Origin of the sequence: Streptomyces sp. cf386, from assembly GCF_900103585.1 — a bacterium.
GTDB lineage: Bacteria > Actinomycetota > Actinomycetes > Streptomycetales > Streptomycetaceae > Streptomyces.
Genome location: NZ_FNHV01000007.1, coordinates 55,668 through 113,338, shown reverse-complemented (window position 1 = coordinate 113,338; position 57,671 = coordinate 55,668). Strand labels below are relative to the sequence as shown.

The 57,671-nt window shown below is 70.3% G+C and carries 47 protein-coding genes (2 of these 47 cut by a window edge); 16 read left to right on the top strand and 31 right to left on the bottom strand.

Annotated features, from left to right (window positions below; genetic code table 11):
* A protein-coding gene (locus BLU79_RS19225) for an ABC transporter ATP-binding protein (protein ID WP_093907045.1) crosses the window boundary here: on the bottom strand, nt 1-797 show its 5' portion. The gene continues 178 nt to the left of window position 1, outside the view; only the first 797 of its 975 coding nucleotides appear in the window; the start codon lies at nt 795-797; its stop codon lies off the left edge, out of view.
* Between the two features lie 237 nt (nt 798-1,034).
* Nucleotides 1,035-2,255 carry an NYN domain-containing protein gene (locus BLU79_RS19220; RefSeq protein WP_093907044.1) on the bottom strand — a complete coding sequence of 407 codons (1,221 nt, stop codon included), beginning with the start codon at nt 2,253-2,255 and terminating at the stop codon, nt 1,035-1,037.
* A 245-nt stretch (nt 2,256-2,500) separates the two neighbouring features.
* Between BLU79_RS19220 and BLU79_RS48280 the strand changes: the two genes are divergently transcribed.
* Entirely contained in the window at nt 2,501-2,665 is a 165-nt protein-coding gene (locus BLU79_RS48280) for a hypothetical protein (RefSeq protein ID WP_093907043.1), read from the top strand.
* An 89-nt stretch (nt 2,666-2,754) separates the two neighbouring features.
* On the opposite strand, the gene dnaE is transcribed toward BLU79_RS48280, so the two are convergent.
* Entirely contained in the window at nt 2,755-6,297 is a 3,543-nt protein-coding gene (gene dnaE / locus BLU79_RS19210; protein ID WP_093907042.1) for a DNA polymerase III subunit alpha, read from the bottom strand.
* 206 nt (nt 6,298-6,503) lie between these two features.
* Between dnaE and BLU79_RS19205 the strand changes: the two genes are divergently transcribed.
* The 4 genes from BLU79_RS19205 to BLU79_RS19190 all read left to right on the top strand — a co-directional run bounded on the left by BLU79_RS19205 (nt 6,504) and on the right by BLU79_RS19190 (nt 11,323).
* A complete protein-coding gene (locus BLU79_RS19205) occupies nt 6,504-7,862 on the top strand; it encodes a DUF2252 domain-containing protein (protein ID WP_093907041.1) in 1,359 nt (452 codons plus the stop codon).
* Nucleotides 7,863-7,951: 89 nt separating this feature from the next.
* The gene (locus BLU79_RS19200; protein ID WP_093907040.1) at nt 7,952-8,653 is read left to right on the top strand and encodes a hypothetical protein; all 702 of its coding nucleotides are present in this window, start codon (nt 7,952-7,954) and stop codon (nt 8,651-8,653) included.
* A 75-nt stretch (nt 8,654-8,728) separates the two neighbouring features.
* The gene (locus BLU79_RS19195; protein WP_093907381.1) at nt 8,729-9,568 is read left to right on the top strand and encodes a thioredoxin domain-containing protein; all 840 of its coding nucleotides are present in this window, start codon (nt 8,729-8,731) and stop codon (nt 9,566-9,568) included.
* A 93-nt stretch (nt 9,569-9,661) separates the two neighbouring features.
* Nucleotides 9,662-11,323, top strand: a complete 1,662-nt coding sequence (locus BLU79_RS19190; RefSeq protein ID WP_093907039.1) for an alkaline phosphatase D family protein — start codon at nt 9,662-9,664, stop codon at nt 11,321-11,323.
* Nucleotides 11,324-11,347: 24 nt separating this feature from the next.
* Here the strand turns inward: BLU79_RS19190 and BLU79_RS19185 are convergent, their stop codons facing one another.
* Nucleotides 11,348-11,917, bottom strand: a complete 570-nt coding sequence (locus BLU79_RS19185) for a dienelactone hydrolase family protein (protein ID WP_093907038.1) — start codon at nt 11,915-11,917, stop codon at nt 11,348-11,350.
* Between the two features lie 94 nt (nt 11,918-12,011).
* On the opposite strand from BLU79_RS19185, the gene BLU79_RS19180 reads away from it, so the two are divergent.
* Nucleotides 12,012-13,142: a mechanosensitive ion channel family protein gene (locus tag BLU79_RS19180; RefSeq protein WP_093907037.1), complete on the top strand. Its 1,131-nt coding sequence runs from the start codon at nt 12,012-12,014 to the stop codon at nt 13,140-13,142.
* A 5-nt stretch (nt 13,143-13,147) separates the two neighbouring features.
* On the opposite strand, the gene BLU79_RS19175 is transcribed toward BLU79_RS19180, so the two are convergent.
* The 6 genes from BLU79_RS19175 to BLU79_RS19150 all read right to left on the bottom strand — a co-directional run bounded on the left by BLU79_RS19175 (nt 13,148) and on the right by BLU79_RS19150 (nt 19,104).
* A complete protein-coding gene (locus BLU79_RS19175; RefSeq protein ID WP_093907380.1) occupies nt 13,148-13,888 on the bottom strand; it encodes an SDR family oxidoreductase in 741 nt (246 codons plus the stop codon).
* Nucleotides 13,889-13,949: 61 nt separating this feature from the next.
* Entirely contained in the window at nt 13,950-15,536 is a 1,587-nt protein-coding gene (locus BLU79_RS19170) for a Na+/H+ antiporter (RefSeq protein WP_093907379.1), read from the bottom strand.
* Nucleotides 15,537-15,624: 88 nt separating this feature from the next.
* The gene (locus BLU79_RS19165; RefSeq protein WP_093907036.1) at nt 15,625-16,107 is read right to left on the bottom strand and encodes a GNAT family N-acetyltransferase; all 483 of its coding nucleotides are present in this window, start codon (nt 16,105-16,107) and stop codon (nt 15,625-15,627) included.
* Nucleotides 16,104-17,048: an RluA family pseudouridine synthase gene (locus BLU79_RS19160; RefSeq protein ID WP_093907035.1), complete on the bottom strand. Its 945-nt coding sequence runs from the start codon at nt 17,046-17,048 to the stop codon at nt 16,104-16,106. Before BLU79_RS19160 ends, BLU79_RS19165 begins: the two co-directional genes overlap by 4 nt.
* A 72-nt stretch (nt 17,049-17,120) precedes the next feature.
* A complete protein-coding gene (lspA, locus tag BLU79_RS19155) occupies nt 17,121-17,732 on the bottom strand; it encodes a signal peptidase II (protein ID WP_093907034.1) in 612 nt (203 codons plus the stop codon).
* Between the two features lie 70 nt (nt 17,733-17,802).
* Nucleotides 17,803-19,104, bottom strand: a complete 1,302-nt coding sequence (locus BLU79_RS19150) for a TraR/DksA C4-type zinc finger protein (protein ID WP_177001084.1) — start codon at nt 19,102-19,104, stop codon at nt 17,803-17,805.
* A gap of 594 nt (nt 19,105-19,698) precedes the next feature.
* Here BLU79_RS19150 and ileS point away from each other — a divergent pair.
* Entirely contained in the window at nt 19,699-22,842 is a 3,144-nt protein-coding gene (gene ileS, locus BLU79_RS19140) for an isoleucine--tRNA ligase (RefSeq protein ID WP_093907032.1), read from the top strand.
* A gap of 209 nt (nt 22,843-23,051) precedes the next feature.
* Here the strand turns inward: ileS and BLU79_RS19135 are convergent, their stop codons facing one another.
* The 16 genes from BLU79_RS19135 to rsmH all read right to left on the bottom strand — a co-directional run bounded on the left by BLU79_RS19135 (nt 23,052) and on the right by rsmH (nt 40,926).
* Nucleotides 23,052-24,203, bottom strand: a complete 1,152-nt coding sequence (locus tag BLU79_RS19135) for a DivIVA domain-containing protein (protein ID WP_093907031.1) — start codon at nt 24,201-24,203, stop codon at nt 23,052-23,054.
* A 55-nt stretch (nt 24,204-24,258) separates the two neighbouring features.
* Nucleotides 24,259-24,546 (bottom strand): YggT family protein, encoded by a 288-nt coding sequence (locus tag BLU79_RS19130; protein ID WP_004001943.1) that lies wholly within the window; start codon nt 24,544-24,546, stop codon nt 24,259-24,261.
* 59 nt (nt 24,547-24,605) lie between these two features.
* Nucleotides 24,606-25,247 (bottom strand): cell division protein SepF, encoded by a 642-nt coding sequence (locus BLU79_RS19125; protein WP_093907030.1) that lies wholly within the window; start codon nt 25,245-25,247, stop codon nt 24,606-24,608.
* A 125-nt stretch (nt 25,248-25,372) separates the two neighbouring features.
* On the bottom strand, nt 25,373-26,092 hold the full coding sequence (locus tag BLU79_RS19120; protein WP_093907029.1) for a YggS family pyridoxal phosphate-dependent enzyme: 720 nt from the start codon (nt 26,090-26,092) through the stop codon (nt 25,373-25,375).
* Nucleotides 26,093-26,098: 6 nt separating this feature from the next.
* Nucleotides 26,099-26,827 carry a peptidoglycan editing factor PgeF gene (pgeF, locus tag BLU79_RS19115; RefSeq protein WP_093907028.1) on the bottom strand — a complete coding sequence of 243 codons (729 nt, stop codon included), beginning with the start codon at nt 26,825-26,827 and terminating at the stop codon, nt 26,099-26,101.
* 10 nt (nt 26,828-26,837) lie between these two features.
* Nucleotides 26,838-28,034: a cell division protein FtsZ gene (gene ftsZ, locus BLU79_RS19110; RefSeq protein WP_093907027.1), complete on the bottom strand. Its 1,197-nt coding sequence runs from the start codon at nt 28,032-28,034 to the stop codon at nt 26,838-26,840.
* 287 nt (nt 28,035-28,321) lie between these two features.
* Nucleotides 28,322-29,119, bottom strand: a complete 798-nt coding sequence (locus BLU79_RS19105) for a cell division protein FtsQ/DivIB (protein ID WP_093907026.1) — start codon at nt 29,117-29,119, stop codon at nt 28,322-28,324.
* Nucleotides 29,120-29,142: 23 nt separating this feature from the next.
* On the bottom strand, nt 29,143-30,237 hold the full coding sequence (murG, locus tag BLU79_RS19100; RefSeq protein ID WP_093907025.1) for an undecaprenyldiphospho-muramoylpentapeptide beta-N-acetylglucosaminyltransferase: 1,095 nt from the start codon (nt 30,235-30,237) through the stop codon (nt 29,143-29,145).
* Between the two features lie 6 nt (nt 30,238-30,243).
* Nucleotides 30,244-31,608, bottom strand: a complete 1,365-nt coding sequence (gene ftsW / locus BLU79_RS19095; protein WP_093907024.1) for a putative lipid II flippase FtsW — start codon at nt 31,606-31,608, stop codon at nt 30,244-30,246.
* 104 nt (nt 31,609-31,712) lie between these two features.
* The gene (gene murD, locus BLU79_RS19090; RefSeq protein WP_093907023.1) at nt 31,713-33,137 is read right to left on the bottom strand and encodes a UDP-N-acetylmuramoyl-L-alanine--D-glutamate ligase; all 1,425 of its coding nucleotides are present in this window, start codon (nt 33,135-33,137) and stop codon (nt 31,713-31,715) included.
* Nucleotides 33,119-34,192 (bottom strand): phospho-N-acetylmuramoyl-pentapeptide-transferase, encoded by a 1,074-nt coding sequence (gene mraY / locus BLU79_RS19085; protein ID WP_093907022.1) that lies wholly within the window; start codon nt 34,190-34,192, stop codon nt 33,119-33,121. The genes murD and mraY overlap by 19 nt, the downstream gene beginning before the upstream one ends.
* Nucleotides 34,189-35,604: a UDP-N-acetylmuramoyl-tripeptide--D-alanyl-D-alanine ligase gene (murF, locus tag BLU79_RS19080; protein ID WP_093907021.1), complete on the bottom strand. Its 1,416-nt coding sequence runs from the start codon at nt 35,602-35,604 to the stop codon at nt 34,189-34,191. The genes mraY and murF overlap by 4 nt, the downstream gene beginning before the upstream one ends.
* Before the next feature lie 4 nt (nt 35,605-35,608).
* Nucleotides 35,609-37,135: a UDP-N-acetylmuramoyl-L-alanyl-D-glutamate--2,6-diaminopimelate ligase gene (locus tag BLU79_RS19075; RefSeq protein ID WP_093907020.1), complete on the bottom strand. Its 1,527-nt coding sequence runs from the start codon at nt 37,133-37,135 to the stop codon at nt 35,609-35,611.
* 171 nt (nt 37,136-37,306) lie between these two features.
* Nucleotides 37,307-39,265: a peptidoglycan D,D-transpeptidase FtsI family protein gene (locus tag BLU79_RS19070; protein WP_371131892.1), complete on the bottom strand. Its 1,959-nt coding sequence runs from the start codon at nt 39,263-39,265 to the stop codon at nt 37,307-37,309.
* Nucleotides 39,266-39,270: 5 nt separating this feature from the next.
* A complete protein-coding gene (locus BLU79_RS19065) occupies nt 39,271-39,870 on the bottom strand; it encodes a cell division protein FtsL (RefSeq protein WP_093907018.1) in 600 nt (199 codons plus the stop codon).
* Between the two features lie 99 nt (nt 39,871-39,969).
* The gene (gene rsmH / locus BLU79_RS19060) at nt 39,970-40,926 is read right to left on the bottom strand and encodes a 16S rRNA (cytosine(1402)-N(4))-methyltransferase RsmH (protein WP_093907017.1); all 957 of its coding nucleotides are present in this window, start codon (nt 40,924-40,926) and stop codon (nt 39,970-39,972) included.
* 419 nt (nt 40,927-41,345) lie between these two features.
* Between rsmH and BLU79_RS19055 the strand changes: the two genes are divergently transcribed.
* The 4 genes from BLU79_RS19055 to BLU79_RS19040 all read left to right on the top strand — a co-directional run bounded on the left by BLU79_RS19055 (nt 41,346) and on the right by BLU79_RS19040 (nt 46,925).
* On the top strand, nt 41,346-41,894 hold the full coding sequence (locus BLU79_RS19055; RefSeq protein ID WP_093907378.1) for a beta-class carbonic anhydrase: 549 nt from the start codon (nt 41,346-41,348) through the stop codon (nt 41,892-41,894).
* A gap of 236 nt (nt 41,895-42,130) precedes the next feature.
* Nucleotides 42,131-43,174, top strand: a complete 1,044-nt coding sequence (locus BLU79_RS19050; RefSeq protein ID WP_093907016.1) for an AAA family ATPase — start codon at nt 42,131-42,133, stop codon at nt 43,172-43,174.
* Nucleotides 43,171-44,544 (top strand): DUF58 domain-containing protein, encoded by a 1,374-nt coding sequence (locus BLU79_RS19045; protein ID WP_093907015.1) that lies wholly within the window; start codon nt 43,171-43,173, stop codon nt 44,542-44,544. The genes BLU79_RS19050 and BLU79_RS19045 overlap by 4 nt, the downstream gene beginning before the upstream one ends.
* The gene (locus tag BLU79_RS19040) at nt 44,541-46,925 is read left to right on the top strand and encodes a transglutaminase TgpA family protein (protein WP_093907377.1); all 2,385 of its coding nucleotides are present in this window, start codon (nt 44,541-44,543) and stop codon (nt 46,923-46,925) included. The genes BLU79_RS19045 and BLU79_RS19040 overlap by 4 nt, the downstream gene beginning before the upstream one ends.
* 266 nt (nt 46,926-47,191) lie before the next feature.
* Here the strand turns inward: BLU79_RS19040 and BLU79_RS19035 are convergent, their stop codons facing one another.
* From BLU79_RS19035 to BLU79_RS19025, 3 genes are all read right to left on the bottom strand, one after another.
* Nucleotides 47,192-47,587: a DUF3040 domain-containing protein gene (locus BLU79_RS19035; RefSeq protein WP_093907014.1), complete on the bottom strand. Its 396-nt coding sequence runs from the start codon at nt 47,585-47,587 to the stop codon at nt 47,192-47,194.
* Nucleotides 47,588-47,877: 290 nt separating this feature from the next.
* Nucleotides 47,878-48,705 (bottom strand): class I SAM-dependent methyltransferase, encoded by an 828-nt coding sequence (locus BLU79_RS19030; RefSeq protein ID WP_093907013.1) that lies wholly within the window; start codon nt 48,703-48,705, stop codon nt 47,878-47,880.
* Nucleotides 48,706-48,992: 287 nt separating this feature from the next.
* Entirely contained in the window at nt 48,993-49,574 is a 582-nt protein-coding gene (locus tag BLU79_RS19025) for an SAV_6107 family HEPN domain-containing protein (RefSeq protein WP_093907012.1), read from the bottom strand.
* 165 nt (nt 49,575-49,739) lie between these two features.
* Here BLU79_RS19025 and BLU79_RS19020 point away from each other — a divergent pair, with 165 nt between their 5' ends.
* The 5 genes from BLU79_RS19020 to BLU79_RS19000 all read left to right on the top strand — a co-directional run bounded on the left by BLU79_RS19020 (nt 49,740) and on the right by BLU79_RS19000 (nt 55,768).
* A complete protein-coding gene (locus BLU79_RS19020) occupies nt 49,740-50,486 on the top strand; it encodes an ATP-binding cassette domain-containing protein (RefSeq protein ID WP_093907011.1) in 747 nt (248 codons plus the stop codon).
* Nucleotides 50,458-52,542, top strand: coding sequence for a YhgE/Pip domain-containing protein (locus tag BLU79_RS19015; RefSeq protein ID WP_093907010.1), 2,085 nt, complete (start codon nt 50,458-50,460; stop codon nt 52,540-52,542). The genes BLU79_RS19020 and BLU79_RS19015 overlap by 29 nt, the downstream gene beginning before the upstream one ends.
* Before the next feature lie 23 nt (nt 52,543-52,565).
* Nucleotides 52,566-53,195 carry a TetR/AcrR family transcriptional regulator gene (locus BLU79_RS19010; protein WP_093907376.1) on the top strand — a complete coding sequence of 210 codons (630 nt, stop codon included), beginning with the start codon at nt 52,566-52,568 and terminating at the stop codon, nt 53,193-53,195.
* A 391-nt stretch (nt 53,196-53,586) separates the two neighbouring features.
* On the top strand, nt 53,587-54,201 hold the full coding sequence (locus tag BLU79_RS19005; RefSeq protein ID WP_093907009.1) for a DUF4126 domain-containing protein: 615 nt from the start codon (nt 53,587-53,589) through the stop codon (nt 54,199-54,201).
* A 55-nt stretch (nt 54,202-54,256) separates the two neighbouring features.
* Complete coding sequence (locus tag BLU79_RS19000; RefSeq protein ID WP_093907008.1) at nt 54,257-55,768, top strand: phytoene desaturase family protein; 1,512 nt, start codon at nt 54,257-54,259, stop codon at nt 55,766-55,768.
* 91 nt (nt 55,769-55,859) lie between these two features.
* On the opposite strand, the gene BLU79_RS18995 is transcribed toward BLU79_RS19000, so the two are convergent.
* Together BLU79_RS18995 and metF are read right to left on the bottom strand one after the other, a co-directional pair.
* A complete protein-coding gene (locus BLU79_RS18995; RefSeq protein ID WP_093907007.1) occupies nt 55,860-56,840 on the bottom strand; it encodes an SCO2102 family sporulation regulator in 981 nt (326 codons plus the stop codon).
* A gap of 57 nt (nt 56,841-56,897) precedes the next feature.
* On the bottom strand, nt 56,898-57,671 hold the 3' portion of the coding sequence (gene metF / locus BLU79_RS18990) for a methylenetetrahydrofolate reductase [NAD(P)H] (protein WP_093907006.1). Its footprint extends 150 nt past the window's final position; 774 of the gene's 924 nt are visible here — the last part of the coding sequence; its start codon lies off the right edge, out of view; its stop codon occupies nt 56,898-56,900.

The window sequence follows — 57,671 nt, the reverse complement described above, 5'->3', positions numbered from 1 at the left end:
TCCACGACCCGGTCCTGCAGCGCGGCGACCTCGGGCACATCCAGCGGCGCCCGTTCCCGCCACAGCAGCTCGACCCGTACCTCGCCCGCGACCCGCTCCTTGAGCCCGGACGGCGTGTCGCAGGCGATCACGCGGCCCCGGTCCAGCACCGCGACCCGGTCGAGCACGGTCTCGGCCTCGATGACGTTGTGGGTGACGAGCACGACGGTCGTACCGAGCTCGGCCCGCCGCCGGTCCACGGCCGACCACACGGCGCGCCGCGCCACCGGGTCCATCGCGGTGGTCGGCTCGTCGAGCACGAGCAACGGCCGCTCCCCCACCAGCGCGGCGGCGAAGCAGGCAAGGCGGCGCTGCCCGCCGGACAGCTTCTTGATCGGCCGCCCGGCCAGCGGCCCGAGGCCCAGCTCGTCGAGTACGGCGTCCCGCTCGGCCCGCGCCTGCCGTACCTCCAGCCCGCGCAGCCGCCCGGTCGTCTCGGCGGCGAGCGACACGGTCAGATCGTCGAGGGCGGTCGACTCCTGCCCGAGGTAGGCGAGGATGCGCGCGGCCCGCTCCGGGTGCCGCACGATGTCGTGCCCGAGGATCTCCACGCTGCCGCGATCGGGCCGCATCAGCCCGGTGAGCTGTCGTACGAGAGTCGTCTTGCCGGCGCCGTTCGGGCCGAGCAGCCCGAAGATCTCGCCGCCCCGGATGTCCAGCCGTACGTCGTCGGTGGCCCGCACCTCGGGTGTCCCCGGCGTACCGCGCCGCCCGCGCACGGCCGGATAGGTCTTGGTCAGCCCGCGCACGGCACACACGACATCCCCACTGTGCCGAAGTGCCTGTCCCACGCGCGTACTCACAAGGGACGAGACTACGGGGTCCGGACCTCAGGTCCGTCCTCGGGTCGGCCACTCGGCACAAACCGCCAGCTCGCGACCACAAAACTCGCCGTACCGATAAATCCGCCGGTGATCATAAATCTGCCGATTCAACCGGTGAGGCCGATTCAACCGGTGACCACGAATCCCCCGTGCCCCACGGTCTCCGTCGGCTCACTCGCCGGCAGGCGCATGCTCCGCCGCCGTCCGCACATCGATCTCGCGCCAGAACCCGGCCCGGATCGCGTACCGATCATGCTCGTCGATCTGATCGTCCTTGTGCGCGAGCAACCCGAACCGAGCCGCGTACCTGAGCAGCTCCCCGTCGATCCGATGCGGAATCCGCGGATACATCCCGGACAGCCGCTGCAGATTGCCCTGGTCCCCCAGCCGCCCCATCCACCGTCGCGCGAACACCTGCCCGACCTCGTACGGATCGCCGCCGACCGTCGTGATGTCCTCCTCCCGGTCGGCCCACCGCTGCTCCGCCGTGGTCAGCTGCGCCAGCGTCGGCATCTGGGAGGCCTCGGGCGACTCGGCGGCGACGCCGGGCCGGTCGACCCACCCCTTGTCGGAGGACCAGCGCAGCGTCGCGCTCGCGGGGTGCTGGGCCGGCTGCACGCCGGGCGCGCGCAGGGCGGCGAGGTCCTTCGGCGTGGGCACGCCCTTGGGAGCCGGCACCCGGTCCTGCGTGCCGTTCTCCGAAGCGGCGACCGCAGGGGCGTGCTCGCCCTCCTCGGCGGGCCGCTCGGTCCGCGCGCCGAGCGCGGAGTCCGGCAGCGGGGCGGACAGGATCGCGGCGATCTCGGGCCGGGGCACGGGCGGCGGCGCGCACACGCCGGTGAGCTCCTTGGCGCGTACGGCCTTGGTGATCCACGTACGGTCGAGCACGCGCCGTTCGTCGGCCTCGGCGACCAGGTCCTCGGACTGGTTGTAGTCACCGTCGGCGGCCTGCACGGCCCACAGATGTACGGCGACGCCGTGTTCCTTGGCGGCCATCATGCCCGGCAGCAGATCGCCGTCTCCGGTCACCAGCACCACATCCGAGCAGGCGCGGTTGCGGGCCAGCTCGGTGAGCTCGGCGTGCATCGCGGCATCCACGCCCTTCTGCGCCCAGCGGCCGTCGCTGCGGGTCAGGGCGCCGAGCCGGACGGTGACCCGGGGCATCACCCGCAGTCGGCGGTGCTCGGGCTGGGGAACGCGGTCAGGGGCGCCGTCGAACCAGTAGATGCGCAGCAGAGGCTGCTGGGTGTCGGACTCGGCGCGTTCGCGCAACCCCTGGATGAGGGCGGCGTGGTCGACGGTGATCCGGGACCGGGAGGGTTCCCCGGCGAGCAGGCTGGCGGCGGCCCCCAGCAGATACCCGGCGTCCACCAGGACGATGCAGCGGTCCACACGACTCACCCTCTTCCCGGGAGGTTTGCTTCAGGCTTCCTTCGAGTCTGCCCGACCGCGCGGGGGTTAACGGGGCGAACTCGATCTTCGGCGTGGCGTTTCGGGGCATCGCCGCCGCGACGCGCCAGTCCTCACGCCCCGACAACCGCTGTCACACACGGTAATTATCCGAAATGCGTTCTTTATCAGCCTATGTGAATCTGGTCGCGGCCCTGGCCCCTAGATCCCCCACAGGAGGCATCACCATGGCCAAGAACAAGAAGCAGGACCGAAAGCAGCCGCAGTCCGAGCGTGGTCAGCAGCAGGCCCAGCAGTCTTCGATGGAGACGCAGGCCGAGCAGCGCGCCACGCAGGTGACCCCGGGCGACATGGCCCGCAAGGGCCGGCAGAAGCGCTTCGGTCACAACTGACATCTGCATATCGGGTTGTTGAGACCCAGGCACATGAAGAGGGGCGCACCCCGCACGGGGTGCGCCCCTCTCGCGCTGTACCGGGTGGGTCAGCCCGCCAGGCAGGACGGCCCGAGCAGTACCTTCAGGTCACCGAAGAGCGCCGGGTCCGGCTTCACCCGGTGCCGGTCGAGGCGCAGCACCGTGGTCTTGGTCGGGCCCTGGAGCTTGATACGGACCTCGCTCTCGCCCCTGTGGTGGCTGAGGATCTCGCCGAGGCGGCTGACCATCGGCGGGGTGACCCGGGTGGCCGGGATGGTGAGGATCACCGGCGCGTTGGTGCCGGCGTTCGACAGGTCGGGGACCTGGAGCTCCATCGCGACCAGCCGCGGGACGTCCTCGCGTTTGTCGAGGCGGCCCTTGACGAACACCACGGCGTCCTCGACGAGTTGGGTCGAGACGAGCTGGTACGTCGCCGGGAAGAACATGCACTCGATGGAGCCGGCGAGGTCCTCGACCGTGGCGATCGCCCAGGCGTTGCCCTGCTTGGTCATCTTGCGCTGGAGGCCCGAGATGATGCCGCCGATGGTCACCACGGCACCGTCCGCGTGCTCACCGCCGGTGAGCTGGGCGATGCCCGCGTCGGCCTTGTCGGTCAGCACGTGCTCCAGGCCGAAGAGCGGGTGGTCGGAGACGTACAGACCGAGCATCTCCCGCTCCTGGGCGAGCAGATAGGTCTTCTCCCACTCCTCGTCGGTGAACTGCACGTCGAGTCCGAAGCCGGGTTCGTCGCTCTCCTCCTCGCCCATGCCGCCGAAGAGGTCGAACTGGCCCTCGGCCTCCTTGCGCTTGACCGCGACCACGTTGTCGATCATCGGCTCGTACTGCGCGGTGAGGCCCTTGCGGGTGTGGCCCAGGGTGTCGAACGCGCCCGCCTTGATCAGCGACTCGGTGGTGCGCTTGTTGCAGGCGGCCGCGTCGATCTTGTCGAGATAGTCGGGGAAGGAGCCGTACTTGCCCTTGGCCTTACGGCTCTTGATGATCGACTCGACCACGTTCGTACCGACGTTGCGCACGGCCTCCAGGCCGAAGAGGATCACGTCGTCGCCCTGGGCGGCGAAGTTGTGCACCGACTCGTTGACGTTCGGCGGGAGCACCCGGATGCCCATGCGGCGGCACTCGTTGAGGTAGACGGCCGACTTGTCCTTGTCGTCCTTGACGGACGTGAGCAGCGCCGCCATGTACTCGGCCGGGTAGTTCGCCTTGAGGTAGGCGGTCCAGTAGGTGACCAGGCCGTACGCCGAGGAGTGCGCCTTGTTGAACGCGTATCCGGCGAAGGGGACCAGGACGTCCCAGAGGGCCTGGATCGCCTGGTCGCTGAAGCCGTTCTTGCGGGCGCCCTCCTGGAAGATGGTGAAGTTCTTCGCCAGTTCCTCGGGCTTCTTCTTGCCCATCACGCGGCGCAGGATGTCGGCCTCGCCGAGCGAGTACCCGGCGACGATCTGGGCGGCCTTCTGCACCTGCTCCTGGTACACGATGAGGCCGTAGGTCAGACCGAGCGTCTCCTTCAGAGGCTCTTCGAGCTCCGGGTGGATCGGCGTGATCTCCTGCCGGCCGTTCTTGCGCTCGGCGTAGTTCGTGTGCGAGTTCATGCCCATCGGGCCCGGCCGGTACAGGGCCGAAACGGCGGAGATGTCCTCGAAGTTGTCGGGCTGCATCTGGCGCAGCAGCGAGCGCATCGGGCCGCCGTCGAACTGGAACACGCCGAGCGTGTCACCGCGGCAGAGCAGTTCGAAGGTCTTCGGGTCGTCCAGGGGGAGCGAGAGCATCTCCAGATCGATGCCCTTGTTGGACCGCACCATCTTCACGGCGTCGTCCATGATGGTGAGGTTGCGCAGGCCCAGGAAGTCCATCTTGATCAGGCCGAGGGACTCGCACTGCGGGTAGTCCCACTGCGTGATCGTCACGCCGTCCGTGTGCCGCACCCAGATCGGGGCGTGCTCGATGATCGGCTCGCTGGACATGATCACGCCGGCGGCGTGCACGCCCATCTGCCGGACCAGGCCCTCGACGCCCTTGGCGGTGTCGATGACCTTCTTGACGTCCGGCTCGTTCTCGTACATCCCGCGGATCTCGCCCGCCTCGTTGTAGCGCGGGTGCGAGGGGTTGGTGATGCCGTCGAGGTCGATGCCCTTACCGAGGACGTCTGCGGGCATGGCCTTGGTGAGGCGGTCGCCCATCGCGTACGGGTAGCCCAGCACGCGCGCGGAGTCCTTGATCGCGTTCTTGGCCTTGATCTTGCCGTAGGTGCCGATCATGGCGACCTTGTCGGCGCCGTACTTCTCGGTCACGTACCTGATGACCTCGACGCGCCTGCGCTCGTCGAAGTCGATGTCGACGTCGGGCATGGAGACGCGCTCGGGGTTGAGGAACCGCTCGAAGATCAGTCCGTGCTCGATCGGGTCGAGGTCGGTGATGCCCATGGCGTAGGCGACGATCGAGCCGGCCGCGGAGCCTCGGCCGGGGCCGACCGCGATGCCGTTGTTCTTGGCCCACATGATGAAGTCGGCGACGACGAGGAAGTACCCCGGGAACCCCATCTGGATGATGATGTCCATCTCGTAGTCCGCCTGCTTCTGGCGGTCCTCCGGGATCCCGTTCGGGAAGCGGCGGTGCATGCCGCGCCGCACTTCCTCCTTGAACCAGGTGACGTTGGTGTAGCCCTCTTCGGGGATGTCGAACTTGGGCATGAGGTCGCGCTTCTCGAACATGCCGTCGGTGTCGACCATCTCGGCGACCAGGAGCGTGTTGGCGCAGCCCTCCTGCCAGGCGTCCGAGGAGTCGATGGCGTACATCTCGTCCGTGGACTTCAGGTAGTAGCCCGTGCCGTCGAACCTGAAGCGGTCCGGGTCGGAGAGGTTCTTGCCGGTCTGGATGCACAGCAGGGCGTCGTGAGCGGTCGCCTCGTGCGCGTACGTGTAGTGCGAGTCGTTGGTGACCAGGGGCGGGATGCCGAGCTTCTTGCCGATCTCCAGGAGGCCGTCGCGGACCCGGTGCTCGATGTCGATGCCGTGGTCCATCAACTCCAGGAAGTAGCGGTCCTTGCCGAAGATGTCCTGGTAGTCGGCCGCCGCCTTGAGGGCCTCGTCGTACTGGCCGAGGCGCAGGCGGGTCTGGAGCTCACCGGAGGGGCAGCCGGTGGAGGCGACGATGCCCTCCGACCACTGGGAGATGGTCTCCTTGTCCATCCGGGGCCACTTCTGCAGCCATCCCTCGGCGTACGCGTCCGAGGAGAGCCGGAAGAGGTTGTGCAGACCCGTCTTGTTCACGGCCCACATCGTCTTGTGGGTGTAACCACCGGAACCGGAGACGTCGTCGCGCTTCTGGTGCGGCTGGCCCCACTGGATCTTGCGCTTGTTCCGCCGGGACTCGGGGGCGACGTACGCCTCGATGCCGATGATCGGGGTGACTCCGGCCTTCTTCGCGGTATGGAAGAAGTCGTACGCCCCGTGGAGGTTGCCGTGGTCCGACATGGCGATATGGGTCATGCCCATCTCGTTGCACGCGTTGAACATGTCCTTCAGCCGCGCGGCACCGTCCAGCAGCGAATACTGGGTGTGGACGTGCAGGTGCGTGAACGGCGGCTTTGACACGGCGTGGCCTCCAGGGAAAACGCTTGGCAACAGGCTGGCGGACAGTTCGGGGGACAGCGTCGAAGTCTATGCCTCGGCACTGACACTCGGCGGGCTGCCCCGCGTACCTTCACAGCGAGGACCGCCGGGCACTTTCGTCGGCTCTCACCCGTTGGAGACGACAGAAACGCTGTCGTACAGGTTCATGCACCAGGAGGCACCCAGCGATGTCGGTCCCCCAGCTCAACGACGAGCAGCGCGGCGACGAGATCCTCGCCGTCTTCGACACCGCCTTCGGCGAGCTCCTGGCCGCCGACCCGGCCGCGTTCCGCGTGAAGTTCCGGAAGATGGCGGCCTCGGCGTTCGCGTTCTACCGCGGCACGGCGTGCCTCTTCTACCACGACCTCGACGCCGAGAACGCCGCTCGGGGCGGCGGGAAGATATACAGCGGGCCCTACCTGGACGAGCGCACCTCGCGCGTGTGGATCCACGGCGACCTGCACGCGGAGAACTTCGGCACGTACATGGACGCCAACGGCCGGCTGATCTTCAACGTCAACGACTTCGACGAGGCGTACGTCGGCCCCTTCACCTGGGACCTCAAGCGCTTCGCCGCCTCCATCGCCCTCATCGGCTACGCCAAGGCGCTGGGCGACGAGCAGATCAGCGAGCTGGTGCGGATCTACGCGGGCGCGTACCGCGAGCGCATCCACGCGCTGGCGACCGGCGCCAAGAGCGACGAGGTGCCGCCGTTCACGCTGGACACCGCGCAGGGCTCGCTCCTGGACGCCCTGCGGGACGCCCGCGCGCTGACCCGCTTCGGGCTGCTGGACTCGATGACCGAGATCCGTGACTTCGAGCGCCGCTTCGCCCCGGGCGGCGGCTCCATCGAGCTGGACGCGGCCACCCGCTACAAGGTGCTCGCGGCCTTCGACGGCTACCTGGAGACGCTGCCGGACGCCTCCCTGGACCGCCCGGACTCGTACCGGGTGAAGGACGTGGTCGGCCGCCGCGGCATCGGCATCGGATCGGCCGGCCTGCCGTCGTACAACATCCTCCTGGAGGGCCACACCGACGCCCTGGAGAACGACGTCGTGATCTACATCAAGCAGGCCCAGACCCCGGCCGTCTCCCGGCACATCACGGACCAGGCGCTGCGCGACTACTTCCAGCACGAGGGCCACCGCACGGTGATCTCCCAGCGCGCCCTCCAGGCGAACGCCGACCCGTGGCTGGGCTGGACCGAGCTGGACGGCGCGGGCCAGCTGGTCGCCGAGGTCTCGCCGTACGCCGTGGACCTGGACTGGAGCGACATAGACGACCCGGAGGAGATCGCTGCGGTCGTCGCCGACCTCGGCCGGGCCACGGCCACGATGCACGCGGCGGCGGACGACACCTCCGGCGAGTCCCTGGTGCCGTTCTCCACCGAGCGGGCCATCGACGCGGCGATCGCGGCGGACTCCGACGGGGGCGTCGGCTTCGCGGAGCTCCTGGTCGACTTCGCGCACGACTACGGCGCACGCGCGCGTGCCGACCACCAGATCTTCGTGGACCTGTTCCGCAACGGCCGCATTCCGGGTCTGTGACGGAACGGCCGCGCACCGGCGCTCCACGGTCGCTCACAGGCACCCTTTAAGGGTCTCTTACAGGACCACGTGCCACACTCTTCTCCGCTATGGACATATCCGGGACCCACCTGCGAGCCGTACGCGCGGCGCTGTTCACGTCACTTGTCGTGACGCTCAGCACCGCGTCGCATGTGCTGCTGTCCCGGGCGCCGCTGCCGCTGAACACGGTGGCCCTGCTGGCGGCGGCCGTGTTCGTGCTCGCATACGCCCTGGCCGGCCGCGAGCGGACCTACGGGCGGATCGCGGTCCTGCTGATCCCGCTGGAACTGGCCGCCGACACGATCCTCACCGCCGGCCAGCACGTCTGTTACGGCCGGGCGGGCGGCCCGGTCACGGGCCCCCTGCGGTCCGTCGGCTTCGACGTCCTGTGCGGCGACAACACCGCCGTGGGCACGCCCCTGGCCGGCATGACGGGCACCGACACCCGCCATCTGGCTACCCTGCTCACCACCCAGGCCGACCCGGCGACGCCCTGGCTCCTGCTCGGCGCGCACATCGGCGTCGGCCTCCTCGCCGCCGCCTGGCTGCGGCGCGGCGAGCGGGCCCTGGCCCAGCTGCTGCGCGCGGTGACGGCGACGACGTTCCGCCCGCTGCTGCTGGCGGTCGCCGCGGTGACGGTGCGCCGGACCGCGCCGGTCCGCCGCCTACCGCGCCCCGCCCGCCGGACGGCCGGCGCCCGCAGCCGCCTCCTCGTGCACTCCCTGGGACGACGTGGACCACCGTGCTCGCCCGCCCTCGCCTTCGCGTGAACGGCATCTGAGCAGCACAGTCCACCCCTACGTATCCGCACACGATGTGTGCGCGTCCCCATGGAGATCACCAAGATGAGCAAGCGGAACACCCAGGCGGCGAAGTCGGCGGCCCGCGAGCGGCTGCGCGCCGAGCGCGAGCGCGAGGCGAAGCGGGCGAAGGTCAAGCGGCAGGTCGTCGTCGCCTGCTCGATCGTCGGCGTCCTGGCCGCGGCGGGCGGCATCGGCTACGCCGTCGTCCAGGCCAGCAAGCCCAGTTACTGGGAGGCGGTGAAGGACGACAAGGTCGTCACCCCGGCCAACACCACGGGCACGAACGGCACGACCGTCGTCATCGGCAAGGACAGCGCCAAGAAGACCCTCAAGGTGTACGAGGACCCGCGCTGCCCGGTCTGCGCGTCGTTCGAGCAGGCCGCCGGTTCGGTCGTCGACAAGGACGTCGAGGCCGGCAAGTACAAGATCCAGTTCATCGGCGGCACGTTCCTCGACGGCGACCAGCTGAAGGAAGGCAAGATCGGCGCCAACGCCGAGGGCTCCAAGAACGCGATGAGCGCCATGGGCGCCGCGCTGAACGTGAGCCCGGAGGCGTTCATGGAGTACAAGACCGCGCTCTACTCGGCGAAGTACCACCCGGAGGAGTCGGACGACAAGTTCAAGGACGACGACTACCTCATCGAGATCGCGAACTCCGTCCCCGCCCTGAAGAACAACACCAAGTTCGAGAACGCGGTGAAGAAGGGCACGTACGACGCCTGGGCGCTGGCCATGTCGAAGACCTTCGACACCAACAAGGACGGGGTGACGGGCACGCCGAGCTTCGTCATGGACGGCAAGCAGCTGCAGACCTCCGGCCCCAACCAGCCGTGGACGGCGGAGGAGTTCACCTCGGCGGTGACCGCGGCCCTCAAGGGCTGACGCCAACTGGACGCATAACCTCCGAATGAAGAGCGGGCGAACTTTCACGGGTTCGCCCGCTCTTGTTCATACCGATCAGTAACCTGATCGTCTGTGACCAGTCGATACAGATCATCCGAGCAGCACAACTCCCTTACCCCTCGCCGCCGTACGGTCGTCAAGGCCGCGGCGGCGACGGCTGTTCTGGCCGGCCCACTGGCCGCCGCCCTGCCCGCCGGCGCCGCCGACGCGGCCCCCGCCTTCCTGCACGGCGTCGCCTCCGGCGACCCGCTGCCCGACGGCATCCTGCTGTGGACCCGGGTGACGCCCACCCCCGTGGCGACCCCCGGCTCCGGGCTCGGCCCGGACACCGAGGTCAGCTGGATCGTCGCCCGGGACAAGGCGCTGACGACCGTCGTCGCCAAAGGCTCGACCACCGCGACCGCCGCCTCCGACCACACCGTCAAGGCGGACATACGGGGCCTGGAGCCGGCCACCGACTACTGGTTCCGTTTCTCGGCGGGCGGCACGGACTCCCCGGTGGCGCGTACCCGCACCGCGCCGGCGGCGAACGCGTCCGTCGCGGGCCTCCGCTTCGGCGTGGCCTCCTGCGCCAACTGGGAGGGCGGCTACTTCTCCGCGTACCGCCACCTCGCGGCCCGCAGCGACCTGGACGCCTGGCTGCACCTGGGCGACTACATCTACGAGTACGGCACCGGCGAGTACGGCACGCGCGGCACCGTCGTACGGCAGACCACGCCCACCCACGAGATCCTCACGCTCGCCGACTACCGCGTCCGGCACGGCAAGTACAAGACGGACCCGGATCTGCAGGCCCTGCACGCGAAGGCGCCCGTCATCGCGATCTGGGACGACCACGAGATCGCCAACGACGCCTGGTCGGGCGGCGCCGAGAACCACACCGAGGGCGCGGAGGGCACCTGGGCCGCCCGCCAGGCCGCCGCCAAGCAGGCCTACTTCGAGTGGATGCCGGTGCGCCCGGCGATCGCCGGCACCACCTACCGCCGGCTGCGCTTCGGCAAGCTCGCCGACCTCTCCCTGCTCGACCTGCGTTCCTTCCGCTCGCAGCAGGTGTCCGTCGGCAACGGCGAGGTCGACGACCCGGACCGCACGCTCACCGGCCGGGCCCAACTGGACTGGCTGAAGGCGGGGTTGAAGTCCTCCGACACCACCTGGCGGCTGGTCGGCAACTCGGTGATGATCTCGCCGTTCGCGATCGGCTCCCTCACCGCCGACCTGCTCAAGCCGCTCGCCAAGCTGCTGGGCCTGCCGCAGGAGGGGCTCGCCCTCAACCCCGACCAGTGGGACGGCTACACCGACGACCGCCGGGAACTGCTGGCCCATCTGCGCTCGAACGCGATCCGCAACACCGTGTTCCTGACCGGCGACATCCACATGGCGTGGGCCAACGACGTGCCGGTGGACGCCGGTACCTACCCGCTGTCCGCCTCCGCCGCCACGGAGTTCGTCGTCACCTCGGTCACCTCCGACAACCTCGACGACATCGTCAAGGTCCCCGAGGGCACGGTCTCCGCACTCGCCTCGCCGATCATCAAGGCCGCCAACCGGCACGTCCACTGGGTCGACACCGACCGCCACGGCTACGGCGTCCTGGACATCACGGCCGACCGCGCGCAGATGGACTACTACGTCCTCTCCGACAAGACGAAGCAGAACGCGACCGCGTCGTGGGCCCGTTCGTACCGCACCCGCAGCGGCACGCAGAAGGTGGAGCGGACGTACGACCCCGTCTGACGGCTCCCGCGGTGTCTCGAAGCCTTACAGGGTCTCGAGGAAGCCGAGTGCCACCCGCCAGGTGGCCTCGGCGGCCTCCTCGTCGTAGTCCGGCAGGTCGGGGTCGGTGTAGAGGTGGCCGGCGCCCGTGTATCTGTACACCTCCACATCGGCGCCCGCTCTGCCCAGCTGCAGATACCAGGCGCTCAGCCAGTCGTCCGTCTCGAACGGGTCCGGCTCGGCGACATGCAGTTGCACCGGCAGATCGTCCACCGAGGCGTTCGGCGCGATGTCCGACGTGCCGTGCAGAAGCAGCAGCCCGCGCGCCTTGTCGTCGCCGAGCGCGAGGGTCTGGGCGACGGAGGCACCGAGCGAGAATCCGGCGTAGACCAGCCCCCGCTCCGAGTAGGGCGCGGCAGCGAGCACGGCCCGCTTCAGCAGCTCGTCCTTGCCGATCCCGTCGTTGAACTCCATGCCCTCCTCGACGGTCTCGAACGTACGCCCCTCGAAGAGGTCCGGCGTCCACACCTCGTGTCCGGCGGCACGCAGCCGGTCCGCTGCCTGGCGCACCGCGGGCCTGAGGCCATAGGTCGAGTGGAAGAGCATGATGTTCATGAGGCCATGGTGCCAGCCGGGTCCGACAACGCCGTGACCACCGCCTCATGGACGCACATGTTCAGGACCCCCCTCGGGTGGTTACGTTCGGGGAATGGAGAACATACTCCGCCCGCTGATCGTCATCGGCGGCTCGGTCCTGCTCACCCTGATCATCGGGTGGGCCACCGACCGTCTGATGCGCAAGGCCGACGAACGGCACACCGAGACACCCCTGTGGGGTCAGCTGCGCCGCGCCCGCGTCCCCTACCAGCTCGTGCTGTGCGCGGCCCTGCTCAGAGGGGCGTACGACGAGGCCGGGCTGCTGCTGGAACAGCGGGTCGCCGTCGGCCGGATGCTGACGCTGGTGCTGATCGGAGCGGCGGCCTGGCTGGCGATCCGGATCGCGGCGGCGGTCGTGGAGACGACGTACACCCGCTACGCCCGTGTCCACCGCGATCCGGCCCGGGTCCGGCGGGTGCGCACCCAGGTGACGTTGATCATGCGGGTGGTGGCGGCGGTCGTCGGCGTCGTGGCGGTGGCGGCGATGCTGCTGACGTTCCCGGCGTTCCGCGCGGCCGGCGCCTCGCTGCTGGCCTCGGCCGGCATCCTCGGCATCGTGGCCGGTGTCGCCGCCCAGTCCACGCTGAGCAACATGTTCGCCGGGTTCCAGATCGCCTTCGGGGACATGGTGCGCCTGGGGGACACGGTCGTGGTGGACGGCGAGTGGGGCACCGTCGAGGAGATCACCCTGACGTTCCTGACCGTGCGGACCTGGGACGAGCGCCGGATCACGATGCCGGTGTCGTACTTCACCTCGAAGGCCTTCGAGAACTGGTCGCGCGGCGGCGCCCAGATGACCGGCACCGTCTTCCTCCACGTCGACCACTCGGCGCCCATGGAGGCGATGCGCGAGCAGCTCCGCGACATCCTGCGCGCGTGCCCGGCGTGGGACGGCCGCGACTACGGTCTGGTCGTCACCGACTCCACACCCAGCACCATGGAGGTGCGGGCCCTGGTCACGGCGAAGGACGCGGACGACCTGTGGACGGTGCGGGTCGCGGTGCGCGAGCAGCTGATCCGCTGGCTGGCCGCCGAGCACCCGTACGCGCTGCCACGCGTGAACGCGACGGACGCGGCCCTGCCACCCGGCTTTCCCGTGCCCGGCGCCGTCCCCGGCCGCGTCCCGGCCCGCCGCACCCACCAGCACGACCACCAGCCGACGGCGCGTCCGGAGCGGCCCTGAGCGGCTCAGTGACCGCGCTCGGCCCCGCCGTTGACCTGGAGGATCTGCGAGGTGATGTGCCCCGCGACATGGGAGGCCAGCCAGTGCAGGGTCGCGGCGACGTCCCCGGGCGAAGCTGCCCGCCCGGTCGAGGTCTCCGCGACGAGCTGCTCGCGCCGCCCGCCGTCCATCGTGTCGCCGAAGAACTCGGTGTCCTCGACATACCCGGGCGCGACCACGTTCACGGTGATCCCGCGCGGCCCCAACTGCCGGGCCAGATCATGGGCGTACGGATGCAGCGCGGCCTTGGACGCCGCGTACGCCCCGCTGCCGGATCCCCGGAAGGCGGCGATGGAGCTGACGAACAGCACCCGCCCGCCGGGGTCGGCGAGCCGGTCCTTCAGGGCCTCGGTGAGCAGGGCGGCGGTCAGGGTGTTGAGCCCGAAGTTGAGGGTCCAGTTGTGCAGGACGACGTCGAGGGGCTCGTCGCTGTCCACCTTCGGCTCCAGATAGCCGCTGCCTCCGGCACTGTGGATCAGTACGTCCACGGTGCCGAACTCCGACGCCACGAACCGCTCCACGCCCCGCACACCGCGCGGCTTGCTCAGGTCCGCCGCGTAGGTGAGGGCCCCGGGCACACCGGCCCGCTCCAGCACCTCGGCGCGCCGCCCGAGCAGCAGCAGCCGATCGCCGTCCGCCGCGAACAGCTGGGCCACCGCGAGCCCGATTCCCGTACCGCCACCACTGATGACAACGTTGCGAGCCATGATCCGAGCGTACAAAGGGACGCGGGACATGCCGCGTCCGTTCACACGACTGCCATGAAGATCACCGCAGACTGCGTACGTCGAGATGCCGCAGCACCCGGTCCACCACCTCCGGATCGGCCCCCGGCTCACTGCGCGCCGCCAGCACCTCGTGCCGCGCCGCACTCAGCAGCTCGCCCTGGATCCGCCGCACCCGCTTCAGCCGCCGCACCCGCTGCTGATGCGCCTCCCGGCGCTCCTCCTCCCCCATGTCCGGGCTGATCCGCACCCCGATCTCGAACGCCCGCCGCAGCATCTGCTCGGACAGCTCCTCCGGCAGGTCCTCGACGGCCTCGATCTCCCTGAGCCTGCGCTTGGCCGCCTTGGCCGCCCGCACCGCCAGCTGCTTCTCGAACTCCTTCTCCCGCTCGCTGTCGGCCCGCACCCCGAGCCGCTTCACCAGCCACGGCAGGGTCAGGCCCTGCAGCACGAGGGTCGCCATGATCACCCCGAACGCGATGAACACGATCTCGTCCCGGTCGGGAAAGGGGGCGCCCGAGTCCGTCTCCAGCGGCACGGCCAGCGCCAGGGCGACCGAGGCGACGCCGCGCATCCCCGACCACCACATCACGACGGTCTCGCGCCAGCTCATCGGGATCTCCTCGTCGTAGTCCCGTTTCGCGTGCAGCCGCTTGGTGAGCCAGGTGGCCGGCAGCAGGTACAGCAGCCGCACGAGTACGACGACGCCGACCACCAGGGCCGCCCAGCCGAGCATCTCGCCCCACCGCCCGGACGCCGTCCGCACCGCGTTGTGCAGTTCCAGCCCGATCAGCCCGAAGGCGACGCCGGTGACCAGAGTGTCGACGATGTCCCAGAAGGTGTGCCCGGCGAGCCGGGTCATCACGTCGTCGGCGTCGGTGGCGTACTCGGCGAGGAACAGGGCGGTGACGAGTACGGCGAGCACGCCGGAACCGTGGAGCTCCTCGGCCAGCACGTAGGAGGCGTACGGCACGAGCAGCGTGAGCCCGATCTGCAGGGTCGGGTCCCCCAGCAGATCCATCAGCTTGTTGGCGCCCCAGCCGAGGGTGAGCCCGACGGCCAGCGCCACCACGGCGGAGAGCACCAGATCGAGTCCGGCGCCCCACGGGGAGAACGTGCCGCTCACGGCGGCGGCGATCGCCACGTGGTAGAGCACGATGGCCGTCACGTCGTTGAAGAGCCCCTCGCCCTCCAGGATCGACACCAGCCGCCTCGGCAGCCCGAGCTGCCCTGCGACGGCGGTCGCCGCCACCGGATCGGGCGGCGCGACGAGCGCGCCCAGCGCAACGGCGGCGGCGAGCGGCAGCCCCGGCACGATCGCGTGGGCGACCGCGGCCACGCACACCGTCGTGACGAACACCAGCGCCACGGCCAGCAGAAAGATGGGCCGCACATTCGCCGCGAACTGCCGCCAAGAGGTCCGCCGCACCGCGGCATAGAGCAGCGGCGGCAACAACAGCGGCAGGATCAGATCGGGTGGAATCTCGACGTTCGGCACGAACTCGAGCAACGCGAGCACGACCCCGAGCAGGGTCATCAACACCGGCGCGGGCACCCCGAACCGGTCCCCCAGCGGGACACTCACCAGGGCCCCGACCAACAGCGCGAAAAGCAGGGCCAACTGATCCACGGTCAGCGCTCCGGTGAGATCGGCGTCCACAAGGCAGACCTCAAGCCTGCCACGGCACCATCCTCACCAGCGCTTACGGGCTCCTCGGCTACAGAGCGCGCCGCATCGCCCGGTGCGGTATCCCCGCGTCAGGGAACTCCGGCCCGTAGGCCACGTACCCCAGCCGCTCGTAGAACCCCAGCGCGTGCGTCTGCGCGTGCAGATCCACGGCCGCGAGCCCACGCGCGCGTGCCGCCTCCTCGATGGCCCGCACCAGGGCCGCCCCGACACCGAGCCCACGCGCCGCCTGCGTCACCGCGAGCCGCCCCAGCGACCCCACCGACGGATCACCGTCGACCTTCGCCGAGGCCGCCTCGCCGTACAGCAGCCGACCGGTCCCGAGCGGCACGCCGTCCTCCCGGATCGCCAGCACATGCACGGCGGTGGCGTCGTAGGCGTCGTACTCGATGTCCTCGGGAACCCCCTGCTCCCCGACGAAGACCTCCTTGCGCACCGCGAAACAGGCCTCGCGGTCGGCCGGCTCCTCGGCGACGCGGACGGCATACGACGGGACGGCCGCCGGAGAGCTCATGCCCACGTCTCCTCACGGACCTGGTCCAGAGCCTTCTGCAGGTCGGCCGGGTAGCCGCTCTCGAACTCCACCCACTGCCCGTCCCCGGGGTGCTCGAAGCCGAGCCGGACGGCGTGCAGCCACTGGCGGGTCAGGCGGAGCCGCTTGGCGAGGGTCGGGTCGGCGCCGTAGGTGAGGTCGCCGACACAGGGGTGGCGATGGGCCGCCATGTGGACGCGGATCTGGTGGGTGCGGCCGGTCTCCAGTTTCACGTCGAGCAGCGAGGCCGCGCGGAACGCCTCGATGAGGTCGTAGTGCGTGACGGACGGCTTGCCCTCGGCCGTGACAGCCCACTTGTAGTCGTGGTTGGGGTGGCGGCCGATAGGCGCGTCGATGGTGCCGCTGGTCGGGTCGGGGTGGCCCTGGACGAGGGTGTGGTACCGCTTGTCGACCGTGCGCTCCTTGAACTGGCGCTTCAGCGACGTGTACGCGTACTCGGACTTGGCGACGGCCATCAGCCCCGACGTGCCCACGTCGAGCCGGTGCACGATGCCCTGGCGCTCGGCGGCACCGGAGGTGGAGATCCGGTAGCCGGCCGCGGCCAGCCCGCCGATGACGGTCGGCCCGGTCCAACCGGGACTGGGGTGTGCGGCGACGCCGACCGGCTTGACGATCACCACCACGTCATCGTCGTCGTGGACGATCTCCATGCCCTCGACCGGCTCGGCGACGATCTGCACCGGCGCGGGCGCCTGCGGCATCTCGACCTCGAGCCAGGCCCCGCCGTGCACCCGCTCGGACTTCCCGACCACCGACCCGTCGACCGTGACCTTCCCCGCGGCGGCGAGCTCCGCCGCCTTCGTACGGGAGAAGCCGAACATGCGGGAGATGGCGGCGTCGACGCGCTCGCCCTCCAGGCCGTCGGGCACGGGCAGGGTACGGATCTCGGGAATCGTGCTCACCCGACGAGTATGCCGGACGGGTGAGACACCCCCGTACGGAGCCTGTGGATAACCTCGGGCGGCCTCGCGGGCTCAGTCCTTGTGGACGGTCCCGTCCGGGTCCAGCCCCTTGAACGACAGCAGCACGATCAGGATGCCGCCGCACACGATCGCCGAGTCGGCCAGGTTGAACACGGCGAAGTGCTTGGGCGCGATGAAGTCCACGACCGCGCCCTCGAAGACGCCCGGTGAGCGGAAGATCCGGTCGGTGAGGTTGCCGAGCGCACCGCCGAGCAGCATGCCGAGCGCGATCGCCCAGGGCAGGCTGTACAGCTTGCGGGCGAGCCGGGCGATCACCACGATCACGGCCGCCGCGATCACCGTGAAGATCACGGTGAAGGCCTCGCCGAAGCCGAAGGCCGCGCCCGCGTTGCGGATCGCCTCGAACTTCAGCCAGTCCCCGATGATCTCGATCGGCGGGTGATGCTCCAGCTTGGCTACCACGATCATCTTGCTGATCAGGTCAAGGGCGTACGCGAACGCGGCGACTCCGAACAGCACGGCGATCCGGCGCTTGCCCCGGGGCCGCTCGGCCGTGCCGGACTGCGACGCGTCAGCCTTCGCGTCCGCGTCGGACCGCTCCGACTCGGCTCCCGCCGCCTCTGGGGTATCCGGCGTACCGATGATGCGCTCCGCCTCTGCCACGTGAGTCCCTCAACCTAGGTACCTGACTGAGCACGAGAGTACGGCACGTCCAGGGGCACCCGCCTACCGGTCAGTACCGGCGTTCCTGCTTCTGCTTGCACTCGACGCAGAGGGTCGCGCGCGGGAAGGCCTGCATCCGTGCCTTGCCGATCGGGTTGCCGCAGTTCTCGCACAGGCCGTACGTGCCGGCGTCGAGCCGCTCCAGGGCACGCTCGGTCTGTTCGAGCATCTCGCGCGCGTTGGCGGCGAGCGCCAGCTCGTGCTCGCGCGTGATGTTCTTCGCGCCGGTGTCGGCCTGGTCGTCGCCCGCGCCGTCCCCGGAGTCCCGCATCAGGCCGACGAGGGACTGCTCGGACGACGTGATCTCCTCACGCAGCCGCATCACCTCGGCCATCAGCTCGGCCCGCGCCTCCTCGACCTCCTCCGTGGTCCAGGGGTCCTCACCGGGGCGCACCGCGAGCTCGCCGGGCTCCACCACCGCGGCGAGGCGTGCCTTGGGAACGGCGGTCTTCGCCGCCGCGGCCGTGCCAGGAGTCTTCTTCGCAACCACCGTCGTGGCTCCCGTCTGCTCCGCGGCCTGCGCCGCGCCGACCTTCTTGACCCTGCTCTCGGCGACCGCGCGCTTCCCGGCCGCTCCCTGCGCACCCGCGCTCCCCTTGACCGCCCTCTTGCCGGAGGCGCTCTTCTTGACCGCGTCTTTCTTGGCCGCGCTCTTCTTGGGGGCACTCCTCCCTGAGGTGCCCTTCTCGACAGCGCCCGCTTCCACGACGGCTTCTTCCACCACAGCCCCTTCCACAGCGCCCGCCACCACACCGGCGCCCTGCCCACCGGAGGCCCTCTTACCGGCCGTCTCTTTCCCGGCGCCCGCCCTCCCGGCCGCCTTCGTGGCCGCCTCCTTCCCGGCACCTGCCTTCCCCGCGACCGTCGCGACTGCCTTCTTCCCGACGCCCTGATCGGCCGCCGTTCCCTTGCCGGCGCTCCCCCTGGAGACGGCTTTCTCGGCCGCCTTCTGCCCCGCCCCCTCCCCCTCGACCACCTTCTTCGCAGCAGCGCTCTGGGAAGCGGTCACCTTCTTCGCCGCCGCCTTCTCGACGGCGCCCTCCTTGGCGGCGATCTTCGACGCGGCAGCCTTCTTACCGACCGCCTCAGGAGCCTCCGCCTTCCTCCCCACCGCTTTCCCGCCGGACTTCGCAGCCCCTTTCGCGGCCGACTTCACCGACTTCACCGACTTCCCACCCCGCGCCCCCGCCCCCGCGGTACCCCCCTGCGCAGCCTTCTTCCCACCCACGTTCTTGGCCGCACCGTCGGCCGCATCCGCATGTGTGGATCTGCTCGACGCCGACTGCTCTACGGCGGTCTTCTTCGCCACCATGCCGCGGCCCCTTCACATATTGTGATCTTGCTCGCGAATCGTGCTGGGACGATAAATCGACTTGAGTCCCGCGGCAACGGGGCACACCGCCCGATTCGCCCGCCTCGCACATGTCGCGCGGCCGACCTGCATGCGTTGTGCCCAGCTCCCCGCCGGGTATGCCGCCGAGCCGAACGTCCCAGATTCCGAACACACGTACCGCGCCATTCGGGTCAGCCCGGCCTGAACCGAGTCCCCACCCCCACGGCCCGGAAATCCGGTCGGCCGCTGTCCGCGCGGCGCCGTACACTGGGCGGAGCGAAAAGCATGGATGGGGACGAGTAGCGGCGTACGCAGCCCAGAGCGACCCGGGGACGGTGGAAGCCCGGGGGCGAGCGCGACGTGAAGATCACCCCGGAGCCGCCGGAAGAAAGCCTCTCGAAGGCGAGTAGAACCGGCATCGCGACCCCAATGAGGGGGCTCATCGGCGCATACCCCGCGTCGGAGGGCCAAGGAGGGTGGTACCGCGGGAGCGCGCCGAAACCGGCGTACGGAAAGACACGGCTCTCGTCCCTCCGGACGGAAGGCAGCAAGTCCGCCGGAGGAAGCTCGCTGATGACAACGCCGACGTACCGCCAGGTGCCCGCCCAGGTCGACCTGCCCGCCCTCGAGCACGCCGTGCTCGACTTCTGGCGCGAGCAGAAGATCTTCGCCAAGAGCCTGGAGCAGTCCGAGGGCCGCCCGGAGTGGGTGTTCTACGAGGGCCCGCCCACCGCCAACGGCATGCCCGGCGCCCACCACATCGAGGCCCGCGTCTTCAAGGACGTCTTCCCCCGGTTCCGCACCATGCGCGGCTACCACGTGGCCCGCAAGGCCGGCTGGGACTGCCACGGCCTCCCGGTCGAGCTGGCCGTGGAGAAGGAGCTCGGCTTCAGCGGCAAGAAGGACATCGAGGCGTTCGGCATCGCCGAGTTCAACGCCAAGTGCCGCGAGTCCGTGCTCCGCCACACCGACGCCTTCTCCGACCTGACAACGCGCATGGGCTACTGGGTCGACCTCGACGACGCCTACGTCACGATGGAACCCGAGTACATCGAGTCCGTCTGGTGGTCGCTCAAGGAGATCTTCAACAAGGGCCTGCTGGTCCAGGACCACCGCGTCGCCCCCTGGTGCCCGCGCTGCGGCACCGGCCTGTCCGACCACGAGCTGGCGCAGGGCTACGAGACGGTCGTCGACCCCTCGGTGTACGTCCGTTTCCCGCTCACCTCGGGCCCGCTCGCCGGCGAGGCCGCGCTCCTCGTGTGGACGACCACGCCCTGGACCCTCGTCTCCAACACGGCCGTGGCCGCGCACCCCGAGGTCACCTACGTCGTCGCGACCGACGGCGAGGAGAAGCTCGTCGTCGCCGAGCCGCTGGTCGCGAAGGCCCTCGGCGAGGGCTGGGAGACCACCGGCCAGTCCTTCACCGGCGCCGAGATGGAGCGCTGGACGTATCAGCGCCCCTTCGAGCTGGTCGAGTTCCCCGCTCCGGCCCACTACGTGGTCAACGCCGAGTACGTCACCACCGAGGACGGCACGGGTCTGGTCCACCAGTCCCCCGCCTTCGGTGAGGACGACCTCAAGGTCTGCCGCGCGTACGGCCTGCCCGTCGTGAACCCCGTCCGCCCGGACGGCACCTTCGACGAGGACGTCCCCCTGGTCGGCGGCGTCTTCTTCAAGAAGGCGGACGAAAAGCTCACCGAAGACCTCCAGCAGCGCGGCCTGCTCTTCCGGCACATCCCGTACGAGCACAGCTACCCACACTGCTGGCGCTGCCACACCGCGCTGCTCTACTACGCGCAGCCGTCCTGGTACATCCGCACCACCGCCGTCAAGGACCGTCTCCTCCAGGAGAACGAGAAGACCAACTGGTTCCCGGACACGGTCAAGCACGGCCGGTACGGCGACTGGCTGAACAACAACATCGACTGGGCACTGTCCCGCAACCGCTACTGGGGCACCCCGCTGCCGATCTGGCGCTGTGAGGACGACCACCTCACCTGTGTCGGCTCCCGCGCGGAGCTCACCGAGCTGACCGGCACCGACCAGTCCGAGCTTGACCCGCACCGCCCGTTCATCGACGACGTCACCTTCGCCTGCCCGAAGGACGGCTGCGGCAAGGCGGCCACGCGCGTGCCGGAGGTCATCGACGCCTGGTACGACTCGGGTTCGATGCCGTTCGCACAGTGGGGCTACCCGTACAAGAACAAGGAGCTGTTCGAGAGCCGCTACCCGGCGCAGTTCATCAGCGAGGCCATCGACCAGACCCGGGGCTGGTTCTACACGCTGATGGCCGTCGGCACGCTCGTCTTCGACAAGTCGTCGTACGAGAACGTCGTCTGCCTCGGCCACATCCTCGCCGAGGACGGCCGCAAGATGTCCAAGCACCTGGGCAACATCCTGCAGCCGATCCCGCTGATGGACCAGCACGGCGCGGACGCGGTGCGCTGGTTCATGGCGGCAGGCGGCTCCCCGTGGGCGGCACGCCGCGTGGGCCACGGCACGATCCAGGAGGTCGTCCGCAAGACGCTCCTGACGTACTGGAACACGGTCGCCTTCCAGGCCCTGTACGCCCGTACGTCCAACTGGGCGCCGTCCGCTGCCGACCCGGCCCCGGCCGACCGCCCGGTCCTGGACCGCTGGCTGCTGTCCGAACTGCACGCGCTGGTCGACCAGATGACCCAGTCCCTGGAGGCGTACGACACCCAGCGCGCCGGCAAGCTCCTGTCGGCGTTCGTCGACGACCTGTCCAACTGGTACGTCCGCCGCTCCCGTCGCCGCTTCTGGCAGGGCGACAAGGCAGCGCTGCGCACCCTGCACGAGGTCGTCGAGACGGTCACCAAGCTGATGGCCCCGCTGACCCCGTTCATCACCGAGCGGGTCTGGCAGGACCTGATCGTCCCGGTCACCCCCGGCGCCCCGGAGTCGGTCCACCTCTCCTCCTGGCCGGAGGCCGACCTGTCGGCGATCGACCCCGAGCTGTCGAAGCAGATGGTCCTGGTCCGCCGCCTGGTCGAGCTGGGCCGCGCCACGCGCGCGGAGTCGGGTGTGAAGACCCGCCAGCCGCTGTCCCGTGCTCTCGTGGCGGTCGCGGGCTTCGAGGCCCTCGGCCCCGAGCTGCACACGCAGATCACCGAGGAGCTGAACGTCTCGTCGCTGGCGTCCCTCTCCGAGGTGGGCGGCAGCCTGGTCGACACCACCGCCAAGGCCAACTTCCGCGCCCTGGGCAAGCGGTTCGGCAAGCGCGTCCAGGATGTGGCGAAGGCCGTCGCGAACGCGGACGCCGCCGCCCTGTCGCTGGCCCTGCGGGAGGGCACGGCGTCGGTGGAGGTCGACGGCGAGACGGTCACCCTGGCTCCGGACGAGGTGATCATCACGGAGACCCCGCGCGAGGGTTGGTCGGTGGCGTCCGACTCCGGCGCGACGGTCGCCCTGGACTTGGAGATCACGGAGGAGCTGCGCCGCGCGGGCCTGGCCCGTGACGCGATCCGCCTGATCCAGGAGGCCCGCAAGAACAGCGGCCTGGACGTGGCCGACCGTATCGCCCTGCGCTGGACGGCGACGGACCCGGCGACGATCGCGGCCCTGAGCGAGCACGCCGAGCTCATCGCCGACGAGGTTCTGGCAACGGACTTCGCCCAGGGCGAGGCGGACGACACATACGGCTCCCCGTTCACGGACGAGGGCCTGACTCTGACGTTCCGCCTGCGCAAGCAGTAGCGAGGCTCAGCCGCACGACCGAAGGCCCGGGACCACCAAAGAATCTTGGTGGTCCCGGGCCTTCGGCATTGCGTACGTAGGACACCGCACCCAACCCCGAACAAAGACCGCAAGCTCCGTGAACACGCGTAGCAAAAGGGCGGGGCCCCGGATCGAAATCCGGGGCCCCGCCCTGAACGCTGCCGACGCCTACGGCGTACTACCAACCGTCAGTTGTCGTCCTCGTCGATGAGGAACCCGCGCATCGGCGACGGGGCCTGGCCCATGGGGCCCGGGCCCTGCGGCCGGACCGGTGCCATCGGCTGGGTCATCGCCGGGGACATCTGCTGCTGACCGCCGTAGGACGGAGCAGCCGGAGACGGGGCGCCGCCCATCGTCTGGTTGCCGCCGTACGACGGGGCGCTCGCGCCGGCCGGTGCCATGGAAGGCGCCGGGGACGGCGGGAGGGATGCCGTGGCCGGGGTGCGCGGCGGGGCGAGCGAGTCGTCCGCCTGGGTCTCCAGCTGGCGCAGCTGGGACTCGAGGTAGGACTTCAGCCGCGTGCGGTACTCGCGCTCGAAGCCGCGCAGGTCCTCGACCTTGCGCTCCAGCGTGGCGCGGGCGGACTCCAGGGAGCCCATCGCGACGCGGTGCTTCTCCTGCGCGTCCCGCTCCAGGGCGTCAGCCTTGGCACGGGCGTCCCGCTCGAGACCCTCGGCACGCGAACGCGCCTCGCCGACGATCTTGTTGGCCTCGGAACGGGCCTCGGCGATCGCCTGGTCGGCGGTCTGCTGCGCGAGCGACAGAACGCGTGCGGCGCTGTCGCCGCCGGGGCCGCCCTGACCGGGACCGCCCATCGGGCCACCCATAGGACCGCCCATCGGGCCGCCCATCTGCTGCATGGGGGGCTGGCCCATCGGCCCCGGACCCTGGCCCATCGGACCGGGCCCCTGAGGGCCACCCTGACCGCCGGGACCGGCGGGCAGCTGCGGGGCACCGCTCGGCAGCTGGGGCGGACCACCCATGGGGCCACCCATCTGCTGCTGCGGCGGGCCCGATATCCCGGCGGGTACGGGAGCCCCGGGACCGCGCATGCCCTGCTGGGGCATACCACCCTGCTGAGGCATCCCGCCCTGCTGAGGCATACCGCCCTGCTGATCCTGTGGCGGTTCCGGAGGCTTGCGCATGTTCTGCTGGTTCTGGGCAGCAGCGCGCGTGGCCGCGGCCAGCTTGGCGCGCAGGTCCTCGTTCTCGCGGAGCAGGCGCGTCAGTTCGGCTTCGACCTCATCGAGGAAGGCATCGACCTCGTCCTCGTCATAGCCTTCTCGGAGGCGGACGGTCGTGAACTGCTTGTTCCGCACGTCCTCGGGGGTCAACGGCATCTCTTCACCTCAACGTTGTCGTCGGCAGTCGGCAAGACCGTATCTGTCACATCGTTCACATCGCGCTCCGCACGAGCGTGATCAGGATGTAGACGATGATCATCAGTACGAAGAAGGACAGGTCGAGCGCCACGCCCCCGAGACGCAGCGGCGGGATAACCCGCCGCAAAAGCTTCAGCGGTGGATCAGTGACAGTGTAGGTGGCCTCCAGAACGACCACCATCGCCTTGCCGGGTTGCCATGAGCGGGCGAACTGGAAGACGTAGTCCATGACCAACCGGAAGATGAGCACGATGAGGAAGACCATCAGCGCGATGTAGAGAACCTGCAGGACCACGCTCATGACTGGTGCTTCCCTCTCCCCTGTTCCCTGTTCCGTGCGTTTCTGTCCGGTGGTGCGTCTCAGCTCTGGTTGAAGAACCCGCCCTCTGCGATGCGGGCCTTGTCCTCCGCCGTGACATCGACGTTAGCAGGCGACAACAGGAACACCTTCTGCGTCACCCGCTCGATGCTGCCGTGAAGACCAAACACCAAACCGGCCGCAAAGTCGACAAGTCGCTTCGCGTCTGTGTCGTCCATCTCAGTCAAGTTCATGATCACCGGGGTGCCTTCACGGAAGTGTTCCCCGATGGTACGGGCCTCGTTGTAGGTCCGGGGGTGAAGTGTGGTGATCCGGTACGGCTCTCGTTCCGACACGACCTTGGGCATGATCACCGGTGCGTTCTTCTCCAGGCTTGCGCGTTCTTGTGTGATGGATGCCACGGGCGCGATGCGCGCCGGGCGGCTGGATTCCGCGGGTAGCGAAGTCGACCGGGCCACCGGTTCACGCGGCGCGGGTGGCTGGACGATTCGCACCTCTTCGTCCCTTTGGGACTGATGTGCACTGTGTGACTGGAGTGACGGCTCGTGCCGTCGGTGGTCCCGCTCGGGCTCCGGGTCCAGTTCGGGCTCGAAGTCGTCATCGGGGTCGAACCCCCGGCCGTCGTACCCGTCGTCCTCCACGAGGCCGAGGTAGACCGCCATCTTGCGCATCGCGCCGGCCATGCTCTGAGTCCTCCGCTCTGTGGTGGATCGGCGACTGCCAAGTGCCCGCGATCCACGCGGTCGTTACGCTCGCCTTTCGGCGACATTGACCATATTTTCTGCTGTGGTCCGACTTCCTGGCGACGTTACCCGAGCCTGGGGCGGACTCCGAGTACCGCAGTGCCGACGCGCACATGTGTCGCACCGGCCGCCACCGCCTCTTCGAGATCCGCACTCATCCCTGCCGACACCATGTTCGCAGTCGGATGAGCCCGGCGCAGGTCGGTCGACAAATCCATCAACCGCTCGAACGCCGCCTGTTGGCGCCCCGCGTACTCCCCGGTGAGCGGAGCGACGGTCATGAGTCCGGCCAGTCGCAGCCCGGGAGCCTTCGCGACAAGATCCGCCAACTCGTCGATTCCACCCGGCGCCACGCCACCTCTCTCGCCTCTCAGGTTCTCTCCCGCATCCAGCGCCACCTGGACGAGACAGCCCACCTCGCGCTCCTGCCGTACGGCTTCCTTGGACATCGCCGTCACGAGCCTGGAACGATCGACGGACTGCACGAGATCCGCGTAACCGACCACGGATCGCACCTTGTTGGTCTGCAGCTGGCCGACAAAATGCCACTCAAGGGGCAGATCCGAGCATTCGGCAGCTTTGGGTGCCGCGTCCTGATCGCGGTTCTCGGCGACGTGGCGCACACCGAGTTCCGACAGGATCCGCACATCGCTCGCGGGATAGGTCTTGGTGACCACGATGAGCGTCACCTCCTCGCGCTTACGCCCGGCGGCGGCGCAGGCGGCAGCGATGCGCGCCTCCACCTTCGCCAGGTTTGCGGCGAGTTCACCCTTACGGTCCGTCATGCTCCCTCAGTCCAACCAGACATATCCCGCGAGTCGCCCCGTGGTGCGGTCGCGGCGGTACGAGAAGTGGTCGCCCGACTCACGGGTGCACACCGGCGACTGCTCCCGGTCGCGCACGCCGAGTCGCGCGAGCTGCGCCTGCACTCCGGCGGCCACGTCCACCGAGGGAGTGCCCCAACTCGTCTCGGTGTGCGCCGTCGGCTCCACGGCTGCCACCTCGGCCCGCATCGCCTCCGGCACCTCGTAGCACCGGCCGCAGACGGCGGGGCCGGTGCGGGCGACGATCCGGGCGGGGTCGGCACCCAGTTCGATCATCGCGCGTAGCGTGGCCGGGACGACCCCGGCGACCATCCCGGGCCGCCCCGCATGGGCCGCGGCGGCGATCCCGGCGACCGGGTCGGCCAGCAGGACCGGCACGCAGTCGGCGGTGAGGACGGCGAGGGCCAGACCCCGCCGGGCCGTGACGATCGCGTCGACATCGGGCACCGGACGATCACGCCACGGTCCGTGGACCACGGCGACGTCCGTCCCGTGTACCTGGTTCATCCACACGACCTCACCCGGATCCAGCCCGAGCGACTTGGCGGCGAGTTCGCGATTCTTCGCTACGGCGTCGACGTCGTCGCCGACCGCCCCGCCGAGGTTGAGCTCCTCATACGGAGCGGCGCTCACCCCGCCCCACCGGTCGGTGAAGGCGAAGTGCGCGCCGCTCACGGTGTCGCGCTGTCCTATCACGTCTGAAGGATCACTTAAGGAAGTCCGGGACGTCCAGTTCCTCCGCCGCGCTGTCGGCGTAGGTCCGCGACGGCGGGACCGGCGGGGCGACCGGAATCTCGGCCACCGGCTCGGGAGCGGGCTCGGGCTCCTCCTTCGGCGTGACGCTGCCGAGCGAGCCGAACGACGGGCGGCTCTCGGTCTGCCGTACCGGAGTGGGCTCGTCGCGGCGGGCCGAGGACGACGTCGAGCCGAGGACGTTGTCCCGGCGGGCCGGCGGCTGGCCCCCGTCGAAGCCGGCGGCGATCACGGTGACCCGGACCTCGTCGCCGAGGGCGTCGTCGATGACCGCGCCGAAGATGATGTTGGCCTCGGGGTGGGCGGCCTCGCTGACCAGCTGGGCGGCCTCGTTGATCTCGAACAGGCCGAGGTCCGAGCCGCCGGAGATGGAGAGCAGCACACCGCGGGCGCCGTCGATGGACGCCTCCAGCAGCGGCGAGGAGATCGCCATCTCGGCCGCGGCCACCGCGCGGTCGTCGCCGCGGGCCGAGCCGATGCCCATGAGGGCCGAACCGGCCTCGGACATGACCGACTTGACGTCGGCGAAGTCGAGGTTGATGAGGCCAGGGGTGGTGATGAGGTCGGTGATGCCCTGGACACCGGAGAGGAGGACCTGGTCGGCAGACTTGAAGGCGTCGAGCACCGAGACCTGGCGGTCCGAGATGGACAGCAGCCGGTCGTTCGGGATGACGATGAGGGTGTCGACCTCTTCACGGAGTTCAGCGATGCCGTCCTCGGCCTGGTTGGCGCGGCGCCGTCCCTCGAAGGTGAACGGCCGCGTGACCACGCCGATGGTGAGGGCACCCAGGGAGCGGGCGATGTTGGCCACGACCGGCGCGCCGCCGGTGCCGGTGCCGCCGCCTTCACCGGCCGTCACGAAGACCATGTCGGCCCCCTTGAGGACCTCCTCGATCTCCTCACGGTGGTCCTCGGCGGCCTTGCGGCCCACGGCCGGGTTGGCTCCGGCGCCGAGTCCGCGGGTGAGTTCGCGGCCGACGTCGAGCTTGACGTCGGCGTCGCTCATCAACAGAGCTTGCGCGTCAGTGTTGATGGCGATGAACTCGACGCCCTTGAGACCGACCTCGATCATCCGGTTGATGGCATTGACACCACCGCCGCCGACACCGATGACTTTGATGACTGCGAGGTAGTTCTGCGGTGCTGCCACGTCGAAGGCCTCTCGCCTCGAGTTACGGGTCGTCCGGTGCGGGAAGCTCTGGGCTTTCGCGAACCGGCGACTGATGCCGAATGGGACGGTCCGTAGCGCCGACCCGAACCCTAACCCTGAAGTTTAGGGTTACCAGTGTGTCTGTTCCATGAAGTCTTCTGAACAGGACACTAAGTCGACAAGTGGCGCACGTTCAACGAACACGCCGAACCTCCCGTTTTTCTTTTCACCCTATGTGATCAGCCATGTCGCTGCCCAACCAGGGTGCTGGCCTGCGCAGATGTGCGTCAACTCCCCGCTGACGCAGGGGCGGTGGGAACGCTGACGTCGAAGTACCGCGCGTCCGGCGAGGCTTTCATGAGAGCGGTGAGTGTACGAGCCTTCGCCGCGCCCTTCTCGCCACTCCCCCAGGCGACGGTCCGGCCGTCGCCCAACTCCAGCGAGATGTCGTCGTATGAACGGACTTTGACGACCTTGGTGGAGCGCGCGACGGCGGCCGGAATGGCGCGGGCGACCCGCACCGCCTCTCGCACCAGACGGTCCTCGCCGAAGCGGCGCAGGCTCGCGACGGCGGAGCCCGACCGGGACACCGTCAATTCGAGTGCGGGAACGCCTTTCGGCGGCTCGGAAACCGTGGCGAAACGGACACCTTCATCGTCCACTTCGACAAAGTTTCCACCCTTTTCGACAATCAGAACCGGAGTACGCTCCGCCACTTTCAGGCTGATTCCATGCGGCCAGGCACGGACCACGTCAACCTCGTCAATTCGGGGCAATTTCCGGCGCAGTCGCGCCTCAATCGCACCGCTGTCGACGGAAATCAGCGGCGCCCCGACGGGGACGTCGGCGGCTTCGAGGACCTGTGCGGGCGTCAGGACCCGGGTCCCGGAGACGGATACGCGCTCGACGCGCAGCCATTGGGAGCCGTACAACGCCCAGACCGAGCCCGCACCGAGGAGTGCCAGCAGCACGGCAAGGATGATGATCGTACGAGGGCGCGGGAGCCTCAACCGCCGCCGGGCGAGGGGCGGGTCGGACGACTCCTGCTTACGTTCACCGCGCTCAGCGGTCGCCGGTCCGGCCACGCTCCCTGCCCTCCGTCACACGGTCACTGGCGGCGGTACGAGGCGATCGCCTCGTACACCATGCCGACGAGCAGGTCGTCGGCGTCCCGGCGGCCGAACTCGCTTGCCGCGCGGGACATCTCGTACAGCCGGTGCGGGTCGGCGAGCACGGGCAGAACGTTCTGCTGCACCCACTCGGGCGTGAGTTCCGCGTCGTCGACCAGCAGCCCGCCGCCGGCCTTGACCACCGGCTGGGCGTTGAGCCGCTGTTCGCCGTTGCCGATGGGCAGCGGGACATAGGCGGCCGGGAGTCCGACGGCGGAGAGTTCGGCGACGGTCATCGCGCCCGCGCGGCAGAGCATCAGGTCGGCCGCGGCGTACGCGAGGTCCATACGATCAAGGTAACTTACCGGGATGTAGGGGGGCATTCCCGGCATCTGCTGCACATGCGGCAATTCGTTCTTCGGGCCGACCGCGTGCAGGATCTGGATACCGGCCTGCTGGAGCCAGGGCGCGACCTGCTGGACGACCTCGTTGAGGCGACGGGCGCCCTGCGAGCCGCCGGAGACCAGCAGCGTCGGCAGGTTCGGGTCGAGCCCGAACGCGGCGCGAGCCTCGGGGCGGACGGCGGCCCGGTCGAGAGTGGCGATGGTCCGGCGCAGCGGGATGCCGATGTAGCGGGAGTTGCGCAGCTTGCTGTCGGGAGTGGAGACGGCGACCTGGGCGGCGTACCGCGAACCGATCTTGTTGGCGAGGCCCGGGCGGGCGTTGGCCTCGTGGATGATGATCGGCACCCCGAGGCGCTTGGCGGCGAGGTAGCCGGGCAGGGCGACATAGCCGCCGAAGCCGACGACGGCGTCCGCCTTGGTGCGCTCCAGGATCTGCTCGGTCGCCTTGATCGTGCCGCGCAGTCGGCCCGGGACGGTGATCAGCTCGGGCGTGGGCTTACGGGGCAGCGGTACGGCGGGGATGAGCGCGAGCTCGTAGCCCCGCTGCGGAACGAGTTTGGTCTCCAGGCCACGCTCCGTGCCCAGGGCCGTGATCCCCACGGTCGGGTCCTGCCTGCGCAGGGCGTCCGCGAGGGCGAGCGCGGGCTCGATGTGGCCGGCGGTCCCCCCACCGGCGAGTACGACATGCACCGAAATTCACCGCTCTCCGGACGAACGCGCCGCCGAGGCACGCCGTCGCATCGTGTTCCATCTCCGAGGCTCCCGGCCGGAACCGGAGCCTCCCGCACGCTTTCTACCAAAGCGGGGTTGCCGCAGGGAAAGCGCTGCCCGCGCAGCGGGCTCGTCGCGTGCGAAGGCGATCAGCAGCCCGATGGCGAACATGGTCGGCAGCAGGGCGGATCCCCCGTAGGAGAACAGCGGGAGGGGGACGCCTGCGATCGGCAGCAGACCGAGCACCGCACCGATGTTGATCACGGCTTGCGCGGTGATCCAGGTGGTCACGCCTCCCGCGGCGTACCTCACGAAGGGGTCCTCCGTGCGTCCGGCCACGCGGATACCCGCATAGCCTAGAGCCGCGAAGAGAGCGAGCACCGACAGCGTCCCCGCCAGGCCCAGTTCCTCACCGGTGACGGCGAAGATGAAGTCAGTGTGGGCTTCGGGGAGTTGACCCCATTTCTCCACACTCGCGCCCAGTCCGGAACCGAAAATTCCGCCGGAAGCGAGCGCGTAGATGCCGTGCACGGCCTGCCAGCAGTCGATGGTCCCGCTGCGCGGTTCGGTGGCGCCCAGGCACTGCAGGCGGGCCATCCGGTTCGCACTGCTCTTGATCAGGAGCAGGCCGATCACGCCCGCGACGGACAGCACCCCCACGAACAGCCGGGTCGGCGCTCCCGCGAGCCACAGCAGGCCGAAGAGGATCGCCGACAGGATGATCGCGGTGCCCATGTCGCCGCCGAGCATGATCAGTCCGAGCAGCATGAAGGCGACCGGCACGAGCGGCACCAGCATGTGCTTCCACTGCGTCAGCAGCTTCTTGTCCTGCTTGCGGGCGATCAGGTCGGCGCCCCACAGCACCAGCGCGAGCTTGCCGAACTCGCTGGGCTGGATCTGGAAGGAGCCACCGAGGGCGATCCAGTTCTGGTTGCCGTTGACCGCGACTCCTATCCCGGGCACCTGCACCAGCGCCATCAGGAAGACGGCACCGGCGAGGATCGGATAGGCGAGCGCACGGTGCAGCTTCACGGGCATCCGGGAGGCGGCGAGCAGCAGCCCGGTGCCGATCGCCGCGGCCAGGAGCTGCTTGCGGAAGAAGTACGACCCCGGCAGCGACATCTGCAGCGCGGTGATCTGGGAGGCCGAGTAGACCATCACCAGACCGAGCACGGTGATCAGCAGACTGCCGCCGAGGATGAGGTAGTACGCGGTCAGCGGCCGGTCCCACGCTCTGTGCACGCGCGTGTACAGCCGTCGTACCGGGTTGTCGGGCGGTGGCTGTGAAGGTGCAGGGCGGCGCCGGACGGCCCGCTGCACGGGAGGGCGTCCCGTACGGCTATCGGGCATCGGCGCCCACCGCCTCGCCGTGCGCGTACATACTGGCCGGCCACATCCGAGTCACGCGTCCCTCCAAGGGTCCCGAAGCAACCCGCAGTGGCCGAGACCCGGCGTCAGGCGCTCGCGCCGAGTTCGCGAACCGCTTCCGCGAACACGTCACCGCGCTGGTTGTAGTTGGCGAACATGTCCATCGAGGCACAGGCCGGGGCAAGGAGCACGGTGTCGCCGGGCTGTGCGAGCCGCTGCGCCTCCTGGACTGCCGCGAGCATCGCCCCAGTGTCGGTCCGGTCGAGGTCGACGACGGGTACTTCCGGCGCGTGTCGCGCGAGGGCTTCACGGATCAGGCCACGATCGGCGCCGATGAGCACGGCTGCGCGAAGCCGCTGCGCCGACTTGGCGACCAGCTCCTCGAAGACGGCGCCCTTGGCGAGTCCGCCCGCGATCCACACGATGGACTCGTAGGCCGCCAACGAGGCCTCCGCCGCGTGGGTGTTGGTCGCCTTGGAGTCGTCGACGTACGCGACCCCGGCCACGTCCGCCACATGCGCGATGCGGTGGGCGTCCGGGGTGAAGGCCCGCAGCCCGTCCCGTACGGCCTTGGGGGGCACCCCGTAGGCCCGGGCGAGGGCCGCCGCGGCGAGCGCGTTGGCGATGTTGTGCGGGGCAGGCGGGTTGACGTCGGCGACCTCGGCGAGCTCCTGGGCGTTCTTCTGCCGGTCCTCGACGAAGGCGCGGTCGACCAGGATGCCCTCGACGACGCCGAGTTGGGACGGGCCCGGGGTGCCGAGGGTGAAGCCGATGGCCCGGCAGCCCTCCTCGACGTCGGCCTCGCGCACCAGGTCCTCGGTGGCCTTGTCGGCGACGTTGTAGACGCAGGCGACGCGGTTGCCCTCGTAGATACGGCCCTTGTCGCGCGCGTACGCCTCCATGGAGCCGTGCCAGTCGAGGTGGTCGGGGGCGAGGTTGAGGACGGCGGCGGAGTGGGCGCGCACGGAGGGCGCCCAGTGGAGCTGGTAGCTGGACAACTCCACGGCCAGCACGTCGTACTGCTCCTCGCCGAGCACCGCGTCGAGGAGCGAGACGCCGATGTTGCCGACGGCAGCCGTGCGCAGGCCCGCCGCCTTGAGGATGGCGGCGAGCATCTGGACAGTCGTGGTCTTGCCGTTGGTGCCGGTGACCGCGAGCCAGGGGGCGGCTTCGGGGCCGCGCAGCCGCCAGGCCAGCTCCACGTCGCCCCAGACCTCGACGCCCGCTTCGTGAGCCGCCGCGAACAGCGGCTTGTCCGGCTTCCAGCCGGGCGCGGTGACGATCAGTTCGGTGCCTTCGGGCAGGGTGGCTCCGTCGCCGAGGCGGACGGTGATGCCGAGCGCCTCCAGTTCGGCGGCCTGGGCACGCGCGCGTGCGTCGTCGCCGTCGTTGACGACGGTGATCTTCGCGCCGAGGCCGTGCAGCACCTTGGCCGCCGGGATCCCGGAGACGCCGAGTCCCGCGACGGTGACGTTCTTCCCCTGCCAGTCGGTCACTTGTCCGCTGCCCATCCCGCGTAGAAGAGGCCCAGTCCGACGATCACACAGATGCCCTGAATGATCCAGAAGCGGACCACGACGAGTACTTCTGACCAGCCTTTGAGTTCGAAGTGGTGCTGGAGTGGCGCCATCCGGAAGACCCGCTTCCCGGTGAGCCGGAAGGAGCCGACCTGGATGACCACCGACATGGTGATCAGGACGAACAGGCCGCCGAGGATGGCGAGCAGGAACTCGGTGCGGGAGCAGATCGCCAGACCCGCGAGCGCGCCGCCGAGGGCCAGCGAACCGGTGTCGCCCATGAAGATCTTGGCGGGCGACGTGTTCCACCACAGGAAGCCGAGGCAGGCGCCCATCAGCGCGGAGGAGACGACGGCGAGGTCGAGTGGATCTCGCACCTCGTAACAGGCGCCCGGGTTGGCGAGCGTCTGGGCGTTGGCGCAGGACTCCTGGAACTGCCAGACGCCGATGAACGTGTACGCGCCGAAGACCAGCACGGAGGCGCCGGTGGCGAGGCCGTCCAGACCGTCCGTCAGGTTCACGCCGTTCGACATGGCGAGGATCATGAACAGCGCCCAGATGACGAACAGCACCGGGCCGATGGACCAGCCGAAGTCCTGCACGAAGGAGAGCTTGGTGGAGGCCGGGGTGTTTCCGCGGTTGTCCGCGAACTGAAGCGAGAGCACCGCGAAGGCGATACCGCCGAAGAGCTGGCCGGCCATCTTGGCCTTGGCCCGCAGACCCAGCGAACGACGCTTGACGATCTTGATGTAGTCGTCCAGGAAGCCGACCAGACCCATGCCGGCCATCAGGCCGAGCACCAGGACACCGGAGAACGTCGGCGGCTTGCCGGTGATCAGCTTGGACAGGAAGTACGCGGCGATCGTCGCCAGGATGAAGGCGATACCACCCATGGTCGGCGTACCGCGCTTGGCGTGGTGCTCACGCGGGCCGTCGTCCCGGATGTACTGGCCGTAGCCCTTGCGGGCCAGCAGCTTGATCAGCAGCGGAGTGCCGATCAGGGTCAGGAAGAGGCCAATGACTCCTGAGAACAGGATCTGATTCATCATCGGGCGGCAACCTCACCCTCGGTGCCGCCCGCGAGCAGCGCCTCGGCGATGCTCTCCAGACCGACCGAACGGGACGCCTTCACGAGCACGACGTCCCCCGGGCGCAACTCGCTGCGCAACAGGTCGACCGCCGCCTGTGCGTCGGACACGTGCACCGACTCCTCACCCCACGAACCCTCGTTATATGCGCCCAGTTGCAGCCAGGACGCTTCCCTGCCCCCGACCGCGACGAGCTTGCCGACATTGAGCCGGACGGCGAGCCGTCCGACCGCGTCGTGCTCGGCGAGCGCCTCGTCCCCGAGCTCGGCCATCTTGCCGAGCACCGCCCACGTGCGACGCCCCTTGCCCATGGCCGCAAGAGCACGCAGAGCGGCCCGCATGGACTCGGGGTTCGCGTTGTAGGCGTCGTTGACGACTGTCACGCCGTCCGGGCGCTCGGTGACCTCCATACGCCAGCGGGAGAGGGAGCCCGCCTCGGAGAGCGCGGTGGCGATCTCGTCTGCGGACATGCCCAGCTCATGGGCGACGGCGGCCGCGGCGAGCGCGTTCGACACGTGGTGCTCACCGTACAGGCGCATGGTCACATCGCTTGCACCGGAGGGTGTGTGGAGAGTGAAAGCAGGCTGTCCGCTGTCCGTGAGTCTCACGTTCTCGGCGCGTACGTCCGCTTCGCCTGACTCTCCGAAAAGGATCACCTTCGCCTTCGTACGGGACGCCATGGCCCGTACGAGGGGATCGTCGGCGTTGAGGATCGCGGCGCCGTCGTCCTCGGCCGACGGCAGACTCTCGACGAGCTCGCCCTTGGCCTGCGCGATCTGCTCGCGGCCGCCGAACTCGCCGATGTGGGCGGTGCCGACGTTGAGCACGAGGCCGATCTTCGGGGGCGTCAGATCGGCGAGGTAGCGGATGTGGCCGATGCCGCGGGCGCCCATCTCCAGGACCAGGAACCTGGTCTCCTCGGTGGCGCTGAGGGCGGTGAGCGGCAGCCCGATCTCGTTGTTGAGCGAGCCCGGCGTCCACACGGTGGGCGCCTTGCGCTGGAGCACCTGGGCGATCAGGTCCTTGGTGCTGGTCTTGCCCGCCGAGCCGGTCAGGGCGACGAGGGTCGCGCCGAGCCGTCGTACGACATGACGGGCGAGGGCGCCGAGGGCCTTCTGGACGTCGGCCACGACGATGGCGGGTACGCCGACGGGGCGGGACGCCAGGACGGCGACGGCGCCCGCTTCGACCACCGCGGCCGCGTAGTCGTGGCCGTCCACGCGCTCGCCGACGAAGGCGGCGAAGAGAGTGCCGGGCTCCACTTCACGGGAGTCCCGGACGACGGGTCCGGTGACCTGGACGGCCGGATCCGGTATGTCGTGCGTCTGCCCGCCGACGACTTCTGCGATCTCGGCGAGAGAGAGGGCGATCACAAGTTCATCCCTGGGTCTTCTGGATAGCTTCGCGAAGCACCTGGCGGTCGTCGAAGGGACGGACCACTCCGGCGATGTCCTGGCCCTGCTCATGCCCCTTGCCCGCGACCAGCACGGTGTCGCCGGGCTCGGCGCGGGCGACGGCTGCGGCGATCGCGGCGGCCCGGTCCTCGAAGACCTGGACCTCGCCACGCTCGTGTACTGGCACGGACGCCGCGCCCTGGAGCATGGTTGCGAGAATCGCGAGGGGGTCCTCGGAGCGGGGGTTGTCGGAGGTCAGTACGGCGGTGTCGGCGAACCGGGCCGCGGCGGCGCCCATCGGCACGCGCTTGGTGACGTCACGGTCCCCGCCGCAGCCGAGCACGACGTGCAGGCGGCCCTCGGTGACCTTGCGGAGGGCCTTGAGCACCGATTCGACGGCGTCGGTCTTGTGGGCGTAGTCCACGACCGCGAGATACGGCTGCCCGGCGTCCACGCGCTCCAGGCGGCCCGGCACGCCCGGCACGGCGGCGATGCCGTCGGCGGCCGCCTGGGCGTCGAGGCCGGCGGCGGCCAGGGCGGTGATGGCGGCGAGGGTGTTCGCCACGTTGAAGGGGCCCGGCAGCGGGGACTTGGCGCTGATCCGCTCGCCCTTGGGGCCGATGACGGTGAACGTGGAGTCCAGCTGCCCGACCTCGACGTCCTCGGCGCGCCAGTCGGCGTCGGGGTGCCCCTCGGCGGAGTAGGTGACGACCGGGACGGTGGCCTCCTTGGCGAGGCGGCGGCCGTACTCGTCGTCGACGTTGACCACGCCGAGTTTGCTGCGTTTCGGCGTGAACAGCTGCGCCTTGGCCCGGAAGTAGTCCTCCATGTCGGAGTGGAACTCCATGTGTTCCGGGCTGAGGTTGGTGAAGGCGGCGATGTCGAAGACACAGCCGTCGACACGGCCGAGGACCAGCGCGTGGCTGGAGACCTCCATGGCGACCGCCTCGACGCCGCGTTCGCGCATGACGGCGAACAGGGCCTGGAGGTCGGTGGCCTCCGGGGTGGTGCGCTCGGACTTGATGCGCTCGTCGCCGACGCGCATCTCGACGGTGCCGATGAGGCCGGTGGTACGAGCGCTCTTGAGGCCGCCCTCGACGAGGTACGCGGTGGTGGTCTTGCCGGAGGTGCCGGTGATGCCGATCTGCAGCAGCTCGTGGCCGGGGTGGCCGTAGATCGTGGCCGCGAGTTCGCCCATCCGGCCGCGCGGATCCTCGACGACCAGGACCGGGAGACCGGTCGCGGCGGCGCGCTCGGCGCCGGTCGGGTCGGTCAGCACGGCCGCCGCGCCGAGGCCGGCGGCCTGGGTGACGAAGTCGGCGCCGTGCAGGCGGGCGCCCGGGAGGGCGGCGTACAGGTCGCCGGGGCGGACGGCGCGCGAGTCATGGGTGATGCCCGTGACCTCGGCGGCCTTCGCCTGTTCCGGTGCGGGGACACCCAGCTGATCGGCAAGTTCCGCGAGGGGTGTGGCGGAGACCTGCGCCGGCCTGGGCGGTCCCGGATACGTCACGGGATGCCCCTTCTGGGTGGTTTGGGACTGATCAGCGTGTGGCACGGCGGTGAGCGTACCCGGCGCACCCGCCTGGGAGCGAAGTGAGGGCCTTGGGGCGCCCTGGTTTCCGGAGTCGGGAGTGATCGTTGTCACGAGGTGGTTCCTGGCTGCTCGGTGCTGATCAGGGGGTCAGTTGTAGGCGACCGGGAGCTTCGCCGGTTTGGCCCCGGTCGGCGGGACCTGGAGGGTCTTCAGCGCGAACTCCATGACCTTCTTGTAGATGGGCCCACAGATCTGGCCGCCGAAGTAGTTGCCCGCGGTGGCGTTCTGGATCGCGCAGTAAACCGTGACACGGGGCTTGTCGGCGGGCGCGAAGCCGGCGAACGACGACGTGTAGCCGCGGTACCTGCCGGTGGCCGGATCCACGCGGTTCGCCGTACCCGTCTTGCCCGCGACCCGGTAGCCGGGGATGCGCGCCTTGGTGCCGGTGCCCTCCTTGTCGTCCACGACCGACTCCAGCATCTGGGCGAGGGTCTTCGCCGTCTTCTCGCTGATGACCCTGGTCTTCTTGGGCTTGGAGGCGGCGGTGAACTGCCCGTCGGGTCCGGTGGTGCCACGCACGAGCTTGGGATCGACGCGGACGCCGCCGTTGGCGATCGTCGAGTAGACGGAGGCCGCCTGCATCGCGTTGATGGACACGCCCTGGCCGAAAGGAATCGTGTACTGCTGCGAGGTCGACCAGGTGCCCGGGGCGGCGAGGATCCCCGGAGTCTCGCCCGGGTAGCCGAGCCCGGTGTAACTGCCGAAGCCGAACTTGCGCAGGTAGTTGTAGAGGACCTGGTTGGACTGCTTCTGCGTCTTGCCCAGCTGGCCGGTGGCCAGGATGGTGCCGATGTTGCTGGACTTGGCGAGCACGCCGTTGAGCGTCAGGTACCAGGTCGGGTGGTCGATGTCGTCCTTGAAGAGCCGGTCGCCCCGGTGCAGCCGGTTGGGCACGACGACATGCGTGCCGGGCGCGGCCACCTCCTCCTCCAGTACGGCGGCCATCGAGATGACCTTCGCGGTGGAGCCGGGCTCGTAGGCGTCCTGGACCGCCGCGTTGCCCAGGTTCGCGGCGCTGGCCTCGGAGAGGTCGTTCGGGTCGAAGCCGGGCGCGTTGGCCATCGCGAGGATCTCGCCGGTGGTGGTGTCCTGGACGATCACATAGCCGCGGTCGGCCTTGGACTTCGCCACCTGCTGGCTGATCGCGTTCTGCGCGGCCCACTGGATGTCGCGGTCGATGGTGAGCTCGACGTCGCTGCCGGGCACGGCGGGTGTCTCGGTGGAGCCGACGGTGGGCACCTGGCGGCCGCCGGACTGGGCGTAGCGGATCTCGCCGTCCTTGCCCTCCAGCTCCTTGTTCAGCTGCTGCTCGACGCCGCCGCCGCCCTTGCCGTCGGAGTTGACCCAGCCCAGTATCCCGGCGGCGAGGTCGCCGTTCGGGTACACGCGCTTGCTGCTCGCGACCGAGAGGACGCCCGCGAGGACGTTGACGGTGCTCTTGTCGCTCTCGGACTTGGTGGCCAGCGCGGTCTTCAGATCCTTGATCTGCTTCCAGACCTGCGGGGTCTGCCGGCTCGCCAGCAGGGTGTAGCGCAGGTTCTTGTTCGCCGGCCGGAGCTTTTTGACGATCGCGGCCTGGTCCTGGTTGAGGATCGGCGCGAGGAGGGCGGCCGCCTGCTCGGGGCCGTCGTCGATCTTCAGCTGCTCGCGGCTGAACAGGGTGGGGTCGGCCGTGATGTCGTACGCGTCCACGCTGGTCGCCAGCGCCACGCCGTTGCGGTCGGTGATGCCCCCGCGCACGGCGGCCAGGGTGTAGCCGACGTACCGGTTCTTCTCGGCCTTGGCGGCGTAGGTGCTCGCGTCGACGCCCTGCACCTGCAGCAGCCGTACGACGAAGGCGAGCAGGACGAGGGTCAGGGCCAGGCTGACCATGCGCAGCCGGGGGCGAGGGCTGCCGAGCCGGATGAGGCGGACGGCCCCGGCGCGGGGCGGTGCCGGGCGGCGGGCGGGGCGGGAGCCGGAACCCGGGCGTCGCTGGGCGCCGCCGGAACGGGCGGGCTTCGCGGGTCCGGGCACGCGACGGCGCGGCGCTTCCCTGTCGGACACTTCCGTCACCTGCCGGGGGTCGGATACGCGGACAACTGGGTGGACTGGCCGAACGGGTTGGACTGCTGGGCCGGCGGCGCGTACTGCGGCGTGGCGGGCGGAGCCTCGGGGGACGCGTACTGAGGCGTGACGGGAGTGACCCCGGGGACGGGCGTCGCGCCGGTCGTCGGCGCCACCGTGGGCTCGCTGACGAGGGGCTCGGGGGCCAGGACGAGGGGCATGTACGCGGAGGTCCGGCCGGCGGGCGCTGGGCTGGGGAAGCCCTTCACCGTGCCGTCGGGGTCGAGGAAGGCGGGGTCGCCGCCGGGGACCATGCCGAGTTCGTTGGCGCGGCGCTGGAGGGCGTCGGGGGCGGAGTAGGCGTCGATGTCCCGCTGGAGGGACTGCTCCTCGTCGGTGAGGGCCTTCGTCTCCTTCTTCAGGTCGTCGAGCCTGAACGCGCCTTCGCTGAGGGCGGAGTTCAGCACGAGGAGCCCGATGAGGCCGCCGCCGAGGAGGAGGACGACCAGGAGGACGAAGGGGGTGCGGGCGGCCCGCGCGCGCCCTGCGGGAATGAGGCGCGCCAGCCGGGCGGCACGCCCCCTCAGTTCGGGTTTCCTACTCACTCACGCTCCCCCGGGTCCGGTTCTCCAACTCATCGGTTTGAATCCTGAACTCGTCGGTTTGGATCCTGGACCCGGACGCCCGCCCCTGCCTCACGCCCCTCATTCGATGGACTCCCTGATGCGCTCGGCGCCGCGCAGGCGCGCAGGTGCCGCGCGCCGGTTCTCGGCGACCTCTTCCTCGGTGGGAAGTTCGGCACCGCGCGTCAGCAGCTTGAGCCGGGGCTGGTAGCGCTCGGGGACGACGGGCAGCCCGGGCGGGGCGGTGTTGGCGGCGCCGGCCGCGAACACCTGCTTGACCAGCCGGTCCTCCAGCGAGTGGTACGACAGGACGGCGATCCGCCCGCCGACGTCGAGGGCCTGAACGGCGGCCGGGATCGCCCGCTCCAGGACGGAGAGCTCGCCGTTGACCTCGATGCGCAGCGCCTGGAAGGTGCGCTTGGCCGGATTGCCGCCAGTGCGCTTGGCGGCCTGCGGCAGCGCGTCCCGGATCAGCTCGACGAGCCGCGCGCTGTTGCTGAACGGCTCCTTCTCCCGCTCGCGCACGATCGCGCCCACGATCCGCTTGGCCTGCTTCTCCTCGCCGTACGCGCGCAGGATCCGGACCAGCTCACCGGCCGGGTAGGTGTTGAGGACCTCGGCGGCGCTGACGCCGGTCGTCTGGTCCATGCGCATGTCGAGGGGGGCGTCCTGGGCGTAGGCGAAGCCGCGGTCGGCCTCGTCGAGTTGCATGGAGGAGACGCCGAGGTCGAACAGGACGCCCTGCACGCGCGCGATGCCGAGCCTTTCCAGGACGTCCGGGAGTTCGTCGTAGACGGCGTGCACGAGGTTGGCGCGCTCGCCGTAGGGCGCGAGCCGCTCGCCGGACAGGCGCAGGGCCTCCTTGTCCCGGTCGAGGGCGACGAGCCGGGCCTCGGGGAACTGCCGAAGGAGCGCCTCGCTGTGGCCGCCGAGCCCGAGCGTGCAGTCGACGACCACCGCTCCGGGCCGCTCAAGGGCGGGGGCCAACAGGTCCAGGCACCGCTGGAGCATCACCGGGACATGTCGACTCTGGCTCAAGGGGCCCTCTCAGATCCGGCAGGCCGTACGCACCGCCGGGTCCCCGCCCGCTCGTGAAGGGGAGGCCTGCCGGCGCCGAGAGCGTCAGCCGACCGGGAGCGGGAGGAGGCCGAGCCGTACGTACGCGCCGCGCACGCGGGGAGATCTCCGGAAAATCGCCGGGGTCTCCGGGAAAAACAGTCCAGCAGGGAGAGCCGCCCCTCCCGCTTCGCGTCACTTTAGTCCACCGTGTCGCGCGGTCAATCAACCGGCCTGCGCGTCGCCGATTCGGGTTCGGACGAAGCCGCGAGGTGCGCGAAATCGCTCGTATGGGCGCACTCACGCCACCCCTGTGGGTTAGCTCACAACAAGGCCTGATGGCGTTCTTTGTCCCCTCTCACAACGGGACCGGTTCGGGCGTGACCAGTACCGTCATGGGTATGACGACTTCTGCATCGGTTCCCGCTGGTCCGGAGAGTGCGATAGCCCACCGCGGCACGGTCACGGACCGTCTCGTCGAGGCGAACGAGCGCTACGCAGCCGCCTTCACCGACCCCGGCATGGACGCCCGCCCCGTGCTGCACGTCGCCGTCGTCGCCTGCATGGACGCCCGTCTCGACCTGCACGCGGCGCTCGGCCTGGATCTCGGCGACTGCCACACGATCCGCAACGCGGGCGGCGTCGTCACCGACGACGTGATCCGCTCGCTCACCATCAGCCAGCGCAAGCTGGGCACCCGCAGCATCGTCCTGATCCACCACACCGGCTGCGGCCTGGAGGCGATCACCGAGGACTTCCGCACCGACCTGGAGATGGAGGTCGGCCAGCGTCCCGCCTGGGCGGTGGAGGCCTTCCGGGACGTCGACCAGGACGTACGGCAGTCGATGCAGCGTGTGCGCACCTCGCCGTTCCTGCTGCACACCAACGACGTGCGGGGCTTCGTCTTCGACGTGAAGACGGGTCTGCTGCGGGAGATCGACCCCGCGTGACCACCCGCCGCACCTGTCGTTTCGCTGTCAATTCAGGTTGGGGCGTGCCCAAAAGGCCGTAAGCCCGACATATCGCAGACAGTTGTCCACAGGCGAGTGACACGAATCGGTAACGGCAGCAAGAATGCGGGTGTGGCAACACGCGGAACGTTTCACGCGTGGTGTCCGTGTTCCAGGGGAGGGCCGGTCCGCGTCGTAGAGCGTCGGCCCGGAAAGAACGGGCCGAGGAGGGCCGGGTGACGACCTATGACGATCGAGCGAGCCTCACTGATCTGACCGCCACTGTGGAGCGTGTCCGCAGTTCGGTGGAAGGAGTGATCGAGGGCAAGCCCGAGGTCGTACGGCTTTCGCTGACCGTACTGCTCGCCGAGGGACATCTTCTGATCGAGGATGTTCCCGGCGTGGGCAAGACGATGCTGGCGAAGGCGCTGGCACGGTCCATCGACTGTTCGGTACGGCGTATCCAGTTCACGCCGGACCTGCTGCCGTCCGACATCACCGGCGTGTCCATCTGGGACCAGCAGCGCAAGGACTTCGAGTTCAAGCCCGGCGCGATCTTCGCCCAGATCGTGATCGGTGACGAGATCAACCGCGCGTCGCCGAAGACGCAGTCCGCGCTCCTGGAGTCCATGGAGGAGCGCCAGGTCACGATCGACGGGACGACCTACGAGCTGCCGAGCCCCTTCATGGTGGTGGCCACGCAGAACCCGGTCGAGATGGAGGGCACCTACCCGCTGCCCGAGGCCCAGCGCGACCGCTTCATGGCCCGTGTCTCCGTCGGCTACCCCAGCGTCGAGGCCGAGCTGCAGATGCTGGACGTGCACGGCGGCGCCTCGCCGCTGGAGGACATGCAGCCGGTGGCGCACGCGCACGACATCGTGAAGCTGATCGACGCGGTGCGCGGCGTGCACGTCGCCGAGCCCGTCCGCCGGTACGCGGTGGACCTGGTCGCCGCCACGCGCACCCACCCCGACCTCAGACTCGGTGCGTCCCCGCGCGCGACGCTGCACCTGCTGCGCGCGGCGAAGGCGTCCGCGGCCCTCAGCGGCCGGGAGTACGCGCTGCCGGACGACGTGCAGGCCCTCGCCGTGGCCGTCCTGGCCCACCGTCTGCTGCCCACCGCGCAGGCCCAGCTGAACCGCCGGACGTCCGAGCAGGTCGTCCAGGAGATCCTGCAGCGCACGCCGGTGCCCGCCGCGCCCCAGCAGCAGAGCGGCTTCGGCGGTCTGGGCCGCGGCACTCCGGGGTACGGCCAGCAGCCACCGCGGAGGCTGGGATGACCTCCGGCAGTACCGGCCAGGCCGAGGCGGACCGCGGCGAGAAGAGCGGGATCCGAACGGCACTGGCCGGTCTGACCACGCGCGGCCGCTCCTTCCTGGCCGCCGGCATCGCGGCCGCGATCTGCTCCTACGTCCTCGGCCAGAGCGACCTGCTGCGCGTCGGGCTGCTGCTCGCCGTGCTGCCGCTGGTCTGCGCGACCGTGCTGTACCGCACCCGCTACCGGGTCGCGGGCAGCCGCCGGCTCTCCCCCGCGCGCGTGCCCGCGGGCAGCGAGGCCCGCGTCCATCTGCGGATGGACAACGTCTCCCGGCTGCCCACGGGCCTGCTGATGCTCCAGGACCGGGTGCCGTACGTCCTCGGGCCGCGCCCCCGCTTCGTGCTGGACCGGGTGGAGCCGGGCGGCCGCCGTGAGGTGTCCTACCGGGTCCGCTCCGACCTGCGCGGCCGCTATCCGCTGGGCCCGCTCCAGCTGCGCCTGAGCGACCCGTTCGGCATGTGCGAGCTGACCCGGTCCTTCTCGACGTACGACACCCTGACGGTCATCCCGCGCGTGGAGCCGCTGCCGCCGGTCCGCTTCAGCGGGGAGGCGAAGGGGTACGGCGACGGTCGGCAGCGCTCGCTCGCGCTGGCCGGCGAGGACGACGTGATCCCGCGCGGGTACCGCTACGGCGACGACCTGCGCCGCGTGCACTGGCGCTCCACCGCACGCTACGGCGAGCTGATGGTGCGCCGCGAGGAGCAGCCGCAGCGCTCCCGCTGCACGGTGCTGCTGGACACCCGCGGCCCGGCCTTCCGGGGCGCTGGCCCCGACTCGGCCTTCGAGTGGGCCGTCTCGGGCACGGCGTCCGTGCTGGTCCACATGCTGGAGCGGGGCTTCTCCGTACGGCTGTTGACCGACACCGGCAACTCGGTGCCCGGCGAGGGCGCCGACGGGTTCGCGGGCGCCAGCCAGGAGTCGGCGGACGCGGCCGGGCTGATGATGGACACCCTCGCGGTGATCGACCATTCCGACGGTACGGGCCTGTCGCGGGCGTACGACCTGCTGCGCGGCGGCAACGAGGGGCTGCTGGTCGCCTTCTTCGGCGACCTCGACGAGGAGCAGGCGGCGGTGGCCGCGAAGATGCCGCAGCGCAGCGGGGGCGCGGTGGCCTTCGTGCTGGACAGCGGGGCCTGGGTGCGGGAACCGACCGATGTGCCCGGCGCGTTGGACAGGGGCGAGGAGCGGCTGCGGATGCTGCGGGAGGCGGGCTGGACGGCCCTGAGCGTGCCGCGGGGCGCTTCGCTGAACGAGCTGTGGCGCCAGGCGGACCGAGCGCGTACGGACGCCGCCGCGACAAGCGGCGCTCGGAGCGAGGGGGGACCGGCATGAGCGGGCGGACACGGATGGCGCTGAGCGCCGCGGTGGCCACTTTGCTGGCGTCGTGCGCCCTGCTGCCGCTGGTCTCCCCGGTCAGTTGGCTCATCCAGGCGACCTTCCTGCTGGCGATCCAGACCGGCGTCGGCATGGCGACCCGGAGAGTGCCGCTGGCCCGGCCCCTGACGGTGGCGGCGCAGGCCCTCGTCGCGCTGATGCTGCTGACCCTGACCTTCGCCAACCAGCAGGCGATCCTCGGAGTGATTCCCGGCCCGGAGGCCTTCAGTCACTTCGCCGACCTGTTGCGGACCGGCGCGGACGACGTCAGCCGGTACTCGATCCCGGCGCCGCTGTCCGACGGCATCCGGCTGATGCTCATCGGCGGTGTCCTGATCATCGGCCTCGCGGTCGACACCCTCGCGGCGACCTTCCGCAGCGCGGCCCCGGCCGGGCTGCCCCTGCTGGCGCTGTACTCCGTGGCCGCGGGGCTGTCCGACGGCGCCGGGGACTGGCTGTGGTTCCTGGTCGCCGCCGCGGGCTATCTGATGCTGCTGCTGGCCGAGGGACGCGACCGGCTCTCCCAGTGGGGCCGGGTCTTCGGCGGGCCGCCCCAGATGCCGGGCGGGGAGCCGAGCGACGCGGTGGCGCCGGTCCGCACCGGACGGCGCATCGGCATGGTCGCGCTGGGCATCGCCCTGGTGGTGCCGCTCGCCCTGCCCACCATGAACGGCGGCCTGCTGGACGCGGCCGGGGCAGGCGTGGGCTCGGGCAGCGGGAGCGGCGGCACGATATCCGCGGTGAACCCCCTGGTGTCGCTGCGCGACAGCCTGAACGTGGACGAGGACCGCCAGGTCCTGTCCCTGAAGACCAACACGGACGACGTCTCCAGCCTGTACCTGCGCATCGTCTCCCTGGACGACTTCGACGGCACCACCTGGCAGCCGTCGAAGCGCAGCATCCAGTCCGTGCCGGGCGAGTTCCCCACGCCCATCGGCCTCGGCCCCGACGTCCGGCGCGCGGAGATCGAGACGACGATCTCGGCCGCGGACTGGTACGCCCAGAACTGGCTGCCGATGCCGTATCCGCCGAGCGGCGTGGACATCAACGGCAACTGGCGCTACGAGCCGCTGGGCATGACGGTCGTCGGTGACCGCCGCCAGACCACGCGCGGGGTGACGTACACCGTGCGCAGCCTCGATGTGCAGCCGACGGCGGACCAGCTCGCGAACGCCGGGGAGCCGCCCGCCGCGCTCAAGCGCGAGTTCACCGAGCTGCCCGACTCACTGCCCGCGGTGGTCGCCAAGACCGCCCGCAAAGTCACCGAAGGCGCGACCAGCCACTACGAGCAGGCGGTCAAGCTGCAGGAGTACTTCGCGGTGACGGGCGGCTTCCAGTACGACACCAACGTCAAGGTGGGCAGCGGCCGGCAGGCGATCGCCCGCTTCCTGAAGGACAAGGAGGGCTTCTGCGTCCACTTCTCCTTCGCGATGGCCGCGATGGCCCGCTCGCTGGATATACCGGCCCGGGTCGCGGTGGGCTTCGCGCCCGGAACCCCGCAGGGCGGCAACTCGGTCTCGGTGGGGCTGAAGGACGCGCACGCCTGGCCCGAGCTGTACTTCGAGGGCGTGGGCTGGACCCGCTTCGAGCCGACGCCGACTCGTGGCTCGGTTCCGTCGTACACGGTGTCGGACACGCCCGGCTCCACGCTGCCGGACGTGACACGGCCCTCGCAGTCGGCCAGCACCGGGCCCTCCGCCTCGCCGTCGACGAGCGAGAGCTGCGCCGGTCAGAACCCGGAGCTGTGCGCGAGCGAGTCCCCGGAGGCGGCGGTGGCCGTCGGCGGTGACGGCCCGAAGTGGTACGTCCTTCTCGCGTGGGTGCTGGGTGGGGCGACGGTACTGCTGATCCCGTTGGCGCCGATGCTGTGGCGGTTGCGCACACGGGCGGTGCGGCTGGGAGGGCATGGCCGCGCGGAGGCGGACATAGCGCCGCACACGCTGGCGGTCTGGCAGGAACTGACGGACACCGCCTGGGACTTCGGCATCCCACCGGACGACTCCCAGACTCCCCGTAAGAGCGCCGCCCGCATCGTCCGACTGGGCCATCTCGACCCATCGGCCGCGGCCTCGGTCCATCGAGTCGCCGACGCGGTGGAGCAGGTCCTCTACGCCCCCGTTCCCCGACCTGTGGCGGGCCTCGCGGAGGACGTCCGCCGTGTGCTGTCCAGCCTCGAGTCCAAGGCCGGCTGGACGACGAACCTGCGCGCCCGGCTGGCCCCACGCTCCAGCGTGCGGGTGGTCTGGGCCCTGTCGGACCGGTGGCTCAACGTGAAGCGGCGTGCCGCCGCTGCCCGACCGACGTGGCGAAGGCCGTCGACGCCGGGTCAGCGGGGGTGAGGGCTCGCTGCGGGCGAGCGGCTTGAGGGCGGGCGCTGGACGGCAGTAGCTCCTGCGCTCCTGCATGCTGCCGGACGCCAGGGCACATGCGATGTGTGCCCTGGCCATGGGCACGGCCCACTCGCCCGGCCCAGGCGGAGGAACTGGCCGAGTCCGTTCGTTCGGAACGGCCACCACCCGGGGCAGTCCGAGGGCGGGCATACATCAGGGGGTGGCCACCCGTCCGGTGGTCACCCCCTGCGTATGTCCAGGAGCTGCTCGTAGAGCTAGTGCCCGCCCTGTTCGTCTCGGCGGCGCTGCCAACGTTCTTCGATGCGGTCCATCATGGAGCGCTTCTGACGTGGCTGACGCCGGGCCTGCTGGCCACCGGAGGCGGGCTGCTCGCCCGGCTTGGGGGCCTTGCGCCAACCGGTCACAGCGAGAACCGCGCAGCCCAGCATGACGAGGAAGCCCACCACACTGAGCCAGACCTGCTTGGCGACCATTCCAGCCATGAGGAGCGCGATACCCACGAGGAAGCCCGCGACCGCCTGGTAGACCCGTCGCCGGGTGTACGTGCGCAGCCCGCTTCCCTCAAGCGCTGTCGCGAACTTGGGATCTTCGGCGTACAGCGCTCGCTCCATTTGCTCGAGCATTCGCTGCTCGTGCTCCGAGAGCGGCACGGAGTCCTCCTCATCGTGCAGTCGCCGGGGCGACCCGGGGGGTCCCTTCAGGATAGGCAGGGAATCGCCCCCGTGAAACCCGCCCCTCTACGCCAATTGGCCAACCGGGCTCCGGCATGGACATCCCGGCTCACTGAGATCTTCATTCCCCAGCAGCCGATCCGTCATGCCGGAACGGTCTCCCTCGATCATACGGCGACGAGCGCCCGATCGGGGGGCCTGTGGCGTACTCCATGTGCAGCCAAGTCCCTGATCAAGCGCACACCTGCGGTCCGCTCACCGTGGGCGGCTCAGGCCCCCGCGGTCTCCCGCGTCTCGCCGAGCACATGGAGCTGCGTGGCCACCGAGTGGAAGGCGGGCAGCTCGGCCGCCGCCTCCTCCAGCTTCAGCAGCGCCTCCAGCGCCCCGGGCTCGGTGTCCACCAGCACTCCCGGGACCAGGTCGGCGAAGACCCGCACCCCGTGCACCGCGCCGACCCGGAGGCCGGCGCCCTCGACCAGCGCGGTGAGCTGCTCGGCGGTGAACCGGCGCGGCACCGGGTCACCCTGCCCCCAGCGGCCGTCCGGGTCCTCCAGGGCCTGCTTGGCCTCCTTGAAGTGACCCGCGAGAGCCCGTGCCAGCACCGCACCGCCCAGACCGGCGGCGAGCAGGCTGAGCACACCCTCGGCACGCAGGGCGGCGACCGCGTTGCGGACGCCCTCGGCGGGGTCGTCGACGTACTCCAGGACGCCATGGCACAGCACGACGTCGTACCCGCCACGCTCGACCACGTCGAAGAGGCCGTGGGCGTCACCCTGGACGCCCTGCACCCGGTCGGCGACGTCGGCCTCGGCGGCCCGCCGCTCCAGCGCGAAGAGCGCGTTCGGGCTGGGGTCGACGACGGTGACGCGGTGGCCGAGGCGGGCGAGCGGCACGGCGAACTTGCCGCTGCCGCCGCCGGTGTCGAGGACGTCCAGCGCCTGACGCCCCGTGGCCTTGACCCGGCGGTCCAGGGCGTCCTGGAGGACCTCCCAGACCACGGCGGTACGGAGGGAGGCGCGGGGACGGGAAGGGTCGGAGCGCAGCGACGCCGTTTGCGGGTGGTGATGGGAGACGGGCGGGCGCATCGGGTCCGACACGGCAGTTGACTCCTCGGCACGGCGCCGCCACTTGCACGGCGGAGCGAACGGGCTGCCTCCCCGGCGCCCGGGTCACGGAAGCGGGAGGGCTTCAGGCGCTCTCCACCCTATTGCCTACGGCGACCCACCCGGCCCGCACGGTGTCCCGCAACGCGGCCTGTCCCGCCTGGCGGACGACGGGACCGATGACCTCGGTTCGCTCAGGCGTGCTGCCCAGAACTCCCGCACATCGCCGCCCCCTGTGAACCCCCGCCCGGCATGACCTCCCGCCCGCGGATCGCCCCCTGTCACCCCGCATCCGGCATGTCCTCCCGCCCACGTCGCGAACCGCCCTCCTCCTCCACCTTCTCCCCGTCCGCGTCCGCTCGTGGCTGCGGGAGGACCGGCTGGAGCACCAGCATCCGTTCGACGAGGCGCAGGAACATCGCCACGTCGCGTATCAGGTCGTCGGCGTCCCGGCGGCTGGCCGCGCCGTGGATACCCGCCTCGGCCCGGGCGCGGCGCCGGGCGCCGGAGGCGAACAGCGCGCTCCATTCGGTGAGTTCGGGCGCTATCTCAGGGAGCACTTCCCAGGCGCTCCTGATGCGGGCCCGGCGCCTGGTCACAGGCTCCGGACGCCCTCGGGCGGCGAGTACGGCGGCTGCGGTGCGCAGGGCGGCGAGATGGGCCGTGGCATAGCGCTCGTTCGGCGTTTCCAGAACGGCGGCCTCGTCCAGTCCGGCACGGGCCTGGGCGAGCAGGTCGAGGGCGGCGGGTGGGGCCGTGGCCCGGCGGAGCACGGGGTGCACATCGCTCGCCGGGCCGGTCAGTGAGGGGGCAGGACCGGTGGCGCGGCGCCGACGGGCGGCGGCTGCGTGGTAGCTGGCCATGACGAACCTCCTGTCGCCTGTGTGACGGCATGCCCGATACGGGATGCCGTATGTGCCCATCGTGAGGTATGCCACTGACAATCCGTTCCGACCTGCGCTTTTGCTTCGATCGAGAGTTCGGGATAGTTTTTGCACTGACCAGTCAGTTCAAATGAGGGGGCAGGGATGGGGGGAACCGTGACCGGAGTCGGCGTCACGGCCCTGGGCCTCGGGCTCGAAGGGCCCCGCGGATGGGCGTTCCGCGGGGTCTCCTTCGAAGCCGGGCCCGGCTCACTGATCACGATCGAAGGGCCGTCCGGCAGTGGCCGCACGTGCCTGCTGCTGGCGCTCACCGGGCGGATGAAGTCCACCGAGGGCACCGCCGATGTGGGCGGGACCGTGCTGCCCAAGCGCATGGCGGCGGTACGGCGCGTGAGCGCCCTGGCCCATGTCCCGGGTGTGACCGACCTGGAGCCGGCCCTGACCGTCGCCGAGCACCTCCACGAACGGGCGCTGCTGCAGCGGCGGTTCGGCGACTCGCTGCGCGGGCTGCTGCGGCCGCGGGCCGAACGGAAGAGCGAGCAGCGGGCGCGGATCGACACCGCGCTGACGGCTGCCGGCCTCGACCTGGAGACGCTGCCCAAGGGCGCCAGGACGGCCGTACGCGATCTGGAGCGTCTGGAGGCGCTGCGGCTGTCCATCGCGCTGGCCCTGATCGGACGCCCGCGCCTGCTCGGCGTCGACGACACCGACCTCAAGCTCTCGGATGCCGAACGGGCCGAGGTCTGGGCGCTGTTGAGGTCGATCACCGAGGCCGGGACCACGGTCGTGGCGGTGTGCAGCGAGGCCCCCGACGGCACGGTCGAGGTGTCCACAAACACAAGGGACGGAAAGGAGGCCGCCGATGCGCTCGCCGAGGCTGGCCGCGCTTGAGCTCCGGCGCTTCGGCCGGGGGAAGCTGCCGCGTGCGGCTCTGGTCGCGCTGCTGGTGCTGCCCCTGCTCTACGGCGCCCTGTATCTGTGGTCGTTCTGGGACCCGTACGGCCGTCTCGACCGTATCCCCGTGGCACTCGTGAACGACGACAAGGGGGCGGCCGTCGAGGGGAAGAAGCTCACGGCCGGCGACGACATCACCGAAGGGCTGCATGAGAGCGATGTCTTCGACTGGCACGAGGTGACTGCCGCCGAAGCCGAGAAGGGCGTCGAGAACGGCACCTACTACCTGTCGCTGAGCATGCCGGCCGACTTCAGTGAGCGGATCGCTTCCAGCGCGGGCGATGCGCCGGAGACGGGCGCCCTTCAGGTGCGTACGAACGACGCGAACAACTACATCGTCGGGCAGATCTCGCGGACGGTCTTCAGTGAGGTGCGCGAGGCGGCCTCCACCAAGGCGTCGCGGTCGTTCCTGGACCGGATCTTCGTGTCGTTCTCCGACATCCACGGCGCGACGGTGAAGGCCGCCGACGGCGCCGATCAGCTCGAAGGCGGCATCGGCAAGGCGGAGAAGGGCTCCAAGGACCTCGCCGACGGGCTGAAGGACGCCAAGGAGGGCAGCGGCGAGCTGTCGACGGGCCTGCAGAGGCTCAACAAGGGCGCGGGCGACCTGGCGGACGGCTCCAGGCAGGTCGCGGCCGGCACGCAGACGCTGGCCGACAGGGTCAACGGCATCGACCGGAAGATCGGTCCGTTCCTGGCGGACAACGAGAAGACCATCGGGGACACCGCGCAGTTGGTCGCCGACACGTCGGCGGCGATCCGGAACAACCTCGACGACCTCGTGGAGCGGGCTCCGGGCGCCGCCAGGGGCGCCCATACGGCCTCCGACGTCCTGGACGCCATCTACCAGGCGCGCTGTGAGGACGCCGTACTGCCCGACCCGGCCTGCTCCGACCTGAAGAAGGCGAAGCAGTCGGCCGCGGACGTGGCGACGATCGCCGACGACCTCAACACACTGATCGCCGACCAGAACGGCGATCTCAAGAAGCTCGACAAGCACCTCGCGACCCTCCAGAAGCAGTCCCAGGCGCTCGCCGACCGCGCGCCCCGTCTCTCCGAGGATCTCGACGACGCCGTCAGCAGGATCAACCAGCTGAACGACGGGGCCACCAAGGTCGCCGAGGGCGCCAAGGCGCTGCACTCGGGGATCGGCACGGCCAGGACCGGCGCGGTGGATCTGGACTCCGGCGTGGGCGAGTTGAAGACGGGCGCCTACGACCTGAACGGCGGCATCTACCAGCTCGTCGACGGCTCCGGGAAGCTCTCCGACGGGCTCCACGACGGCGCGAAGCAGATCCCCGACTACGACAGGCAGGCTCGCGACCAGCGCACCGAGGTCATGGCCGACCCGGTTCAGCTCGTCTCCCGGGACATGCACAAGGCGCCCAACTACGGCACAGGTTTCGCGCCGTACTTCATCCCGCTGTCCCTGTGGGTGGGCGCGATGGTGGCGTACATGCTGATCACGCCGATGAACCGGCGCGCGCTCGCCGCGGGCGCCTCGGCGTGGCGGATCGCGCTGGCCGGCTGGCTGCCCGTGGTGGCGATCGGGGTGCTGCAGACAGTCGCACTGATGTCGGTGCTGCACTGGGCGGTCGGGCTGGAGATGGCACGGGCGGCCGGGACCGTGGGCTTCCTGTTCCTGGTGACGGCGTGCTTCGCGGCGATCGTGCAGTGGCTGAACGCACGCTTCGGGGCGGCGGGCCGGATCCTCGTACTGGCCCTGCTGATGCTGCAGTTGACGTCGGCGGGCGGCACCTACCCCGTGCAGACCAGCCCGGGCTTCTTCAACGCGCTGCACCCCTTCCTGCCGATGAGCTACGTCGTGGAGGCGCTCAGGAGGCTCATCACGGGCGGCGGTCTGGTTCCGGTGTGGCACGCGTGCGTGGTGCTCGTGGCCTTCACGGCGGGCGCCGTCGCGCTGACCGCGCTGTCGGCCCGTCGCCGGCAGGTCTGGACGCTCGACCGGCTGCACCCGGAGCTGAGCCTGTGACCGCGCGCGGGACAATCGTGGCCATGGACAGCAGCAACGCCGCGTCGGGCGGCAGCACGCGCCGTGAGGCCACCCGGCAGAAGCTCTACGAGGCGGCCGTCACGCTCATCGCCGAGCAGGGCTTCTCCGCCACCACGGTGGACGAGATCGCCGAACGGGCCGGGGTGGCGAAGGGCACGGTCTACTACAACTTCGCGAGCAAGTCCGTCCTCTTCGAGGAGCTGCTGCGGCACGGAGTCGAACTCCTCACCGCCTCCCTGCGGGAGGCGGCCGAGCAGACCGAACGGGAGGGCGGCAGCAAAGTGGACGCCCTGGACGCGATGGTCCGCGCGGGGCTGGTCTTCATCGACCGCTACCCGTCCTTCACCCAGCTGTACGTCGCCGAGCTGTGGCGTACGAACCGGGCCTGGCAGTCCACGCTGATGGTGGTCCGGCAGCAGGCCGTGGCGGTCGTCGAGGGCGTGCTGCGCGAGGGCGTGGAGAAGGGCGAGTTCAGCGAGGAGATCGACGTCCAGCTGACCGCCTCGGCCCTGGTGGGCATGGTCCTGGTGGCGGCCCTGGACTGGAAGTCCTTCCAGCCGGAGCGCTCCCTGGACGACGTGCACGCGGCGCTGTCCCGGCTGCTGCAGGGCCGGGTGAGCGGCTGCCGCTGAGGCGGCCGGTGCGCACAGGCGAAAGCGCCGGTCCGCAGTGGCCGCGTCCCCCGCGGGCCACTCTCGAACCGGCGCTTTCTCCTGCTCCCCCGTTTTCCCCGTACTCCCCCGTGTGTCCCCCGTTGGACCCCCGTTCGGTCGTTCCCCCGGGTCCCCCGGTCTCGCTCCCGCCGACGCCTGGTCGGCGGAAGGAGCGGATCCGGGGTCGCTCCGTTCCGGCGCCCCGTGTCGCCGGTGCGGAGCCGATCCCCTTCTCCGTGCCTCCACTCTCTCGTTCACGCAGGTCGGGCCCCATCCGCGCGCGTACTCAACTCACCGACTAGGTACGCGTACTCAGACCTGCGCACTCAGGCCCAGGACCGTCCGTTGCCGACTGGTTACGATCGCCCCCGTGTCGATACTCCCTTTGGTCTTCACGAGCGGCTGGGCCAGCGGCGTCAACGCGTACGCCGTGGTGCTGCTGCTCGGCGTCTTCGGCGCCACGGGCATGAGCGACGACGTGCCCGAGGCCCTGCAACGGCCCGATGTCCTGATAGCCGCCGGCGTGCTGTTCCTGTGCGAGGCCGTCGCCGACAAGATCCCGTACGTGGACTCGGCCTGGGACGCGGTGCACACCGTGATCCGGCCGGTCTCCGGCGCGGTCGTCGCGGCGCTGCTCGCCGGGCAGAGCGGGTCGCTGCCCGAGCTGGCGGCGGGCGCGGTCGGCGGGTCCACCGCCCTGGTGAGCCACCTGATCAAGGCCGGGACGCGGATGGCGGTCAACACCTCGCCCGAGCCGTTCAGCAACATCGTGGTGAGCATCGCCGAGGACCTCGGGGTCGCCGCGATCATCACCTTCGCGATCTTCCACCCCGTGGGCGCTGCCGTGGTCGCGGGCGGCCTGTTGCTCGCCGGGCTGCTCCTGCTGCTCTTCCTTGCCTCGCGGATCCGTCGCTTCCTGCGGCGCAGGGCCCAGCGACGCGAGGAGAAACGGCTCGCGCAGCCGGTGGGACAGCGGCCCGGCTGAGCTCCCGCCCGAGGCCCGCGGGCCGTTGTCAGTGGCGGCCGATAAAGTCCCTGACATGGCAAGGATTGTGGTGATCGGCGCCGGGATGGGCGCGATGGCGGCCGCTGCCCGGCTCGCCGTCGCGGGCCACCGGGTGGCGGTGTACGAGCGTACGGAGACGTACGGCGGAGCGGTGCGCCGCTTCGAGCGCGACGGCTTCGGCTTCGACACGGGACCGGGGCTGCTCCCGCTCCCCGCCGTGTACCGCGATCTGTTCATCAAGACCGGCAAGGAGCCGCTGGAGGCGTGCGTCGAGCTGGTCCAGGTCGACCCGTCCGCTCGGCACGTCTTCGCGGACGGCACCGAGGTGTCCCTGCCGAACGCCTCGCGCGCGGGTGTGGTGGCCGCTCTGGACGAGGCGCTGGGTGCCGGCACCGGCGACCGCTGGGGCGACTTCCTGGTCCGCGCCCGCGAGGCCTGGGACCGGACACGCAGGCCGCTGCTGGAGGAGCCCCTGTGGCCGAACTGGCAGGTGCTGGCCGAGCGCGAGCCCTATCCGTCGGTCCCCCACAAGCGGCTCCTGCGCACCCGCCGGGCGGGCACACTCGCCGAGGTCGGCGCCTGGGAACTGCGCGACCCCCGGCTCATCGCCCTGCTGGAGAGCCACGCCCTCGCCTACGGCCTGGACCCGTCCGTGACCCCGGCGAGCGCCGCCGTGCTGCCGTACCTGGAGCACGCCTTCGGGACCTGGTATGTGCGGGGCGGCATACGGGAGTTGGCGCGGGCGGTGTACGAGCGGTGCGTGGCCCGCAAGGTCGAGTTCCACTTCGGTGCGGAGGTCACCGGGGTCGTGGAGAAGGACGGCCGGGCGACGGGCGTGGAACTGGCCGACGGGACGGTGGCGGAGGCGGACACGGTCGTCGGGGGCGGACCGTGGCGACTGAGCGACCTGGTGCCCGGCCGTGAGCTGTACCGGGCGGAGGAGGTCGAACCTAGCGCCGAGGGCATGTCCCGGGGCCGCGTCGTGGTCTGCCTGGCGCTGCGCGGGGCACGAGAGACGGGCGCCGAGCACCGTACGGTGGTGCACGCCCCGGACCGCCAGGCCGAGTCGGACGCCTTCGGAGTCGGAGAGCCGCCCGCGCAGCCGACGGTCCGGATCGACCGGCCGGACGACCCGGCCCTGCGCCCCGACGACGCGCACGAGTCCTTGGTACTCACGGCCACTGTGCCGTCACAGACCCTGTACGACTGGACCGCGCCCGGCGCCGCCGACGCCTTCGCGGACCGGATGGTCACCGTCGCGGAGCGAGCGGTACCTGGACTGCGCGAGCGGACACTGTGGCGCGAGGTCCGTACGCCCGTGGACACCCAGCGGGAGACGGGGGCCGAGGGCGGCGGTGTGCCCGCCCCCGCGCTGGCCGCGGCTCACGGGACCCTCCTGCACCCGTCCAACAGCACACGGATACCGGGCCTGTTCACGGTCGGCGGCTGGTCCCACCCCGGCGGCGGCCTCGCTCACGCCGGTATGTCGGGCGCGCTGGTGGCAGGGCTGATCGTGGAGGGGCCGGAGTTCAGGGGCTCGCAGTGACGTCGCGGTGCTCGTGGTGATACCCGCGTAGGCCTTCCGGTTTCAGGCGTCAGGCGTCAGGCGTCAGGCGTCAGGCGTCAGGCGTCAGGCGTCAGAAACGGTACTGCTCGTCGTACCCCTGCCCCTGGCCCTGCTGCTGGCCGTTGCCCTGGTACGGGTACTGCTGCTCCGGCGGGAGTTCGCCGCCGTACGCCTCGTCGGTGCGCTGTTGCGGGACCCAGACGCCGCCGGGCGGAGTCTGGCCGTAGGTGCCGGTGGCGTACTGGTCCTGGCCGTAGGCCTGCTGGTCGTACTGCTGCTGGCCGTAGGCGTCGTACGACGTGCCGTCGTAGGTCTGGGTGCCGATGTACGGGTCGGAGTAGGCGGCGTACTGCTGCTGCCCGGTCGCGTCGTACCCGTACTGCTGCTGGTCGTAGCCGGAGTAGCCGTCGTACGAATAGCTCTGGTCGGCCGTCGCGTACTGGTCCTGGGGCTGGCCCGCGGCGGCGTAGTTCTGGTTGGCGGCGGCGTAGGCGGTGTCGCTGTATATGCCGTACGAGCCGGTGTCCTCCGGCATGGGCTGCGGCTCGTAGACCGAGGTCGTCTCCGCGGCCGTGGGCCGGGCCTGGCGCGAGGGCGTGAAGACGTCGTCGCGGTCGTACTCGTCATGGCCGTAACCGACGCTTTCCTGGCCGTACTTGGTGCCGTCGGAACCGTACGCACCGTCGCCGCCCCCGAAGCCGGCCTCGCTCGCCTCGAGGTCGGAGACCTCCAGGGTCGGCTCCTGGCGCTCGGGCTCGCCACGACGGCGCTTGGCGGCGGCCAGCGGGCCCAGGGCCGGGGCGGAGACCGCCCAGCCGGCCGAGAAGCCGCGGCGGAACGACAGCGTGACGTAGGTCTGGCCGACCGCGAACGCGGCGGCGCCCAGACCGATGACGACGACGGACGGGATCAGCACCCCGACCACGACGCCGAGGAAGCCGACGAAGGCGAGCAGCCGCCAGCGCAGCCGTGCCTTGTACTGCAGCAGCACCTCGCCCAGCAGCCACAGCGCGACGATGCCGAACGCGATGTAGAGGACCGTCCAGCCCATGTACGCCCCTCTCCCAGTGGCCGCCTACGCAGTGTGACGTATGTCAGGACGGCCGGTCTAGGCCTGCGGTGGGTGGTGCAGGCCCAGGTTCTCGTAGATTTCCAGTGTCGCCGTGGAGTTGTTGAGCGTAATGAAGTGCAGTCCTGGCACTCCCTCGGCCAGCAGCCGCGCGCAGAACTCCGTGGCGAACTCGATCCCGATCGAGCGTACAGCCGCCGGATCGTCCTTGGCTGTGAGGATCCGCTCTTTCAGGGCGGCCGGGAAGGCGGCGTTGGTGAGGGACGGGATCCGCTCCAGGGTCCGTGCGCTGGCGATCGGCATGATCTCGGGGATGATCGGGGTGTCACAGCCGGCGGCCGACACGCGGTCGCGCAGCCGCAGGTAGTCCTCCGGTTCGAAGAACATCTGGGTGATCGCGTAGTCCGCGCCGGCCCGGCATTTGTCGACGAAGTGACGGACGTCCGTGTCCCAGTCGGCGGAGCGCGGGTGCATGGCGGGGAAGGCCGCGACGCCCACGCAGAAATCTCCGGACGCCTTGATCAGTTCGACGAGTTCGGCGGCGTAGGCGAGTCCGCTGGGGTGCGGCACCCAGTCGCCCAGCGGGTCGCCGGGCGGGTCGCCGCGCAGGGCCAGCATGTTGCGGATCCCGGCGTCGGCGTACTGGCCGATGATGTTGCGCAGGTCGGCCACCGAGTGATCGACGGCCGTGAGATGGGCGATCGGCGTGAGCGTGGTGTCCGAGGCGATCGCCTCGGTCGCCTTGACCGTGCCCGCGCGGGTGGAACCGCCCGCACCGTAGGTCACGGAGACGAAGTCGGGTCCGACGGCCTC

What these genes read in the sequence shown, in the direction of transcription:
- BLU79_RS19010 (WP_093907376.1), top strand. Translation starts at nt 52,566, where the DNA reads ATGGACAGCAGCAACGCCGCGTCGGGCGGCAGCACGCGCCGTGAGGCC.
- ileS (WP_093907032.1), top strand. Translation starts at nt 19,699, where the DNA reads ATGACAACGCCGACGTACCGCCAGGTGCCCGCCCAGGTCGACCTGCCC.
- murD (WP_093907023.1), bottom strand. Translation starts at nt 33,137, where the DNA reads ATGGGCAGCGGACAAGTGACCGACTGGCAGGGGAAGAACGTCACCGTC.
- BLU79_RS48280 (WP_093907043.1), top strand. Translation starts at nt 2,501, where the DNA reads ATGGCCAAGAACAAGAAGCAGGACCGAAAGCAGCCGCAGTCCGAGCGT.
- BLU79_RS19025 (WP_093907012.1), bottom strand. Translation starts at nt 49,574, where the DNA reads ATGGCCAGCTACCACGCAGCCGCCGCCCGTCGGCGCCGCGCCACCGGT.
- BLU79_RS19175 (WP_093907380.1), bottom strand. Translation starts at nt 13,888, where the DNA reads ATGGCTCGCAACGTTGTCATCAGTGGTGGCGGTACGGGAATCGGGCTC.
- BLU79_RS19120 (WP_093907029.1), bottom strand. Translation starts at nt 26,092, where the DNA reads ATGACGGACCGTAAGGGTGAACTCGCCGCAAACCTGGCGAAGGTGGAG.
- BLU79_RS19205 (WP_093907041.1), top strand. Translation starts at nt 6,504, where the DNA reads ATGTCGGTCCCCCAGCTCAACGACGAGCAGCGCGGCGACGAGATCCTC.
- BLU79_RS19045 (WP_093907015.1), top strand. Translation starts at nt 43,171, where the DNA reads ATGACCTCCGGCAGTACCGGCCAGGCCGAGGCGGACCGCGGCGAGAAG.
- mraY (WP_093907022.1), bottom strand. Translation starts at nt 34,192, where the DNA reads ATGATGAATCAGATCCTGTTCTCAGGAGTCATTGGCCTCTTCCTGACC.
- BLU79_RS19000 (WP_093907008.1), top strand. Translation starts at nt 54,257, where the DNA reads ATGGCAAGGATTGTGGTGATCGGCGCCGGGATGGGCGCGATGGCGGCC.
- BLU79_RS19015 (WP_093907010.1), top strand. Translation starts at nt 50,458, where the DNA reads ATGCGCTCGCCGAGGCTGGCCGCGCTTGAGCTCCGGCGCTTCGGCCGG.
- BLU79_RS19165 (WP_093907036.1), bottom strand. Translation starts at nt 16,107, where the DNA reads ATGAGCTCTCCGGCGGCCGTCCCGTCGTATGCCGTCCGCGTCGCCGAG.
- BLU79_RS19055 (WP_093907378.1), top strand. Translation starts at nt 41,346, where the DNA reads ATGACGACTTCTGCATCGGTTCCCGCTGGTCCGGAGAGTGCGATAGCC.
- BLU79_RS19130 (WP_004001943.1), bottom strand. Translation starts at nt 24,546, where the DNA reads ATGAGCGTGGTCCTGCAGGTTCTCTACATCGCGCTGATGGTCTTCCTC.
- BLU79_RS19040 (WP_093907377.1), top strand. Translation starts at nt 44,541, where the DNA reads ATGAGCGGGCGGACACGGATGGCGCTGAGCGCCGCGGTGGCCACTTTG.
- BLU79_RS19135 (WP_093907031.1), bottom strand. Translation starts at nt 24,203, where the DNA reads ATGCCGTTGACCCCCGAGGACGTGCGGAACAAGCAGTTCACGACCGTC.
- BLU79_RS19125 (WP_093907030.1), bottom strand. Translation starts at nt 25,247, where the DNA reads ATGGCCGGCGCGATGCGCAAGATGGCGGTCTACCTCGGCCTCGTGGAG.
- BLU79_RS19020 (WP_093907011.1), top strand. Translation starts at nt 49,740, where the DNA reads ATGGGGGGAACCGTGACCGGAGTCGGCGTCACGGCCCTGGGCCTCGGG.
- BLU79_RS19185 (WP_093907038.1), bottom strand. Translation starts at nt 11,917, where the DNA reads ATGAACATCATGCTCTTCCACTCGACCTATGGCCTCAGGCCCGCGGTG.
- BLU79_RS19195 (WP_093907381.1), top strand. Translation starts at nt 8,729, where the DNA reads ATGAGCAAGCGGAACACCCAGGCGGCGAAGTCGGCGGCCCGCGAGCGG.
- BLU79_RS19150 (WP_177001084.1), bottom strand. Translation starts at nt 19,104, where the DNA reads ATGGTGGCGAAGAAGACCGCCGTAGAGCAGTCGGCGTCGAGCAGATCC.
- BLU79_RS19180 (WP_093907037.1), top strand. Translation starts at nt 12,012, where the DNA reads ATGGAGAACATACTCCGCCCGCTGATCGTCATCGGCGGCTCGGTCCTG.
- ftsW (WP_093907024.1), bottom strand. Translation starts at nt 31,608, where the DNA reads ATGCCCGATAGCCGTACGGGACGCCCTCCCGTGCAGCGGGCCGTCCGG.
- BLU79_RS18995 (WP_093907007.1), bottom strand. Translation starts at nt 56,840, where the DNA reads ATGGGCTGGACGGTCCTCTACATCGCGTTCGGCATCGTCGCGCTGTGG.
- BLU79_RS19200 (WP_093907040.1), top strand. Translation starts at nt 7,952, where the DNA reads ATGGACATATCCGGGACCCACCTGCGAGCCGTACGCGCGGCGCTGTTC.